Raw genomic sequence first — 57,671 nt, 5'->3', positions numbered from 1 at the left:
AACCGATCACATGGGTCAGCTGCTTTCATTGTTTTATTTACCTGCTGAAAAACTGTCGATTGACCTGTTCTATAAATGGAACTATACTTTGTAGCAAAGAAGGTGAGTAGATGAAACAAATAAGCAGTCGCTTTTCGATGGCAGTCCATATTCTCTCGATGATTACGTTGGATCCCCTATATAGTACAGGTGATCGGATTGCACGTAGCATCAACAGTAACCCTGTTGTAATTAGAAGGATTATGGCCCAGCTCAAAAAAGCAGGGTATATTGAAACAAAACCAGGAGTTGCAGGGGCCTCCCTTCTGGTATCGCCCGAAAGATTAACCCTGCTGGATATCTTTCAAGCGGTCGAATCTGTGGAAGGAAATCAGCTTTTCAATTTTCACAAGAATACTGACCCCAATTGCTCTGTAGGTATGAACATTGAATCGATACTATTACCAAAACTCTCTAATGCGCAGAAGGTCATGGAGCTTGAACTGGCTTCTGTTACCCTAGCTCAGATTGTGGAGCAAATACGAACAGAGGCAAATGTAAAATAAAGCTGCTCCTACGGTGTATGGAGTAGCTTTATTTTACATTTTTTAATTTTTCACCAATCAAACAGTAGCTTGCGCAGGCTCTACATATTCAATAAAACTGCCATCGGGATGCTGCACAAAAATGCTTGGACCAATAGGACCACACTGATCCCTTATGATAAGGGTATTTTGTTTTTTTAGTTCTTCCTTCAATTCGTTCATGGAATCCACATACACCACGGCACGGAGTGATTTAGCAGGCTCCATGGCATCGGGACTTCCAGATACAATAACGTAAGGATAGACTGTGGCTAAAGATAAGCCAGCTTCAGGAATGTCCCACGTCCGATCCATAGATCGGTTAGCAAGAGATTCATAATAAGCAACGGTTGATTCAAGTTGCTCGGTAAAAACGGGGATAAAATGATTTAAGATTTTCATGTTAACCTCCATTTTTTTGTTTTCTAACTATAACTACAATGGTTATAACTGTCTTAGTTATACAAAAACATTTTGATTTTGTCAATTTTTTTCGATGAGTATTCTCGTAATTTCGCTTATTGTTTCGTGTGCTGAAGTAAGATTCAACGTTTAGATATACGCCTAATCGGCAATAGGAACATATTTTTGTCCATTTCGGCTATCGGGTACAAGTTCCTGTCCTTGGCTCGGGACAAGAACTTGTACCGATAAAATAAAAAAAGCCGCTAAAATAGCGACTTCAATGTGACCATGTTCTTGTACCTCGACACGAGTTGCTAGCAGCATCCAGACCTTTCGCCCCTGTTTTGGTTTACCATCCGATAGCCGCACCATCGCAGCGGGGGTCTGTGCCCCCGAGCAGGAAGCCATTGTCATTGATCATAATGGCATGCGCATGTCCCATGACTCTAGCAAAATCTTCAACTGTGTGTACCTCGTGTCCGGCTAGCCGTAAACGCTGCTGCACTTCTGCCGCAATTCGGCCTTCCACTCTCAATTCTTGCGTTGCCTCTCCCCATGTTCTTCCCCACACCCAGCGGGGTTCACGCACAGCGATCTGGGGGGTCATGCGATAATCCACCATGCGGGTCAGCAGCGCGGTTTGTGTCTGCGGCTGACCTTCTCCTCCCTGGGTACCGTACAAAATATACGGCTTCCCATCGCGGCAAGCCATCGCTGGCATCAGGGTATGAAAAGTTCTTTTGCCTGGTTCAAGCCTGTTCACATGCGACGGTTCAAGAGAAAAGAACGAGCCCCGGTTCTGCAGCAAAATACCGGTGTCTCCCCCAACCACAGCCGAGCCGAACTCAAAATAGAGGCTTTGGATAAATGAAACGGCATTGCCCTCACTGTCTACTACTGCCGCATAAGCCGTATCATGGCCTACCGGCTGGGTATCCATCGGCAGAGCTCGCTCCATATCGATGCAGGCCGCCAGCTTCGCGGCATAGGATTTGGATAGCATCCGGTCCAGGGGAATGGAGGAAAATTGTGGGTCTGTCAAATAACGATCGCGGTCACGGAAGCTCAGCTTCAGCGCCTCCACAAGCAGGTGATAGTACTCATAGGAACCATGCTCTATACTCTCCAAATCAAACTGTTCGAGAATATGAAGCGCCATTATGCCAGTAAAGCCCTGTGAGTTCGGAGGGACTTGATAAAGATCAAGTCCTCGGTAACTCCCTTTGACCGGTTCCACCCATTCACCTGTGTGTCTCGCAAAGTCCTCCAGTGTCAGCAGACCGCCCTGCTCCTTAAGTGAGCGAACAATCTCCTGACCAACACTGCCTGAATAAAATACGTCTCGGCCCTGGTCCGCAACCTGCAGCAGGCTGCTTCCCAAAGCAGACTGCACAAAGCGGCTGCCTTGCTCCGGGATCTTGCCTCCGGGCAGATAGATGGCGGCTGTCTGTGGATAAGCTGCCAGCACATCGAAACGCTCGGCTGTATTGACATGCTGGTCCGGCGACAGCGGGAAGCCCTCCAGTGCATATTGGATCGCGGGCTCAAGCACCTCTGCCAGCGTCTTCAAGCCATATTCCTGCAATATGGCATCCCAGCCGTCCACCATACCCGGCACGGTAATGACACTTCGGGGTCCCCGCTGTGGGATGGCTGATTCGCCGGCAAAGCAGCTGGCGGTAATCCGGCTGCCCGAACGTCCACTCGCGTTATATGCCCTGACTTTTCTCTCTTCGGTGCTATACGTCAGCCAGAAGGAATCGCCTCCCAGTCCCGTCATATGTGGGTATACGACGGCAAGACAAGCGCTCACCGCCACGGCGGCATCAAAGGCGTTACCTCCTTGCTGCAAAATACGCGCTCCTGCGGCGCTGGCCAAAGAGTGAGGACTGACTACCATTGTCTGTGTGCCTGTGACTTGTGCAACCATCTTGCCACCCTCTTTCTCATCTGTGTTCAACTTACAGTAATCCCCTTTTGTTGCCAATCATGTTACCAAATCAGACGCAAACGTCTGCGCTGTATGCAAAGCAGACTGCCATCTGCCGGAGGCATACACCCAGCGACTCATTTTTGTACCTGATAGCAGCTGCGTGATATCCGAAGCATCCGTTACGACAAAGTTGCAGTCATGCCCTTCTTCTATTCCGTACCCGTCGCAGCCTGTGATCTCAGCAGGTGTCTCCGTGATCATCCGCAGCAGCTGTACTAAATCCTGTTCACTGCCCATATGGGCCGCATACGATGTGATTTGGGCGATCTGTATCAGATCCCCCCGGCCGAACGGATGGAACGGGTCTTGAATATTGTCGGAGGCCGCAGCAAGTGGAATGCCTTCTGCAAGCAGCTCGCGAATGCGTGTTGTGCCCCGTCTTACCAGGCCGCGATCTTCCCGTCCCTGAAGATACAGGTTCACCGCAGGCAGCGTTACCGCATTCAAACCAGCTTCCTTCATCTTCGCCATCACATGCTGTGCATCATTTTCCGTCATTGCGGACAACGAGCACAGATGATCTGCCGTCACTCTGCCCTGATAACCGTAGCGAATTGTATGCTCTGCGATGCTCAGCACGGTTTTTTTTCCGGGATTATCACTTTCATCTGCATGCAGATCAATGGGTACGCCGAAACGTTCCGCTAACCGAAAAATCCTGCCAATCTCCCGTTCAGGGTCGTCTGCCAGATGAGGGGCTCCACCCAGTACATCAATTCCCATCCGCAGTGCTTCCTCGATTGCCTCATCTGCTGCTTCATGATTGCCGCGGAACGGAACCATGAGCGCATATTGGATAGACATACTGCCCTTCAACTTCTCCCGTACTTCCAAGGCTGCCTCAATCGTCCGAAAGGCCACCTCTCTCCCCAAATGAACAGGGAAGTCAAGGTGGCTTCTTATAGTCGTGGTCCCGTAGCTCAGTGCCATTCTGGCGGCCGTCAGCATGCGTTCCGCCAGCTGCTCCTTGCTGAATGTCTGTACAGCCTGGCTGTAATTAAGAATGGCTTCATGAAGTGTGCCGGATCGGTTCGACACCTGCTCAAGCGAAAAAGCTTTATCCAGATGCATATGACAGTCAACCAGGCCAGGAAGCATTATGCCGCCCTGCAGATCGATGCAATCCGCGTCTGCCAACCGTTTTAGATCCGATCCGGCCTGATGCGGGACCAGCAGACGGGAAGCACCACTTTCCCGTGCAACAAGGAAACGGTCCTGCCGACGGACGCTAACCCATTTTCCATCCTTCGCCTTTACTTCATAAAGACACAGGTCTTCTCGGTGCGGAAGGCGAACATTAATGAAGCGCAGCTCTGCACTCATTGCGCGGTAGCCAGTGCCTGAAGCACGGCCAGATCCTCCTCATCCAGCTCGGTGGCAGGACCTGCTTTGATCATATCCGAGAACATTTCGTCCGGTACCATCGTCGTCAGACAATACAGACGTGTACTGCCCGTGTTGATAATATCGTGATGGTTGCCCGGTGGAATAATAATGAATGAGCCTTGGCGGATCGGAGTCTCATATTCGTTTCCAACTTTGGCAAGCCCCTCCCCTTTTAACACATAAAAATATTCATAAGCTTCCCGGTGTTCATTGGATGGAGTTCTGCCTCCAACCTCGAAGATCTCCACAAATGAAGTGAAAGGAACCTGCTCCCTGTCGCACAGTAAAATGAACTTGTTCGTATCCTGTGCGGAAATTTTGTGGACGGGACAATTCTCAAAGTTACCAGCAACCAGACCTGGAATGTTCACCATATACATTCAACCTCACTTTGATTGATTTAATTTATGCTTCGCTTTTCATCTTTTCAACGGCAGCTTCAAACAGGATATGTCCTGTTCAGTACTGCGAACAGCCGTGGTGGCAATCTTCAACCCACCTGTTCCCGTGCTGTTCGTCTCATCCCAGACACCGTTCGGATGCCGGGCGAATAACGGGAAGGCGCTGCCTGTCAACTCAAGCCGGACATACGAGCCAGCCGGCAGGGTAGCAGCCAAGGGACGCAGCCGAATCCGCGCCATTCTCCATTCATTGGAGGCATCTGCTCCTTCACTGCAGATTTCCGTGCGACCCACACTCAGTAGCCGGGCCGTCCCTTTCTCGGATACGGTCGTGAGGATGGCCACCAGATCCGTAGGTCCTCCCAATGTTTGGTACTGAACGGTCAATTCCGGGGACCCAAAAATCGGGATATCCTCTGCAAGCGGTCCTCCCGTATATACCAGAATCTCTTGCCGTTCCTGAATGGCAGCTCGGTCGGACGGCAGGTAAGAGTCCAGACGCATTGGCAGACGCGAGTCGAATACGAATACATCCGGCACAGCTTCCTCCACATCTTCCTTATGCTTTTCGAGTCTCCCCCCTCCTGCCGCACCGTTCGCCGGGGTCTGTGACCCCGACAGATAAAAAGATTCGGACGGAGAGGACCCATCCTCAAATACAGAAGGCAGCTGTTCCGCCGTATGCCATTCACGACTCAATTGGTCAAAATATCGGATCGGCAGTTCACCAGGCAATTCGATGTCTTCCTTGCCCTTCAGCCAATAATCAAACCAGCGCAGCTGCTCCAGATGATGACCACCATCCGCTTGCTCTCCATGGTCGATTCCGCCCGCTCTGCGTCCCCATGGAATGTGAGCCCACGGGCCGACAATGAGCCGATGGAAACAATCCGAAGTGGCCGTAGTTTGCAGAGCCTCGAACGACTGCAACGTGCCCATGAGGAAACCGTCATACCAGCCCCCAATATGCAACGCCGGCACCGGTTTCCGGGCGATCTCGTCGATCCAGTTCATCCGCTCCCAGTACTCATCGTACGTTTGATGACCAATCCAATCATAAAATGCGGGAAAGTATTGCTCTAGAATCGGATCTTTTTCATTCAATGGCATTTTCCAAAGCATCTCCTCGGGGCTGCGCATCAATCGGGAGCATTGCTCTGCCGTTTCGAAGTCACCCGCTCTTTGTGCCGTGTCACGAGCCAGCTGGAAAGCCCACGGCAGATGATTGCCAAGTGCGAAGGAGCCATGCGGGTAAAATAAGCCATGATACATGTCTGCCGGACACATGCTCGGTGCAATCGCCTTGAGCGCAGGGGGGTGAAGGGAAGCTGCTGCCCATTGTGTTAGGCCTTGATAAGAGAAACCGTACATGCCTACTTTCCCGGTCGAGCCGGACAGACCGGCTGCCCATTCGATGGTATCAAATCCGTCCTCTGCTTCTTGAACAAACGGATTAAATTCGCCTTCCGACTCTCCCCGCCCTCTAACGTCCTGGATTACTACGATGTACCCCTTACTGGCATACCAGACGGGATGGGCATGTGTAACGGTAGACGCAATGGACCGGCCGTAAGGCTGGCGCATCAGCAGCACAGGAAATTCTTCTGTCTCGTCCGGCAGGTATATATCTGAATACAACGTTATGCCGTCGCGCATCGTGCAAGGAACCTTTCGGCGGATGACCACATTTCCAAATTTCATGCAACTCGCTCCTTTGCTGTAGATACGGATTGACTATAAAAATCCGCATGGCACGTTAACTGCTGCAGGTTGCGCCATTCTTCCGTCACCCGTTGATCAGACACCGCTAACAGCCGAACGCTTTAATTTCTCCTGATTCAAAATTCCCTTCGGATCGTTACGATGTTTGATTTCCCACAAACGATCATGGGCGTATGATCGCCCGCCTTCCTTCAAATCCCAAGTATGTGGATTATTGACTATAACCCGATTTTCCTCGTAAAGTTCCATCAACTGATTCAGGTTTTCCTCCGTTGTGAAGGGAACCAGTGGCAGGCCAGAGATCAGCAAATTTCCGTTTTGCCGGGCAAATTCGATATGATTCATCACTTCCGGATATTCCTTTTTCATAGATGAGATTTGCTCAAGGGCACAGGATGGATCAAAATTCAGCTGCAGGTAGGTTAAGCCGGGGTCTGCCTTGCGCGCCCACAAAGTCGTATGATTCCATGTGAAATCGGAGACCCCTACACCTTTGTGATACTGCTCGGCAGAGACCTTCATAACCATATGACCTTCATATTCCGGTAGGATACGTTCAAGTTGGGATTCGTTAGCTGTATCCACTTCAAGCAATACAACAGCACGACCAGCGGGGAGATCAAGCGGAAGAAAATAGGACGGAACCGGCCATTCATGAATGGAGATTAGCCTTTTCACCAAGGAAGTGTCCTCAGCAACCGACTGCCCGAAGCGAAAAGCCTGTTCAAACCTGTCAAAGGTTACTGCCCACTGCATCCATTCCACCCGGGGAGCCAGATTGATTTCCACTTCGGATAAAATGCCGATTGTACCGTAAGTATGCAGGTAAGGCAGCACTTCGTCCCCCTGGAGCTCAATGGTACGGGGATGAACCTCAACGGTCTTGATTTTTAGAGAACGTACCAGCCCATCCCAGATCGTCCCCCAGCTGATCGAACCGATACCGCCAAAACCGCCGCATAAAAAACCGCCGATCGTCGCTGATTGAAAGGTGGAAGGCATCGTGCGCAGCTCATACCCTGCCTTGCGGGCAGTGGATTCCATTTTGCCGAGTCTAGCCCCGGCCTGGATCCGCATCGTGCCTTCTCCCATTTCGAGCACCTTGTTGTATTTGGCCAGATTCAGGACGATTCCGCCTGTGACCGGAACGCATTGACCGTAGTTGCCGGTGCCGTTCCCCCTGATGGTCAGCGGAACTCCCAGCTCTGCTGCAATGGAGAGCAGATCGTCAAGCTCTTCCTCGGTGCGCGGACTGGCGATGCACTCGGCGACCTTCCCCTGCAGCTGACTGGCCAGCACAGGAGAGAAGTGATGATAATCCATCGAATATTTGGCAAGCGCCGCCTCCTCCCACTGCAGCAATTCCGGATCCATGCGTTCTTTCAATACGGCTATCCAATGTTCATTCATTCGGTTCCCCTCCCGTATGTTGTAAAACTGATCTCCTAAAGGAATCTCTTAGGAATTCGGCAAGAACTCATCCGTAAATACTTTGCTGACATCAGGCTCCTCTTTCAATGCCCCAATCTCCTTTAGCTGCTTTCCGAGCTCCGCCCAGCGTTCCTCTGTCATGTAACCAACACCGTGTTCCGCCGCATCACCTTCGTACACGAACGGGATAAGCGTTTCAGCGGCATAGTTCAGCTTTTCTTTCGTAAAATCAGGGTTTTCCTTTAAAATGACGTCATTCACGGTATCATAATTGGTCTTGTAATAATCCCAGCCCTTCATCGAAGCCTCGACATAACCACGCACAATATCAGGATGATCCTGGATATACTGCTCCGTGGTGAACAGCACATTGGAATACGGGTTATAACCGGCATCCGCCAGTAGTAGGAAATCAATGTCTACATTCTGCTGCTTCATCTCGTACGGCTCACTGGTTACATATCCCTGAATGGCAACCGTTTCATTGGCTACAAAAGGAGCCAGAGAACCGGTATAAGCCAATTCCTTCACGTTACCCAATTGGTATTTACTCTTCACAAAATCCCAGAACACCGAGCCCGTTCCCACGTAAACAGAGCGGTTGTTCAAATCGGCCAGGGAGGACATGTTCTGGTTGGCATGAACCATAAGTCCCTGCGGGCTTTTCTGGAATATCGTCGCAATCGCTACAAGGGGGATTCCTTCTTCACGAGCGACCAGCAATTGATCCGCTGTAGCAAGTCCGAACTGCGCCTTGCCGGAAGCCACGATCTGTGTTGGAGACACCTGCGGACCACCTGCTTGGATGGTCATATCGAGACCAGCCTCATTGTAATATCCTTGTTCCTTTGCCGCATATAGACCCCCATGCTCCGCTTGTGCAAACCAGTTCGTCACCTGTGTAATTTCCGTGAGTTCCTCGGTTCCCCCCGTAGCAGAGGCATTCTGAGCAGTTGGCTGATTCCCGCAAGCCGCAAGCAATGTGGATAAGGAAAACAGTGCTGCGAGTAAAACTACAGTGCCCTTTTGTCTGTACTTGTTCATCTCATTACCACTCCCCAAGGAAAATTACTGATGATTTATTTTACTTCCCCTACCGGATTTCGAAGCGTCATAAAGCCACTGATTCTACACTCTGCGACATCTCCTTGCTGAATCCGGACGGAACCAGGTGTGCCCGTCATGATCACATCTCCCGGATGGAGAGTCATCATCTGTGAAAAATACGAGACAATGAACCATGGATGATAAATCATGCGAGACACCGTATTGCTATGAATAACCTCGTCATTCAACACAGTTTCAACGACGAGGCTCTGCAGATCGCCTATTTCGTCAGGTGTTATTAGCTGTGGTCCAAGACTGAAAAATGTATCGAATACCTTGGATCGCTGCAGGAATCTGGGGTTCCGTGCGTGAATGTCCTGGTTAGTCATATCCAGCGTTGCGGCAAAACCGGCAATAACCTCCTGCGCACGTTCTTCCGGCACATTTTTACAGCTTCGGCCGATGATAATGCCAAGCTCTGCTTCTGATGTCACATTTACATCCTGAGCTGTCAGCTGGATATACTCTTCCGGTCCGATCAGGCTTGAGTCCGGCTTCATGAAGCAGACCGGCTCACGCTCTGGAGGAGTGGATGCAAGATCGATCGCTTTCTGCACATAATTCATGCCAATTCCCCAGATCTTACGAGGGTGGCGGAAGAGAGGAGCAGGTGTGGCTTCCTCTGAAGGTATGAAAGGGATAGATGAAATTGTTCTGTCCCCGTGCTTCTGATACCACTGGACAAGCTCCTCTAGCTGGCCTTGCTGCAAGACTTCCATTATGGAGGTTCCCCATGTGCTTCCTTCCACCCTGTTGATCTCCTCCAGAAGAAAGAATCGTCCCCCGTGTTCAATCGCTGCCTGTTCACCATCGTCGTGTTTCAGACTGACGAGCTTCACGGGGTGCTTCCTGCTGGCTGCTGAACCGGTTCAGTCCCGCGGACATCGGTGATTTCAAAATCACACAGTTCCTCCAGCGCCTCCGACAAAATCGTTGAGATTCTATCCTGAATAATGCTGCCTTTTTCAGGTGTGGCCGTCGTAGCATCACCAGCAATGCCGGTAGCGGAGATGTCAGCCATCTTCCAGGCGAAGCGAATTTTCCCTTCTAATGTAAGAAAGCGGTAAGAGGACATATCAGGAAGCTCTTTGACGAGGAACTCCTTCTTCACCCAGTCCGGTTTGATGGACATTACGAGAGAAGTTTCATAATCGCCACCATGAATACCGTATTCCAGCTCCTCGGAAGACAGGAGATCCTCTGCTACATTCAGACTGCTGGGACTGAGATAGAAAACCATCATCCCCGTTCTGATCCGTATTTCTCGGGATACCGTATTCAGCAAATCCACGTTGCCGCCATGGGTATTAAACAACAGCAACTTGCGAAAACCACTGGCCTTCAGACTTTCTGCAATGTCCAGCATGATGGCATGCAGTGTGCTCGCCGATAAGGAAATGGTGCCCGGAAGACCGATATGTTCATTGCTTTTGCCATACGAGACCGGAGGCAGCAGCCAGATCTCCTTATCCGCTCGCACCCGCTCCAGCGTTTGTGTTAATGTCGCTTCCCCAATCAGAGTGTCCGTATATACAGGCAGATGGGGTCCATGCTGCTCCACAGCTCCGACCGGCAGAATAACCAGCGCCTTATCCTTCGGCAGTTCTTGGACCTGTTTGCTTGTCAGACGGGGCAAAAAGCGCTCCTCCCACGCTGTTCCTTCATATCGTTGAAACATAACTGACACCCTTTCTCCTGTGGCTTTGATGTTCTTTCCGCGTAGCTTAATGTCCTTATTTATCGAATGATGCTCTTATCCTTTTACTGCTGAATTTACCGCTGGAAAAAGGGATGTGGCCCATTCCAGCAGACGTTGATCCTGTCCCGGACCGGCGATGATCGAAATACCGACCGGGCAACCCAGTACCTCGGCAGCGGGGATCGTAAGCTGGGGCAGACCCGACAAGCCGGCAATGCAGGTCAACCGCATCGTTTTTACTCTTCGTTCTTCAATTAAAGGTCCTCCCATTCCCAGCTTCGGGGCCGCTCCAGTCGTCGTTGGAATCACAAGCACCGTATCTGTTCTGAGCAGGTCAGCCATGTGCTTGCATACCTCAATTCGGCGTTTGGTTGCCTTCTCCTGATCGGCACGTTCAACGGTGCTTGCCCAGGAGAATCGCCCGGCTGTATCTGGTCCGAAGATCGGCTGCTCACGTTCAATCCACGCCCTGTGCTCCTGCCATATTTCATAGCCCTGGATCGTCCTGAACATGGTCATCCATTCAGGCAGACCCTGCGGGGCGATGCGAATAGTTTCATGGCTCGCAGCCAGGCCGCTCAGCAACTTCAGGTAAGGGGTAAGTGCCTCTTTGCTCTCAGTGTCAGCCAGCTCCCACGCATCCTCACCGATGAGCACCCGGCTAAAGCCTGTACCCGAGTCTGTATGCGGCAAAAGCACTTCACCTACCCGGCACAGCGTCTCGAGATCGCGTGCCATCCAGCCAACGGTGTCGAAGCTGGGAGCGAGTGGGATAACGCCTTTCTCGGAGACAATGCCATGCGATGGACGCATTCCATAAATTCCACAGTACGAAGATGGCACACGTACCGATCCTCCCGTATCCGTTCCAAGGGAAAAGTCAGCAAGCCCAGCGGCGACAGCAACCGCCGATCCGCTAGATGAACCGCCAGGGATAAGATCGGGTGCCCTTGGATTCACTGGTGTTCCATAATGAACATTTTCACCATTCAAGCTGAACATCAGCTCATCCGTATGCGTCATCCCCGTTAGTCGTGCTCCTTGCTGCAATAGCAGGTTGAGTGTTTCCGCGTGTTCCGTCGCCGGCTCATGCGTCTGGAGCCAACATGGATTACCGGCGCCATTTGTAATGTCACGTACGGCAAACACATCCTTGACCATAAAGCTGAGTCCGTTCAGCCTACCCTGTCCTGTCGGTTCAACTACCATCTGGTTGACAATGGCGTTCCATTGGTCCTTCATTGCGTCATCCCATCCTTCCGCTCAGCCTTCTAGCGATGCCAGCTTTTCCGATGTGTTTCTCTCTATAGGGGTCGCTGCCCCGCTCAGCTCTTTTACCAACCAGGTGGAATCCGTAACGAAGCCATAACATTGCTTGATATTGTACAATGTCGCTTCTATGCAGAAATCTGGGGAGCTTGTTGCCGAGCAATCCTCCAGAAGTATGCCGTCATATCCGAGACAAGCTGCGTCCTGCAGGGTATGCATGACACACTGATCGAGATTTACCCCGGCAAACAACACCGTTTGAATATTGAGATTGCGTAGAATACTGTCCAGTGGTGTATCCCAAAACCCACTCATGCGGTATTTATCCACATAGATATCATCGGGGGATGAATCCAAGCCATCGACAATTGCCGTTCCCCAACTGCCTTTCTCCAGCACCTTGGAGCCGTTCCCCGGCAGCGGGTCCCCGATGCCGTTGCCCCGTCCATCCAAATTGTACACATGGAGTACGGATGGCGGCACGTTCATTCGGTCTTCCCGGTTGCCCCAGTTCACCCATATTATAGGCACTCCCGCTTTGCGCAGCTCGGGCACCAGTCGGTTCAGCCGGCTGACCGGGTTAAGGAGCGGCGAGGTATCGACCCCAATGGAATCCAGCCATCCACCCGGTGTACAGAAATCATTCTGCATATCGATGACAATAACTGCCGTATGCTCGAGATCAAATATGACTTCCTGCGGCTGTGCAGGGAGGGTTACTGACTTGCCATACTTTTGCGTTCGCCTTAGATCCACCAGCGTTTCGGACACTTGCCAATAGCTCTTTCGATTTCCAAGTTTGAACATATAAAGTCCCCTCATTTTTCTGAAATTTCTGATTTGAGGCATCAAATACTTTTGGTCCAGGTTTATGGCTTCATCAGATACTCGGTTGTAAACGCCTGGGTAACATCTAGTGCCTTCGTTAATCCTCCGCCCTTGATCATCTGATCCTGCAGGGTGCTCCAGCGTTCCTTTGTCATGTAACCAATACCATTTGCCTCGGAATCCTTGTTAAGAATAAAGGGTTTTTCCTGCACTGCCTCGTAATTCATTGCTTCTACCGTCATATCGGGATTGTAGGTTTGAATAAACGGGTTTACCTTTTCATAGTTGTCTAGATAATAGCTCCAACCTTTCTGACTTGCCTGCACCACAGCTTCAATGACATCAGGGTGCTCTTTGAGGTAATCTTCAGTCGTAAAAAGAACGTCTGCATAGTTCGCATAACCGGAATCGGCGATTTTCAGATAGTCCACCTCAACCCCCTGCTGAGAAAGTGCGTAAGGCTCATTCGTGATGTAACCCTGATTGAGCGAACGGGGATCATTGATAAAATTGACAAGCTGCCCGTTATACTTCATTTCTTTTACATCTGTCAGATTGTATTGGCTCTTGATATATTCCCAGTAAGGCACCGCTGTACCGATGTATACGGTTTTGCCGTTCAGGTCTGTGAAATCCTGAATGTTCTCCCCCTTGTGGTACATCAGAACCTGCGGTGTGCTTTGAAAACCGGCAAGGATACCGACAACAGGGATTCCCTGTTCCCGCGCCTTCAAAATTTCATCCGCATAAGAGATGCCGAATTCAGCTTTGCCAGCAGCGACAAGCTGCATGGTTGACACCTCGGGGCCTCCGGGCTGAATCGTCATGTCGATCCCTTTGTCCTTATAAAAGTTCTGCTGCAAAGCCGCAAAATAGCCTCCATCTTCTCCTTTGGCGTACCAGCCCTCGATCAGTTTCACCTGCTTCAAATCTGTTCCGGCTTCCCCTCTCGCCGGGGCGGCGGATTGTAGAGCGGAAGAGTTGGAGCATGCGCTCAGAAGCAGTATGATCAAAGAAGTAGCCGACAGCAGCCATTTCTTGTAACGAAAGTTCATATGATGTTTGGACATGTTGGATATCTCCCCCGGTTCTGGTATCATTTCATTGCTGATTCATGCCAGGACTTCAAAAGTTTGTTCGACACCATGTTGATGATCAAGAAAAATGCGATTCCTAGGGCGGATGCCGCTAAACCGCAGGCGAACAGATAAGGAGTTTGCAGGCGGGTTGCCGCAACGGTAATCCCGTAACCGAGTCCGCCTTGTCCGCCACCAATGCCTGCAATGTATTCACCCACGATCGCTCCGACAACCGAACTGGAGCATGAAATTTTCAGCCCTGCCATAATGTACGGGAGTGCCGCCGGAAATCTCAGCCTCCAAATGGTTTGCAGCTTGCTTGCATTATACAAATAGAATAAATTCTTCATGTTCTGATCCGTTGAGTTCAATCCGATCAGTGTATTCGATAAAATCGGGAAAAAGCTAATTAAGAATGAGATGATCACAATGGCATTTATTCCCGCTCCGAACCAGATCACAATGATTGGCGCTACCGCAACGACCGGTATAGTTTGCAAGATAATAGCATATGGATATACACTTTTTTCCACTGTTTTGGACAGGGCCAGCAAAATGGCTAATGAAATACCGAGCACTACACTGATCGTAAAACCGATCAACGCCTCAACAATGGTTGTGCTTACCGACGTAATCAGATTCGTGAAGTTCTCAGCAGCGGCTGTGGCAATATCGGATGGCTTGGGCAAGATATACGGGGGCATTCCCAGTAGCCGCACGATTAATTCCCATCCGCCGATAAACAGGACGAACACGACTATTGGCGGCAGAATTTTTTTCAGCAGTCCAATGACTTGGCTCTCTTCTGCCGGATGATGGCCGCGGGCATTGTCCTTCCCAGAAGCTCGGATACCTGGTGTCGTTTCAACGGCTGGATTAGCTACCATCTCTTCCATCTTGCTTCCCTCTCCTCTCATTTCTGGCTATCAATGTTTCAGTACATTGGACACGCTGCGCACATATTCACCGAATTCAGGCTGGGTCCGGAATTCGTCATCCCTCGGATAAGCAAACGGAATATCGATGAAATCCGAAATTTTACCGGGACGAGGCGTCATCACCACGACTTTCGTCGATAGGAACACACTTTCAAACACGTTATGCGTAATGAACAGAACCGACATCTTTTTGTCCTGTTCCCAAATATTTAGCAGTTCATTCTGCAGCGTCTGCCTTGTAATTTCATCAAGGGCGCCAAACGGTTCGTCCATTAACAGCAGCTTGGGACGGGATATCAACGCTCGTGCAATAGATACCCTCATCTTCATTCCGCCTGACAACTCACGGGGCAGCACCTTCATATAATCCTTCAGGCCTACCAGCTCAAGAACCCGCTCCCCTTCGGTAACACGCTCCTTCCTAGATACGCCACGCAAAGTAAGAGGCATGGTGACATTATCAATTAGCTTGGCCCATGGTAGCAGGGTATGCTCCTGAAATACAAAGGCAATCTCATTCTGTTTACGTGCTTCCTTTGGCGTGGTACCCAGCACGGTCAGGTGACCGGAGGTCGGTTCCGTCAAACCGGCAATCATATTAAAGATGGTAGATTTCCCGCAACCGGAAGGGCCGACAAAACACAGAAATTCCCCTTCCCCCACATGCAGATTCGCATGCTGCACAGCTACAGTGCCATTGGGGTAGATTTTGCCGACATCATCGATTACAAGCATGGAACGGCTGTCCTTTTGGGCCGCTGCCTGTTGATTTTGGGTGAGCTGCATCTGAATCCCCTCTTCTCTTTGAAGTTGGTCCTATCATAAAGCCAAAAAATAAGCGTGTAAATATTCCTCACACAATTTTGGTTTTTTATCTAACGGTATACGCTTTACATTGGTTCAAAAACAGTGAAAATCATATATCGAGTCAACTTATATAACATATACATTACAAAAATGATTGCAGGAATTCGACAAGAACCTATATAATTGCTTAAAAAGTTACGTCGTGTCCGGTACCTGATTCAGATATGTATCGTTTAGGAGGATGGATTGACATGCATTTAACTATAGAAGACGCGTTGGCGGTGTACCCGTTATCGGAAGGGAAGTTGGCAGCCGGTAAAAAAGGAATTTCTCGAACGATTAGCTCCATCAACTTGATGGATGCGCCGGATGTGATCAACTGGATGAAAGAAGGGGAACTATTGTTGACTACAGCTTATGCGATTAGGGATTCACCCGAGGAATTTGTTAATTTGCTGCAAAAGCTGAATGAACGTGGGGCCTCCGGGCTGGGCATCAAGCTTGGTCGATACTGGGCGGAAATACCAGAGATAGCCCTGCTGGAAGCCGATCGGCTGGGCTTGCCCCTAATTGAGCTGCCTTTTGAATTCACCTTCTCCGAGCAGATCACCGCTCTCTACCAATCCGAGTTCCAACGCGATACCCGCCGGCTGAATGAATTGCTTGAAACGCAGAAGAAGCTTGTTGATTTTGCGATGCAGGCGGATGAGTACACCAATTATTTTCAAAGTATCACAAGCATTTTAGGGGTTCCTTTAGCCATCGTTACCTCTGACGGACAGACCTTGTATAACATGACACGCTGTTCCGAAATGGAACTGTTAAGCGACTGGCCCTGGAATCTGGACAATCGGTTTTATAAGTCGGCCAACAATCTGTTGTATCGGGTCCCCCTGCTGAAAAACGGAAAGTCATACGGTTACTTGCTGATACAAACTGAAAATCTGCTGGAAGCACATGAAATGGAGGGCATTTTTCACCAAGCTGCCGTTATTCTTTCCTATCATCTGGAGGTCATCCAGAATCAGGAGGCTACTGCGGCGGGCAGTCGTCTTGGCATGGCCATGGAACGTTACTTAAAGGGGAACGCCTCTCTGAAAACGGTGCTCGAATTCGCGGAAGCATTGGGAAGCACATTTTGGAGCACTTCTTACGTATGCATGGTATCTTCCACAAGAGCGGATGCTTGGGACCATGAGAGTCAGAGACGCAAACTGAGGGAGATTCAGAATAGACTCCAGGATCATCCCAAAACGACCTCCTCGGAATCCCATCATTTTTATGTGATGAACCGCGTATATTCACTATTCCCCCTTCTAGAAGAAGAGGCCAAGGATCGAAGTAAGTATGAGAATTCGGTACGTTTGTATGCGGATTTGATGCATTCATGGGACCACGGAATAAGGACATGTTATATCAGTAAAGTGAGAACGGGCATGGAGGAGTTCATCGACGGCTTCCGGGAGTGCGGAGAGGCTGAGAGAATCAGTACGGAGCTTGGTTTAAGCGAACCGGTTGTCATGTTTGCTGACCTGGAGTTTATTTATCTCTTCAAGCATATTCCACAGGAGGTTATGGTCAGGTATTGCTCTTATTTATTCCGTCCACTGCTGGACAAAGAAGAGGATTACACCAGCGAGATGATGCACACACTTGAAGCCTATTTCGCCAACAACGGCCAAGTGAATGAAACTGCACGTGAGCTGTATATCCATCGCAACACAGTGCTGTACAGGCTGGAGAAAATTTCGGGGCTGCTGAATCTGGATTTGAAGAATACAGATCATCTGCTTCACTTAAAGCTGGGACTTATGTTTAGGCATTTGATGTCACCCGAGAGACCAATTTGAGTGAATTAATTAACTTAACTTCCTTTATCGCCTTTATGTGTTAATGTAGTCCAAAGGACTTTCTTAAAAAGGGAGCGAAAATATGACAAATACTTCGGGCTCAATATCAAAAAAGAAGGCGATAATTCTGGTTACAGGGATGTCGGGTACAGGTAAATCAACGGTTCTGGGCGAACTTGCTCTTAGGGGGCATAGAATTATCGACACCGATTATGATGGTTGGAGTGAGAATGTGGATGGTTCTGGGTGGTTATGGCACGAGAATCGAATCGATGAGCTGCTCACTGAACATAGCGAAGGTACTTTATTCATTTCGGGTTGTGTATCAAATCAGGGAAGGTTTTACCCGATGTTTGATGCAGTAGTGTTGTTAAGTGCCCCCCTCGAAGTAATCCTTGAACGTATGGCTTCCCGTAAGACGAACGATTATGGAAAAACTGTCGAACAACGTGAAGAAATTATGCAATACGTCGCTAGTGTTGAGCCTCTCTTACGTGCTGGAGCTACTTTTGAGATCGACACCAGGAAGCCGCTTGATGAAGTTGTAACCGAGCTTGAGCTCATTGCCAACTCCACTAGCTGATCACTTCTTCGCACTGTACAAAACCGCCCAGTTCGACCAATCTAAGTTCCTTGTTAAACTAAACTGCCCGTTAGTTTAGTGAATTGAAGGGCAAGATGACGATTAGATATACGCCTATCTTTTATTCTTAGGTGGCAGGATCAATATATAATTATCGAGCCCAACCATCAAGTTATTTGAAGCCAAGATTTTATGGAAACTATTACTGAAAGAACGCAAAAAAAGATGCAATCTTCAAAAATGATTAATCCCGCAAAATTAGTGGAATTGGTCACAAGGACACGATTAAACCCGTGGAAATGAGAAATCAGGCGCCACTTATTGTAAAATATGCTGCTCCTGTTGTGATTCAAGGAAATACGTATTCATATTTCATCTTAAGGGAGCAAAACGAAATCATCGTTGCACCCAGCAGGATTGTGGATATTAGCGAGATGTACGCTTAACCACATCAGGGAATGAAGAAGAACCGATCATTTCTTCATGGTCGGTTCTTCTTCATTAAAATTTTATAAGTATCACGAAATTATGTCTCTTGTGCAATATGTGCGTTATCCGGCGCTTTTTGGTTCATGATCGGAACCATGACCAGTGCGCCAAGAAGAAATAATAATCCTGCACCGCCATAGATCGTCCCCAGTGAAAAGGCATCCTTTAACGCGCCAGCGAAAGACATGGAAACGACCATCATGCCCACGAACATCGGATTCAGAACCCCATTCACCCGGCCGACAATCGAAGCCTCTGACCATTTTAGAATCATTGTGCTGATCCCAATATGAATGCATGGGAAAACAAGTCCATTCAGAAATTGAACGGTCAGGGTGAGCGGAACGCTTGTCGAATACCCTACAATGGCTGTGCAGACAGCGCCTGCGATCATACCTATCGCTAGAAGAATCTGCGGCGGAACCCGCTTGGCGAAGACGGCTACGATTCCGCCACCAATCAGCATAGCTGCACCATTTACCATCAGCAGATATTGCAGGAACTCCTCGCTCCTGCCCAGCCGCTCCGTTACGATAAACAGGTTGAGCGCTTGGGCTACGCCAACAGCGAGTCCCGCGAGAATAAACGCAAGTCCGAGCATCCGCAGTACTTGGCTTTGCCAAACATAGCGGAAGCCTTCAATGAATTCTTTACGGAACTGCCCTTTTACAGCGACGGTTGGAGCTTGCATATTATCCTCTGGCAGACGAATAAGAACGAGTGCGGAGAGCAGAAAAACCACGCCCATGACAGCGATCGATATTTCAAGGCCAAAAGTGCTGTAAACCATGGTTCCGAGCATAGGACCAAGCACCATGAAGATGGCCATCAGCGATTGGAATAGAGCCATCCCTTGCTGCAGCTGTTCTTCCGGCACATGATACTTAAACAATCGCATGCTTGAAGGTTGGGAGAACTGCGAAAGAATAGCTGAGATGAATGCGACAAGGTAGACGGAGTGCCAAGAACCGTAATGTATGGTCAGAAGTACTACGAATACCGATACCGCGGATAATAAATCGCACCAGATCATCGTTCGCTTCGGCCGCCAGCGGTCGGCAAATGTACCTCCGATGAACGAAAAAACAAAAATTGGCGCGAATTCTGCTACGCTGATTAGCGAAATGGCGTAAGGATCATTGTTTGTTCTATCCGCAACGTACAGGAGAATAGCGAAATTACGTACCCAGATGCCAACCTGCAGGAGCACGCTTGATAATAAAATCGTCTGCAGGAACCGATTGCGAAACAGGCTTGGCGCATTGGTGCTTTTTTCGTCCCTATTCAATCTTTTCAACCTCCAATTTGTCTATAAAGATGCCCAGTTTGAGTAAGATATGACTCTCCTTTCAATTCCTAATTATACGGACTTCATCATCGTTCACCTCCTACTAAAGACTGAAATTTCAGAGTCCGGATTGGATCATATTTTGAATTTTTCAATACGTTCCCGCAAGGCAATATGGAGAATCAACATTGTCTTAATAACTCTGGACTGGCTCCCCCTTATAACTACGTTACTCTCCTACGATATAGTAGATTGGAAGTGGATGATTAGAATATGGGATTAGCTTATTTTCTTAAATATAGCTTCGAGTATCATTGTTCCTTCCAAACTTATAGACGGCTATTAAAGATAAGGCAACGGAAAAAGCAATCAAAATGATCAGATTCAAGGATAGTTGCCCCATGGATATCCCTTGCTGTAGGTTGCTAAAGGTATCCAGAAGCCAATACTGGGGAAGAAAATGCGCGAGCTGCTGCATCGTTGCCGGCATTAATTCAAGCGGGAACATACATCCAGACAGCAAGCTGCTAGGTATAAGGATCATATTCTGCATGCCGCTGGCTGCTGAAGAGCTGCTTGAGAATGCCACGACTACAAGCGATAGACCGATTGCCACCAGAGCAAATAACACAAGAATTAGGAACATGCTCCAATAAGGTATACCCGGATCGACATGAAAAATATTTATCATGATCAACAGTGTCATTGCAATCTGCAGCATCATCATAGTCAAATTAACGATGATATTAGATAAGACATAGGTTCTAGGATTGATTGGTGAGGATAAAAGGCGATAATAGGTTCTATTCTCTCTTTCCTTAATAAGAATTCCAGATAAATTCGAAGCGGACACCAGCATGAGAACGAGCAAATAACCTACGGATTGATTGGTTTTGTTGTAATTTACGGATTGATCCTCTACTTTCTCTGCGGATAATCTGAAGTCTGTAGTTTGAAATCCTTCATAAAGGGCATCAAACTTAGCCTTATCTCCTTTAGCCACCTTGCCGATCAAAGCCATATTGTTAATATGTTGATCCAAGGATGCTTTCACATGTCCGGTAACCTGCGTCCCCTTAATGGATACGATCTTAATCTTTGCTGGTTTGCCGACAATCAAGCTCTGTGCGAAACCTGCGGGAAGGATAATCGCTGCATCAAGATCGCCAGCAGCAATCAGCTGGTTTATCTCATTCTCCTCAATCTCACTTACAATCATCGAATCCTGTCTGCCCACTGAATCTATAACACTCTTCGTAATCGTCTGACCTCCATCATGATTAACAATGCCTATTCTCAATTCGGTTTCTCCCGAGCCCCCTTGGACTAGGGTCGCGAGCAGGATTCCCATAACAGGAAAGACAAAGTATACAAATAGATTCATATAATTTTTAAAGGTAGAAATAAATGTTTTCCGGATTAGCCATAACGTGTCTCTCATTTTTACAAGCCCTCCTTTCTGCGCATCATCGTTAATGCGATACCAAGCAAGACGACCGCGAAGCCGATATTTAACAGCATGGCGCTAACCGCTGCTGACAGACTGTCTGCATAGATCATTTCAAGAAGTGCAGCATTGGACCATTGCAGCGGAGAAAGAGAAGAGAGGGTTGCCATGATCCCCGTAGCCTTCTCGACCGGGAAGTATGAACCGCCGAGAAATGCAGCCAATTGGATAATAATCATAACAACAGTGCCTGATGCATCACCCTTGATGATATAACTAAACCCGAGGCCCATGCTCACAGCGAAAATGATTTCAGTAAAGAGCGTTAGAAACACTAGGCCCAAATTTTCTCCCCAATAGGCATTAAACATGTATTTACTGATGAGTACTACGACAATTGTGAGTATTAAATTCAGCACGACAAGCCCTGCTAATTTACCTGCGAAAATTTCGATTTTCGTTACCGGTGAAGCAAGCAATCGGACAGCGGTGTTCCTTTTGCGTTCACCGTCTATTAATTGTGCGGCCGTCAAGGCACTATATAAAATAATCATTGTCGTAATCGCTATAGCGAAATAGTCCATAGAACCAGGCTTTCTTGTCGTATTCAGCGACTCCTCCACCACATAACTTTCAGTGCCGCCTCCGATCATGATAGCATCCGCTTGCTCCGAGTCTGCACCTGCTACTTCTGCCGCCAATCGGTAACGATCTGCAAAAGTTATAAGCACACTCTTAGCAATATCGCTTTCAATCAAGCTCTGACTACTGCTGTAAAACTTCAGCCCACTGTCCGAAATCTCGACGTAACCCGCATAGTGGTTGTTCTTCAATTCCATTTTTCCATCCGACTTTTCGTCTGCCTTCTCGAGTTTAATGCCAGCTTGACGCATCTGCCCCGTGAAGTCGTCCCAATACTTAGAGAACTCACTCGATGTGCTATTATTCCTATAAAGTACGTTGATCTCTTCAACCGTTAAACTGCCGTCAAAAGCATTCGTAAGCGCTGTTCCCAAAATAAGCATGGTTAATAGCGGCGAAACCACTAAGAACAAAAGCATCTTGGGATCGCGGATAACCTTTAACTCTTTAAGCATTATTCTAAAAACGTTCATTTCCCCTTAGCCTCCTTTCACTTCTTTCTTAATTAGTCCCGCAGACTTCTGCCTGTCAATGTCAGAAACACCGTCTCCAAACTAGGCTCATTCTCTTCCAATGAACGTATTTCAATATCATCCGCCATCAACTGCTGGATGATTCGGTTCAAATTATTGACCTCGGAATCAGAGGTGATCTTAACAATTCGATCCTCCACTTCAACCCGGTTTACGCCAGCAATTCCCTCCAACTTGTTTTTATCCAGATTTTCGGTTGAACGGACCTCGATACCTATATTTTTCTGATTCGTAATGATAGCCTTTAATTGACCTTTCGTTCCTTCCGCGATAATCTTGCCGTGGTCGATAATGGCGATTCTTGTACAGATCTCCTCGACCTCTTCCATGTAATGGCTGGTGTAGATGATCGTGCTGCCTAATTCGTTCAGTTTCTTCACGGAACCAAGAATATAGTTGCGAGATTGCGGATCAATCCCCACCGTTGGCTCATCCATGATGAGCAGCTTTGGCCGATGGGCGATTGCACAGGCTATGTTCAATCTTCGCTTCATACCGCCTGAGAAATTTTTGGGATAGCTTTTGTGCTTGTCGCCTAGTCCCACGAATGCTAGTGCTTCAATCACCCGCTCCTTTAACTCGGCTCCTCTGAGTCCGTATAATCCGGCGAAAAAATGAACGTTCTCGTATGCAGTCATATCCTCATAAATAGCCATTTCCTGCGGCACAATCCCGATGTTCATCTTTGCGAATTTGCCATGCTTAGCGATACTCTTGCCAAGAACTTCGATTTCACCTTTGGTTACCCGGAGCAGAGAGGCAATCATGTTAATGGCCGTACTCTTACCTGCTCCATTCGCACCCAGAAATCCGAAGATCTCGCCTTCCTTCACGGACATCGTGATATTGTCCACGGCAATAAAATCCCCAAATTTCTTCGTAAGCTGCTTAATTTCAAGGACGTTCATTCGTAACACTCCCGTTTCGTCTTTAGGATAATGTAATTGTAATAAAAAAGGATGCTCCTGTGACAGTGCACAAGTTCATCCTTCACCCCTGAGAATATTCCTATCTAATCATCGTAAATCTCATCTTATCCGTGAGGAATTAATGTAGTGACACTGAAGCCTCTTGAGCCATCGACGATAATCGTACCAGATACGCTTGCTGCCCGTTCTTCCATGCCGATTAATCCCAAGCCTTTTATCACCTTCTGCTCTCCTTTGCCGTTGTCCGATACATCGACCTTGATCAAGGATCTCAGTACCTCGATATGGATGGAGACGAAAGTAGCGTTTGAATATTTCATGGCATTGGTCAACGCTTCCTTGGTGTTCTCCTGAATGACCTTCCACTGGATCGGAGTAATGATGTCGACATTACCTTCATGGGTGAGAGAGGTCCTGAACGTATGCTTCGCTGAAAATTCATCAACGAATAATTTCATCCGATTCATTCCGAGCTGCTCTTTCGGAGGCTTCATATTCTTAAGCACAAGGCGAATACTCTCGATTCCGTCCTTGGAGATATTGATTGCATTTTGCAGCAGTTCCGCCGACTTGTTCGGATCGGAGGTGAACAAACGCTTCGAGGCTTCCATCTGGATCAATGCACCCGTCATAGAATGTCCGATCTTATCATGAATTTCCTGGGACAGTCGGTTACGCTCCTCCAGTTTAATCGTATAATCGGACTGTCTGATATATTCTTTATTCTCATTTAGGCTTTTAGTCAACTGCTGGATATGTTCGTTTCTTTTTTCAATGTCCTCTTTGAGGTCTGCATTTTTGTTTATGTAGGTGTTAAGCAAGAGGTAATAGAGGAAACTTAGCATCGCAACGAGACCATAAGTAACCAAGATGGCTTGAAATTCTTGAGACAGTAACAAGAGCGGAACCATCATGAGAAATAGAATAATTCCGCGTTTGCGCAGATATATAGTAAATAGTTCGTATATGTTCAGAGGTAACAGGAGTAACAATAAGGGTTGGATGTATGACGAGGACATTGCAGTAACCAGCATAGACAGCAGAAGCACGATCGTCGTGACACTACCTTTTTTAGTGATATGAATGGAAATATTCAAACACAGGTAGAGGAGGATGTACAGCATATACCATGGTGAAATCGAACCTACAGATACATAGGATTGAATAACCACATAGCTCAAGAGGATCGCTTTTATGCTCATTGTCCAGAGTTCTTTAGGGGCTCCCCTCTCCGTCATTTAATCCACTTCCCCGGTCAGAAAATAAATCGCGATTTGTGTACGATGTGTAAAGCTCTTCTTGCCTAGAATAGAAGTAATGTGGTTGGCTATGGTGCCTTCTGAGATGAACAGCTTCTTCGAAATTTCACGATTGGAAAGCCCCTTCGCAATGAGGAGCATAATGTCGTGCTCTCTATCAGTGAATAAGCTTCTGTCGATCTTACTCCCTCTATCTTCTTTCTTATCTTTATCCCTGTCCGGTAGCAAACTAGATTTCAACTTATCCAGCACAGCATCCTGCAGTACATTATGTCCGTTGTGTACAGATATGATGGCGTCCCTAATCCGCTTCGGATCGTTATTCTTGAGCAGATATCCCTTCGCCCCGTTGCGGATCGCATCGATAATAAACGCCTCGTCATCGAAAGTGGTTAGGATTAGCGCTTTGGTTCCTGTCTGCTCGGAGATCAGCTTGGTCGCTTCCACACCATTCATATTGGGCATCTGCACATCGAGCAGTGCTACGTCTACTTCATTTTTCCGGCAGAAATCAACCGCTTCTTGACCATCCTGAACCGTCGCCAATACTTCGAACTCATCGAAAGTGGTCAGAATGATTCTCATGCCTTCCCGGATAAAGGGATTGTCATCCGCAATAATGACCTTTATTTTCAACACTGCTCACTCTCCGTTCACCGCTATTTAGCAATATCCATCACATTGTCATATTCATTTGTTAGTATAGCATTCTTCTCTTCGCTCATTAATACATAAATTATGATATGCTTTTACCCGTGCGTTCTTTAGAAAATTGGTCAATCATCCATATGTATCAGACAAGTTATTAGTGCGCATTTTACTACGTTCCCAGGTAACTAAATGAATTAGCAGTGAGATATACTGGGGCTATTTAACTAAGGTTCCCATTTTATTTAATGAGTTCCTTAGGCGGCTGAAGTCCTTCGACTTGCTCGCGGGTCTACCGGCTCGTCTACCGCTCCCTACTCCATATCCACATTATACGTTGACAATTTGCTTCAATGATTTTATGATGAATTAAAATTCATTCAATAAAGGAGCTTCCAAAGTGCCCCGTACACCTGAGCAATACGAGGCTATGCGCCTTGCAACCCGCACCAAAATTCAGACAGCGGCGATGCGGCTGTTTGTTCGTCAAGGATACGGCTCCACCAATGTGCAGCATATTGCCGATCAGGCTGGCATTAGCACCGGTCTGCTGTACCGCCATTACAAAACAAAGGATCAGCTATTCGAGGAACTGGTGCAGTTTGCCATGGCCGGACTTGAGACGCTGATCGCGAGATTTCAGACCAGTGATGAGCCTGCTGAGGAACTGGCACGGTTCGCGAACGAGGTGTATCTCGATCTGTCTTCTGGCGATGACTTGGGGCACCTCTTATTGCTGATGTTGCAATCCTTCTTCTCCACGGAGACGGACGGTCGGAAAGCGGCTCTCAAGCAGATTAATACCGATCTACTGCAAGCGACTGCCACGCTCATCGTTCAAGGACAGCGGCAGGGCCAGCTCCGTGAAGGGAACGCTTTTGAGATGGCACAATATTTCTTTTCCTCCATTCAGGGGCTGGCGATGATGAAGGTGATGCTGGAGGAAAAATTCACGATGCCGTCGAGATCGCTCTTGACCTTAGTATTCGAAAAGGAAGGTGAAACGTTATGAAGTACTCGGGCGCATTTGAGGTTGTCCGCGCAGACCACGCGGGTGTACAGGTAAGAAACCAGATGGCGGAGATTTTCGCCGACGGCTTCTCGCAGTGGCTCACGTATTTTTCTAAAGACCGAGATGTCACCGCAAAGGCGTTCGCCCATATGTTCGTGCTAGATCAATTTTATGTGGCTCTCGCTGGCGATCGGGTGGCGGCCTTCGGCGCATGCACGGACTGTCAGAGCTTCTCCCTAGAACTTCAGAGCGCACAGCTCCGTAGGCATCTGGGTTGGTTCAAGGGTTCGATGGCGGCACTCATTCTGAAGAGGGAGTTCCAAAAGCCGTTTGTCGACCCGCCGGCCGAAACGGGATCGGTCGAGTTTATCGGTACTGCCTTATCCTTCCGCGGCCAAGGAGCGGCTTCGGCAGTTATTAAACATATGCTGGTTCATTTGCCGTACCGAAACTATCTCATAGAAGAGGTTGCCGATACCAATGTCCCGGCCATTCGATTGTATGAGAAGCTGGGGTTCACGGAGTACAAACGCAAGTCCCTATCTCCCAGGCAGGCCCGCATATCTGGAATCAATCACATGGTCTCGCTGCGTTTGGAGAAGGCCTAAGTCACAACAAGCCTGAACAACTTGCGCCGATAATATTTATAAGATTTGCGTATCTTTCAGATTAACGTTATATTCACTAAGTTCATAATAATAATCCAAACTATAAAATACCCGTGAATTCGTTCCCATTTGAATAATCGGAAAACAGTTTTTCACGTAATCTTTTAATTGTGTGTATCGACTGTACATTGATCATAAATTTGCTGGCGGGACGACTTCCACACTTCTCTGAGTAATTCTTCTCTAGAAAACGCCTTTTCCTGATGCTTAACCAAAAATAAAGCAAATCATATGCAGCAACCCTTCACGGACAGCGTGCTCGTTTACATGGATCACTCCCATTCCTGCAATCTCCAGTGCTTCTACCTCTTGTCTTAAGCCATAGGCCAGTTGATATGCAACTTGTTCCCGTGAGATATCATTACGTACGAATGACCAGTTCATAATAGTGATTAGGCCTGTTAACATTCCTTTAACCGGACGTTCAGTCAAGGATTGAGCATATAAGGTCTGGCATTCGAAGAGCTCAGTCGTAGCCATTAGCTTAATTTGTGGTGCTTTCCATCAAGAGGCTGTCCCATAAGTAACCCCGACTTTATGCGACAAGGATCACGGTCGACGGCTCTTGGACGGCTCGCTAAGGGTCTCGAAAGAAATAAAACAGCCAAGGAAGGCGCATGCCTCCTTGGCTGTTCTTCGTACTAGACTTCTATCGATTGAACAAGGCCTTTCAGCTTCTCGGCCGACTTGTGCAACAGCGCCTTCTCGGAATCCGAAATCTCCACCTTCAGCAACAAGTACGCATCCCAGTCTCTTCTTCGAGCTATAATTTCAAGTGGTCAAAGTGAGTTGCGAAAAGAAGAAATAAGTCATTTTTAATACTACTTATTTCAAATCATAAGCTCACTTTATATGATGGTATAATTCGGTTTGAACTTAAAAAGTTGGAGGCGTCGACACGGCAATCACCAAGGTCTCACCTTTATATACATTCTTATAGCTATGCGGTGTCTTGGCATCGAAATATATACTATCCCCCTCTTCTAACGTATATCTATCATTCCCAAGCATGAACTCCAGGCAACCAGAATGGACATACAGAAACTCCTCTCCTTCGCTGTGTCCTACGCCAACATCACCAGAAGTCGCACCTTCTTCAAGCACCCCCCAGATTGGTCCCATCTTATTTTTACTTCCTTCGCTAAGGGAATACCATGTAATACGTGAGCCTTCAGAATGTACCAACGGTTTACGTTCGTCTTTTCTCACAACGATGCTTTGTTCTTTCTCTCCAAATAGATCAGTAAAATTCACGTTTAACGCATTGGCAATCCTTTTTAGGACACTTATCGACGGATTCGCTTTGTTCCGTTCAATTTCGCTGAGAAAAGAGACTGAGATAGATCCTGCTTTTGCCACTTCTTTAAGAGTTAATTTCTGCTTTTTGCGGGTATTTCTAATGACCTCGCCTATAGAATTCATCTTTCATGTCTCCTTTACATTTGATTTTTTCGCTCTCAGCGAAATTTATAATTTGATAATAATTAAAATATCTAGCAATAGCAAGCTTTCTTACGGTGGTTCAATTTCGGTGTAAAAACGTTGATTTAAGAACATTATTGGATTAAGATTTTAACAAGACTGATGTGTAAATACGTTCCCGGGACATGTACACATAATTCTTTTTAAATATAGAATTTCATTTCCAGCGAAATTTTGAAGGAGGGCGATGAGCTATATGACTAAGCTACCTAAGATTTACACCGTAGGCGATACTACTGTTACCCGAGTCACCGAAATGGTAATCAGTGGTGTTCCACCAGAAATTTATTTCCCAGGTGCGTGGGATCCCTCTGTATTAGAAGAGAATCAACAATTCTTCCCTGAGGGCTTGCTTGACGAAAATTTGCAACTCATCGTGAGTATTGGCACCTGGGTCGTGAAGACACCCCATCATACGATTCTTATTGATACGGCTACAGGTAACGATAAAAACCTGCCACTAAATCCGGATCTTGCCAATCTGCAGCTACCTTATCTCGAGCGTCTTCAAGAGGCAGGCGTTACTCCTGAAGAAGTCGATTACGTGTTACTAACTCATTTGCATGTGGATCACGTCGGTTGGAATACGAGGCTAGTTGACGGCAAATGGGTACCTACATTCCCCAATGCCAAGTACGTATTCCCTATTAAAGAACAAGAGTATTACTCCAGCGAAGCGAGCCATAACAAAGAAAATGAAGCAAATTTCAATGTTTATGAAGAGAGTGTACTTCCGATCGTTGAGGCAGGCTTGACGGAAACTATCGGTCCAGAAGGCGGAAAGTTACTAGATATATTTACATTCATTCCGACTCCAGGTCACAGTATCGGACAAATGTCTATTCGTCTTTCATCGGGTGGTGAAGAAGCTTTGTTCGGCGCCGATATCATGCATCACCCATTCCAAGTTATGCGACCGGACTGGAATTCTATGTACTGTGAATTTGGCGATCAGGCCCGAATTTCACGCCGCTGGGCTTTGGAATATGTTGCCGACCGTCCAATTATCTATTTCAGTACGCACTTCCCAGAGAGTTCAGCGGGATACGTCACCCGAAGCGAAGACGGCTTCAACTGGCGCTTTATCTAATACATTGAAGAGAGGCGAAAAATATAATGTCTAACAACACATTCAACAAATCTATCTCCATCGTATCTGAGAACTTTAACATAGCTAGCGATACGCCTGGTATTGAGCTATCGGTCCTTAATAAACGTCCTGCATCTATGACTGTCTTCTCTAATGAGAAAACGATCGTCATGGTCCACGGTGCTACTTATCCAATTGGCAGCCTATATGATGTGGAGCTAGACGGTTTCACCTTCCTTGATTACCTCGCAAGTCACGGTTATGACGTCTATGCAGTAGATGTTCGTGGCTATGGTGGATCCACAAGACCGCCAGAAATGGAGCAACCTGCTGATCAGAATCCTCCGCTTGTCCGTACAGAAACCGGAGTTCGTGACTTTGGCTCGGCCGTAGACTTCGTCCTAAAGCATCGAAATCTATCGAAGGTCAATGTACTTGGGATGTCTTGGGGCGGTACGGTGGCTGGGGCATATACAAGCCGTAATAATAACAAAGTGAACAAGTTAACCCTTATTGCTCCTCAGTGGCTGAGCAACAAACCAATCCCTATTGATACAGGCGGCCCGCTTGGCTCTTATCGCCTTGTGCCCGCAGCTACTACTAAAGAACGCTGGTTAAGTGCTGCTCCTGAAGGAAAACGTGACAGCTTGCTCCCTGAGGGTTGGTTTGAAAAATGGGTTGAAGCAACGCTGGCCTCCGATCTTAATAACAAGACCGTACACCCTGAGCATATTCGCGCTACCAACGGACCGATTCTAGACATACGTGAATATTGGACGGTTGGCAAAGCCTTCTATGAACCTAAAGATATCACCGTACCCGTACTCCTCATTCATGCGGAGTGGGATATCGATGTACCATTAGATTTGGCACAAAACTTCTTTACTTCCTTAACTGGAGCTGCTTATCGCCGTTGGGTGGAAATCGGAGAAGGTACTCATATGGTACTGCTCGAAAAAAATAGAGTTCAAGCGTTCCAAGCTGTTCAATCATTTCTAGACGAGAATTACACACCAGCGGGTCAATAACGACGCGATTAGCGGATTTTAATACTATCTCGCACCCGCAGCTTATTACTGCGGGTTCTTTATTAAGCGAACAAAAACGACAATCATTCTATATTCAATAAAGGAGGAAAATTCACCATGATTCATACTATGATTACATCCGCACAAGCGCCGGCGGCAATAGGCCCTTATTCGCAAGCCATTGCTACCGGAAATGTTATTTATACATCCGGAATGCTCCCGATAGATGCTGAAGGCCAATTAAAGGAAGGCATCATTGCACAAACCCAACAGATCCTGATGAACCTTCAGAACGTGTTATCTGAAGCTGGTTTCACCCTAGAAGACGTTGTGAAAACCTCCGTTTTTATGACGAATCTAGATCACTTCGGGCAAATGAATGACGTTTATAGTCACTATTTTGGTAACCATCATCCCGCAAGAACTACCGTACAGGTAGCTAAGCTACCACGTAGCGCTGAAATCGAGATCGAACTGGTTGCCATCAAACGACAGCTTAACCAATAAAGCTATTGGATTAGTCAAATTTTGAAAGAAGGCGCATCGGCTTGCGAACTTACCTGCTTCTCTTACTTTGTGCAACTCTTTATGGAAGCAATTTCATATTCGGCTCACTCTTGCTGCAGGAGTTTCCTGCAATACATCTTTCCGCATACCGCCTTGCCGTCTCCTCCGTGTTCCTAATTGGCTATCTCATCTTGTCCAGACGTATGATTCGATTGACTTCAGGGGATATCATCTACTTAATTCCACTCGCTCTTATTGGGATGTTACTGCATCAGGTATCTTTCTTTACTGGATTGCAGACGATAGATGCAACGACAGCTTCGCTTATTTTATCGCTCTCTCCTATAGTTACCGCTTTGCTAGCGCGACTCTTCTTAAAAGAACCATTCACTCTGCGTATGGTGGTAGGATCTCTGGTTGCTCTTATCGGTGTCTTTTTTGTAGTCAGCCAAGGTAGAGGATTACATGTATCACTGACAACTGGTATGGGAATCATGTTTATTTGCATGCTCGCATTCTCTGGTTCTACCATCTTAATGAGAAAGCTCACAGAAAAAATGGATGCACTCGGAGCGACTGCATATTCAACATTGCTGGGCTGCATGCTCGTATTTCCGGTGGCAGCATGGCGCGAACCTCATGAACAGAGCTCCCATTCCTTGGGATGGTGGGTACTTTTAATCGGTTCTGCTCTGCTCATTCAAGGCTTATGTGCAATCATCTGGAACAATCAAATTCGTAAAGTTGGCGCTGCCAAAGCATCCGTATTTCTGAATCTCCAACCATTTGTAGCCATGTTGCTTGGTTACTTCATGCTCGGTACCCCAGTCACCTTCACACAAGTTGGCGGTTCCACCCTCATTGTATGCGGAGTAGTTCTTTCTACTTTGCAGAGATTACCAAAAAATAGTTCTTATAACAAACAGTTAAGAATAAACGAGGGTTAGTTCTGTTCAGGGCTTTAGTGTTTTCTCTTACGGTGATGACAGCTGTATAAGCGGCAGAGGTACTGCGAATTAATTCATTAGGCACTATAGGACACTTGGCCATTTTTGGAGTAGATATGTCAAGGAGAGTTAAAAAATAAAATACGAGCATAGACGGCCATAGTTCGGTATTTTCACCGAATTATGGCCAGCCGTTTCAATAAGTGCTTAAATGCTTATTTTAAGCACCCAATTCCAAACGTAGCATTATAGCGTCAACCTTCAACTCGATTCTTCGCCTTACCACTGCTTGTGATACGGTTCACCGTGATGTATCTAAGCACAAAGTACAGTTTGACCACAAGATATACATATCGGTATAAACACAAACCCACTCCTTTGGTGGAGAGGGTTTGTGTTTATAACTTTTCTTTTATGGAACTATCGTTCCGCTAAATCAAGGGAGTTTTATATTTGGGCTCGTTACTATTCAACTCATTTTTGTATATCCGACACGTTGACCTCCTCAATTTATTAAACTAACCTGCCCGTTAGTTTAATGAATTAACGACAAGATAACGATTAGATATACGCCTAATCGGCAATAGGAACATGTTCTTGTCCTTGGCTCGGGAAACGAACTTGTACCGATAACATAAAAAAGCCGCTAAAATAGCGACTTCAATGGGAATATGTTCTTGTCCCTCGACATTTATTAGATTAGTTTCACATATCAGTGCTGCCGCATATCTTGTGTCTTTCAGTAAAGCAGAACTAATGTCTAAAGTGCCTTGTTTCCCTTTGTTGTTTAGAATACTAAGGAGATGTAATCATCTCTTCAGCTATTTTGATCAGATCCTCTTTACTTAGATTGCTGTCCCCATTATTGGATATTTCATACAACAAATGATTGTGATCGTCCCTCCATCCAATCCGATGGGGAGTAACGGAATTAGTTTCCCTATCCTTAATATCGGATTGAATATAATAGACCTCATTATCTTGAATGTTCAGCTTCTCGGATTTAGCCTGATCGTCCTGGAATATGGTCACTTTGGAGTCGGGGAATATTCTTGTTGCCATTACAGTTACAACGTTCTTCCCCTTGACATAGCGTGCTAAAGAGAAGTCAGCCTTGTTCCAATTCAGTTTTTGAATATAGACCCGTTGCCCATCCGAAGAAGATTCAGCTTGTCTTCTAAGGTCGTCTGTTAACTTCAGGTAAGCAGCATCTGCGAGATGGTTTGTATACAGATCGGCAGGATAAACGTATCCGTAATCAAACTGGTACCCTTGAGGAAGTTGCGTTATTGATTTTAAAACTGGAGCTTGCGTCCGCGTAATTTCAGCTTGCAAACTGCTGAAATTAGAATATTCGATCCACTTATATTCAAATTTTACGGGGTTTAATTTATCCGCGTTGTTAATTAACTCATCTTTGACATAATAGGCTACATAATCCCCAGGTTGCAATTGTTCTTTAATCTGATTTGTGTAAAAGCCCAGTCTTTTTGTGTAATTTGTAACAAAGTCAGTCGGCTCTTTGGCGGCGGCAGTGTTTAGTACCACCTCGCCTTTATTGTTAAGGAATTCAATATATTGTGAGGCAGCATACCCAGTCACTGATACTCCAAGAACGAACATTGCGGCTAGCCCGGGAACCACGATTCTTTGACGAATTCGTGCTCTCGCATCTAACTCTCGCTTGTGAACTGCCAGCTTCCGGACCCGAGTCATGACTTTGTCAGTGACATCAAAATTCTGAAACTCTTCTTCGATCAAAAGATCCATTTCCTTCAGATTTTCGTTTTGAGAAGTACGTTGTAATTTTGGCACAGTTCTTCCTCCTTTGGACTCATCCATTTTTTGAGTTTGATTTTGGTTCTGGCGAACTTTTTCTTGACGGCATCGGGACTTTTATTAAGAATTTCAGCTATTTCTACAAACGATTTTTCTTCAAAAACGCGCAGAATCAGTAGGTTCCGTTCAACCACATTCAGTTTTCCAAGCGCCCGGCTTAGTGGTTCGTTAAACAGTTGGCGATCCAGCATCTCCGCAGGACTAATGGTAGATTGATCTTGAGTCATTAGTCTGAATTTCCATTTCTGTTGCACTTTTCTTCGACGAATGATGTTTATGCAGTGATGATAGGCCATTTTGTAGAGCCAGGAGGAAAAATTCACCTCAGGCTTATAGAGGTTTATTTTCTCATAGGCCTTAACCAGAACGTCCTGAACAGCATCCTCAGCTTCCTGTTTGTTTGAAATAAGTCTCAAGCAATACATAAATATCTGTGTTTGGTATTTTTGAACGATATAAACGTAATCCTGAATTTCGCCCGCTTGAACTCTTTTAATTCTGTATTCGGTTTCCTCATCCATGTTTCTTTAAGGCACCTCCCAGGTATTCATGATGAAGTTTATATATGTATAACAAACGAGGTAGTTCTAAAGGGACATTTTTTAGAAATGTCTCTAAATTGTTGTTCAACCATACTCCTCCTTATTTGTTTGTGATACAGAACCGGTCTGGTTAATAGGTCTCAGATTACTTACAACAGTACCAATCAAAACCCAAACACTGTAAGAGCAAATTCAACATTTAATGTTTCAATAATACATTCTTTGATCCCTATGGTGAAACTCTTCTCGGCCAATCACCCGATGTGGTTATAGACCTTATTCTGCTTGAACTCCATGTTCATGTGGGCAATTCAGTAATATCAACGTTCATATGTTCAGTAAGCATTAAGGTTACATCCACTTTCACTTTGCTCCACAATAGTGTCATTTTATGAAGGTAACCTCTTACCGAATAATCTACCGTTAAACTCAGCTCAGATCTCTTTTCATCTATGATTTTAATATGATGTTCCTTTAGCCTTTGTTTCGATTTGTACATTTCTAAAGCAATTTTCTTTTGGGTCCCGTCCAGGTAGTCAATATACACAGATTTCATTTTGAAGTTTGAAGCGTATATTTTATGCTTATCTACCTCCAGAGCACCTAAAAGATAGGGGAGTTCTACCACCCTCTTCACGAGTGAAAGTTCCTCAGAAGTCTGTCGCACTTTACACGCCTCCTTCTTCAAGTTTTACTGCGACCAATTGATCAAAATCGACCCATTCAAATCCATTCTCCATTTCAATTTTGATTTTCTTTCCAAAGGTACTGACTGAAGTGACGATCCCATGTATATACCGATTGCCCCACTCATGAAACACTTCAATGGTGGCTTGCAATGTATAGTTAAGCGACATATCTATATTTTGTGCAATAATCTCCCACTCATCTTCATGGATCAGAGGTTTCGCTTGATAGTGAACTTGAGTACGATGCTGTATAATCCGTTCTTTATGTTGTGGAAGCATCATTCGGCTCGATTCCCATAATCCATTGGCCTCCAGTTTTTTGCTCATTTATAATGCCCCCCAATTTTAGATGCTCGATCTATCGCTTGACCCGCAGCCGTAATGGAGCTCGCTCGTAGAATGGCAATGTCGCCAAATCGATCCTTAATGTCGTCCATCACCTGATCAATGGCCCGTTTCTGCTCTTGATCATCAAAAAAAGATAGTTGATATGTATCCGCGTTGGATAATTGAGAAAGGGATACACCTACACGGCGCACAGGTTGCCCATCCCAGTGTTGATGGAATATGCACTTGGCTATCTTGCACACATCAACAGTTATGTTTGTAGGGTCAGACAGTTTTACCTGCCTGTGAAAACCCGTTGGATGGTCAAAATCCGCTCCAGACACACTCACGGAAATAACACAACCCATCAGCCCCTTTTTGCGGGCTCTTCTACACACTTCTGTGCAGATATCGAGGATAACCACTTCGATCTCCCATGCCTCTGTGAAATCTCTAGACAGGGTCATTCCGTTTCCGATATCCTTTTGTGTACTGTGCGTGTTGACGGTTACCGGCGAATTGTCGAGTCCATTTGCGACTCTCCAGATGACTTCTCCATTAACACCCCACTTACTTCTTAATTTGGAAAGAGGCGTATTTGCCAGGTCTTTAATGGTTCGGATGCCCATCTTCCACAGATGTTTTTCCATTCTTGAGCCAATCCCCCACATATCGCGGATGGGCTTATCTCCAATGTGAAGGTGTAGTTCCTCTTTCTTTAAGTGGAAAATACCCCCCTCTGCTTTTTTAGCAATCATATCGCAGCACAGTTTACTGATGATTTTGTTTTCGCCAATACCAGCTCTCGCGTAAACACCTGTTTCATTATAGATTTTGTCTTGAATTTGCTTGGCCAAATCGACTGGATCATTACCGAATAGATGCATAGACCCTGTAAAATCAGCGAATAATTCGTCTATGCTGTACGGTTCGACCAGATCGGTGAACTCCTCAATAATGGACATGATTTGAGTGGATACTTCGATGTATTCTTGCATGTGTGGTCTCACAATGATCAGTTCAGGGCACTTCTGAAGAGACTGCCAGAGTGGTTCCGCGGTAGATACCCCTTTAGCTTTGGCTAATGGACAAGCGGCAAGGATAATTCCAGAACGCCTTGCTGGATCTCCCGCGACGGCGAGTGGTCTATTTTTGTATTGAGGCATTTTCGCCTTTTCGACCGAAGCATAAAACGACTGCATATCAATGAGCATAATGGTTCGTTGCTTAGCCAACACTGAAATCACTCCTGTACATTTAAGAACGTATGTTTGTATATTATAAACCGAACGCATGTTCTTTATGCAAGAGGTAAATATTTATATTCATCCGAGATTAACGGACAATGAAAAATCCCATTGCTTCTGAAAGTATATAATCCATGTAGAAACAACAACCCCAATCGACTTTTTACGATTGGGGTTGTTTTCAATTACACATGCCATGCTCCATACTGGACTGATCCTATTTAGTATTTCATACTCTGTACAATTGGAAAATTGTACAGATAGATCTATTCTCTTTTTTTTGTTTTAACATCGCTAATGTTGTGTACATAGCAAAAAACATTAAGGGGTTTACTTAATTGCAGAAAAAGAAAGTTTTAATTTCATTGGGAGGACTATTAGTTCTCGTCACCAGCCTAAGTTTATTTGCAGGTGTGGGGACTGCCAGTGAGGTAGGGTCTAATGGTGAAATTGAGCAAAAGTGGCCAAACAGGTCAAATTATTCCTGAATGACTTGCCGATAGAGTACCAGAGTTCCAAGGAATTTTCAGATCAGTTTAGTGTTGCTGCTGATCATATAAAACCTTTATTACATCTTAATTTTTAATTTATTTGAGCCGCGCTTGCGGCTCTTTTTCTATATTCAAAGAAAATCTAATCCTAGCAACATGATCCATCATGATACTATTTAGATATTTACTAACCGAAATTACACAATGTTCTTGTCCCTCGACACTATTTTCACTGGTAAACTGTTCCTGACCTGAAATTATGAGATCCTCTGCTTTGATCTAAACCTTAAATTTTTCTCGCATAATACATCCACGATGCAAAAAATACGATTAAAACAAATAATAAGCAAGCTAGTAAGGTGTAGAATATCAAGGAATTAAAGAAACCGGCGATCACGGAGGCAATGCCCAGACCAATGAGAATGATTGCTGTGCTGAGTGTGCCGGCACTCTGGAGTATCATTACACTCCGCTCGTCATTCTCCTCAATATACTGCTTCTTCAGCTCGGTTTCATTATTGCTGGCTTTTATATACCTGACGAGGAAAAAAGCGACGGCCACTTCAACCCCGATAAAAGCGCCTGTGTGAAATCCCTTTATAAAACTAGGCAAATCGGGTAGTCCACCTCGGTAAAATATGAGTCCTACATAGATCAATAGTGTAGCAGCAGCTACCAGTGACAGTACGTTTTTGCGAGTTTTTACTTTAATCTTGTAATTGTCCATTTACATTTCCTCCACTTCGCTGAAATCAAAAACATCTTCAATGGCGAGTCCGAAAAAATTGGCAATTTTGTAAGCAAGTATAAGGGAAGCCGTATACTTTCCCCTTTCAAGGGAGGTGATGGTTTGCCGGGTAACACCAACAATTCGTCCCAGCTCTTCCTGTGACAGCTTATGCTGCTTACGCAGTTCTGCAATTCTTGTCTTCAAGTGATCACGTCCTTGCAATGTTTACTTTGCATTTTTAGCATAGTTCACTTTGCAATATGTGTCAAGTGAACTTTGCATTTTATATGGTTTACAAATTTCACCGAAGGAGTTTGCAAAATGGGGCTTCCTCTAAGCTTCTGGCCGTTATGGATCAATCCGAAAGACGTGCCTATGAAAATGAGCCCCTCCCCTGAATTCGTCAAAATAATTTTGATCGCCATAGAATTTCATAGGTTAAACCTAGGGTTTTTCCAATGTCCACCCTAAAGGGGTGCATTTCTCCCCAAAATGTTTGCACTCTCAGTTGTTTTTTTCTTGTTACTTACCTCTGAATGCAAAACAATCCAAGCCCCTCTTTGTAAAAGAAGGGCTTGGCTCGGTTGATTTTGTTTATATAAGATGCCAGAAGCGGTTCAAACCGCTACACCTGATTTCTCTAAACTGAAAGAGTTACCAGACGATTTTGTTGTCTCCATTACAGCGAAAAGCGACAAATTCGATTTTGCATCTAGAAGCTTTTTTCCAAAGTCAAACGTAAATGAAGATCCAGTATGCGGTTCCGCGCACTGTAACTTCATTCCCTACTGGGCAAAACGGTTGGGTAAAAAGGAGATAACAGCAAGACAGCTTTCTAAACGTGGTGGAACTTTATACTGCAAACTCGAAAATGATCGTGTGAAAATGGCTGGCGGAGCTGTCTTATATTCCATTGCTGATTTGCAAATCGAAGATTTGGAAGGCGTACGTTTAAAATGAAAATACAAAATAATTAAAGAATTATAGATTACGCTCCCTGAAATCCCTAGCTGACCGTGTTTCTCTTATCGAGTCTTTGTTTCCAATAAGAATGTGAAAACTGCCCTGTAGTACGCTACTTATACAGCGTTTTTTATTTAGATAATCATCTAATCGGTAATCGGACTATGTTCTTGTACCGATAACATAAAAAAGCCGCTAAAATAGCGACTTCAATGGGACGATGTTCTCACCCCTCGACATATATATATGCCAGTCTTTTTATCGTTAAGCAAAACCGAAATCAGTTTTGATGGCTGATTTTCGTTTTAAACAGTGCGTTTTCCATAAGCGCAAAGAAAGACGCGTACGCCTTCTGAGATGATGCGTTTGGTTTGTTCCTCCTCCAAATTGCCTGCTTTTATCGGTTGATCAAATACCAACAAAAACGTTAAGGCAGCGAAGTGCTTTGTAGCCATTACAGGATCTGGCACATCGAGCAGTCCGGTTTGTCCAAACTCGGTAAACCTCCTGATAATCCCCTCTTCCGTTGCGTTATCCAGCTTTTCTAAAAACGAGCCTGGTAGGTTGGCCGCTTCCATTGTAACCAGACGGATCAAAGCGCTGTAATCGGACGAACCGTTCGCAGAAGCTACGAATTGTTCGCAGAATAAGATGAGCGCTTGCTCCAGATCCTCGAATTCCCAAAGGTAGTCTGATATCCCTTTCTTGATCATGTCCAGAACCGCCTCACTGGTTTCTTCCACAACAGCAAGCAGCAAGTTCTGTTTGTCGCCATAATAATCATAAACGGTCCGTTTGGAAACTCCCGCTTTAGCTGCGACTGCATCGACGCTGGAACGATCAAACCCATCTGAAAGAAACAGGTCTCGTGCTGCCGCAATAATTTTGGCTCGTTTGTCTGAAGAGCCTTTGCGGATTTTTTTGTTTTCCGTATTATCCATCCTTATGTTTCCCCCCTATAGGTATACTATCAAAAATGAGTTCCACTTTACAAACTACACTGCACGGTGTAGTATAATCAATGCGACATACCACAATCAATGATTAAGGAGGATTTTATCCATGAAAACCGTGCAGTCTTTTGTTGATGTTCTCATTGTCGGGGCCGGACCAACAGGGCTTACACTTGCCTGTGACCTTGCCCGCCGAAACGTCAACCATCGTATTATTGAACGAAGCGTCTTATATAACGTAGCGTCTCGCGCCAAAGCAATCCAGCCCCGCTCGCTTGAGGTTGTTGATGATTTGGAGGCCGTTCGTTACATTATGGACACAGGTGTTATGGATTTGCCTGTTCGTTACTATACCGCAGATGGTAGGAATGTGGACAAGCCGACTATTACCGTTGCAGCCAGTGCCGAACTGGAGACACCCTATCGTGATCCGGTCTGGATTGCTCAGTATGATGTGGAAAAAGCATTGCGCGACCGCTATGCGGCGCTTGGCAGTCAAGTCGAGTTGGGCGTGGAGGCTGTAGGGCTTGAACAGGATTTGGATGGTGTGACGGTAACCGTGAATACACCGCAAGGAGAAGAGCAAATTCGGGCTCGCTATGTCGTCGGCGCTGACGGGGGCAAAAGCAATATCCGCAAGTTTATTCAGTTGCAGCTGGTTGGAGAAACACATGATGATGAGCGGTGGTATCTTGGCGATGTACGATTGGAAGGGTTAGATCGTGACCATATCCATATCTGGACATCTTCGGAGGGGATGGTCGGGGTGACACCGCTACCGAAATCCGATATTTGGCAGCTGCAGGCTACAATTCCGGCAGACATTGAAGAACCAGAGCAGCCATCGCTAGTGGCGTATCAAGCCATGTTTGACCGCCGGGCCGGGGCAGGACTTGTTCGGCTCACGGATGCTTCCTGGCTTTCCATCTACCGGGTCAACGTCCGTATGGTTGAATGCTACCGCAATGGCCGGGTCTTCCTTGCCGGCGATGCTGCTCATGTTCATTCGCCGGCTGGCGGTCAAGGCATGAATACGGGGATGCAGGACGCGTACAATCTCGGCTGGAAGCTGGCAACTGTCATACGCGGAGCAGACACCGCCTTGCTCGACACGTACGATGAGGAGCGCCGCCCTGTGGCTCAAGCCGTGCTTGAGGACAGCTCGAAGAAGATGGATGGTGTCATAGGAACGGCGACTGAAGGCGGGGGGTTGTCCCAGTCTTTGAGCACTATATCCGACGATCTGACGAGTGGGCTTCTCATTTCCTATCGGTCAAGTTCTCTTACCCGCCCGTCTGCCCGAACGAATGTTACCCGTTTATTGCCCGGGGATCGTGCTCCTAATGCCGAGGGTCTGCAAGGTACAGATTTTGCAGGAAGTGTATTTGACCTGTTACGTGGTCCCCACTGGACTCTTTTGGCTTTTGTAAACCGCACAGATCATCTTTCTTTGGATAACTTCACCTACGACGAACTTCATGTGCATTGCATCCTTCCATCCCGTGTGGAAAGTGTGGAAGGCATAATAGACGCAACAGGGAATGCCTATCGAATTTACGATGTAACAAGTGATGAATTCGTATTGATTCGTCCCGACGGTTACATTGCACTGCGGGCCTCCATTAATGATACCGCAACGATTTCAAATTACTTGAATTCCATTTATCGCGCAAACTGATTTGGACAAGGCCGGCGGAATTCTTTTCAACATCTCATATGGCTGCCGGCTCTTATATTCGTTTAATTTAGGTTATGGAAGGACTGTTACTATGGAAGATATTATTCGAACCGTTAACTTGACAAAGCAATACGGGAATAAAGTCACTGTAGATCGCGTTTCGATTTCCGTTAAGAAAGGAGAAATCTATGGATTCCTGGGGTTGAACGGTGCAGGGAAAACGACAACCATCCGAGCTCTTCTCGGAATGAGCAAGCCTTCTTCCGGAGAAGTGTATTTGTTTGGTCAGCGCTGGGCGAATGGGAATCCCGATTTATCTAGGCGAGTAGGTTATATGGTGGAAGTTCCCTATGCCTACCCTACCTTTACGGTTAGGGAAAACTTGAGTTTGATGGCCAGATTGCGGGGATTACCGGTTCCGAGGGCAGTTGACGAAATTATGGAGCAATTGAATTTGACCCAATATGCGGATAGTAAGGCAAGAGATTTGTCACTTGGTAACGCGCAGAAACTTGGATTGGCCAAAGCGTTAATTCATAAGCCAGACGTTCTGATTCTTGATGAGCCAACCAATGCGCTTGATCCAGCCGGAATTGTCGAGATAAGGGAGATGCTGAAAACTCTAGCTTCTCAACAAGGGGTTACCGTATTTATATCGAGCCATATCCTTGAGGAAATGTCCAAAATGGCTTCTCGAATCGGCATTATTCACAAAGGCGTTTTGCTTGAAGAACTGACAACAAAAGACTTTGAAACCATCCGACGAAAGCAGTTGATGATCGGAACGAAGGATGATCGGAAGGCTCAAGCTATTCTTTCAGACTACGGGTATGAGGTACATTCGACTTCGAATAACGGCTTTGCGCTACCGGATGATCATGCTGTTAAGCATCCCGAACATATTGCGAGATTGCTTGCTCAACATGAAGTACCGCTCACCATGCTTAACATTGAAGAAGAGAACTTGGAACATTATTTTCTCAATGTAATCGGAGTTAAGGAGGAAAAACCAGATTGAGACCATTGTTGACAGCCTGTAGTGTTGAAGTTTACAAATTGCGTCGGTCCTTTGTTTTATGGGGTACGCTTCTGTTTATATTGTTTGTCATCACGTTGTTCTTAGGACAGCCCAATTGGTCTTCTTTTTTTGAACGGATTGCGTTTTTGTATGCATCTGTATTTGGGCTGCTGGGGTTTGGATTGGTAACAAGTTGGACATTTGGCCGAGAGTATTCTGATCGAACGCTCAAGGATTTGCTCGTTTTGCCTGTATCACGTGGTAAAATCGCGATTGCCAAATATGTCGCAATTATATACTGGTGTTTTGTAATGATGTTGATCAGCTTTGCTTATGCCTTAATACTTGGTTTTTCAATCGGACTTCCTGGCTTTTCGTTTGCAATTGTTCAACATTATTTGTTCTTAATACTTATGATTGGTGCTCTCCACCTATTATTAAGTGCTCCTCTTGCCCTATTGGCCTGTATATCGCGTGGCTATCTGGTACCGATCAGCTTTGCATTTACAACTTTAATGTTGGCATTGGTGTTCGGTCCTACCGCCATTGGAGCTTATCTGCCTTGGTCTGTACCTGCTTTGCATTTGCAGGAAAGCGGAGTATCTTTACTTCCCTTGTTGGGTACTAGTTATTTACTGGTTTTCTTAATCGGACTTCTAGGTCTCATTGGAACGGTTAAATGGTTACAAAACAGGGAGCAGTGATTGCCAGCCTCTTCATTTTTGCAAAGATCAAGCTTTTGATGCAGGAGCTTTTGTCTTACCTACTTTTCTTTTAATCAGCTTGCTAACTAATTGTTCAGTTGCCCAGCTAATATTACCTGCACCCTTTTGCATTCGCATCCTTCAACATATATCTGAGCTCTGTAGCATAGGAAGGCTCAACCATATAGTCGATAGGTACTCCCTCCATTCATCTTCAGCGTCAGCTAAAAGGATATAGAAACAGCGGCATTGTAGGACACAGAATCCTGGAATGCCCACTGTTATTATAAAACCTGACTTTTTATATGAATTAATTTGATGTATATCTAATTAAAGTACAAAATTCATCCATATCCCAAGTAACTCTACGCAACGTAACCGAGCGGTAATTTATTGTCATTGCTAGCTGCCTTTTGGCTAAAATTCCAACATCATTAGCAAAAAGGTGTAGAGTGGTTTTTTCCAATCCAACACCTTTTTTGAAGAGACTAATCACTGAGTTCCTACACTTTTTAGTTATCTAGCTCCAGCCAAAAATCAGCTGGCGAGCTGAACACTTTAGCAAGATTTTCGGCAAAATATAAAACGGTTCTTTAGTGATATTTTCGATATCATGTATTGAACTAACCTGCCCGTTGGCTTAATGAGGCATCATCACTTTAATATAATTTCTTCGTTCTCTACCGTCCCTAAATGTATATAAAAAGGATCGTCAGCATTTCTGCAACGATCCCTATTATCATCCACTAGTTTTTTATTAAGCTAACGTTTCCCGTTAGCTTAATCTTGAGCTTCTTCGAATAACTCTCTGAGCATCCGATCCTTGTTATTCACAAACTCTTTCATAATCATATAATGGTCGGTTTCTTCCAATACTTGGACCTCGATACCATCCGGCTTTAGATTGTAAATAATCGAATCTGGATATGCCATCAGGATTGGGGAATGGGTCGCAATAATAAATTGAGAGTTTTGCAAAACAAGTTCATGGATTCGTGTTAACATCGCCATTTGGCGAAGAGGAGACAATGCAGCCTCAGGCTCATCCAGTATATATAATCCATTCTCCCCGAACCGATGAATGAAAGTGGAAAAGAACGACTCTCCGTGCGATTGCTCATGCAAGGACTTGCCACCGTACGAATCTTTAATAGGGCGAATCGGGCGACCGAATGAAGGTTGGCTGTCCAACTCATCGATCGTCGTGGCTAAATTATAATAACTTTCTGCCCGAAAGAAGAAGCCATCCCTCGGGCGTCGCGGACCTCTGATCAATTGTATATATTCATATAAGCTCGAGTGGGTAGCCTGGGTTGAGAAGGAAAAGTTGATCGTCCCACCCTCCGGGTTAAATCCCCATGCGACAGCAATGGACTCCATCAGTGTTGATTTGCCCATCCCATTTTCACCTACGATGTAGGTTACCTTGGGGTGGAAATCAAGAGTATTTAGGTTTCGAATGACCGCCAAATCAAAGGGGTAACGATTATAGGTGGGTACATGTTGCCTCTTAAGCTGAATTTGTCGTAAATAGGGATGCTGTATATTAATATAGTTCACTCCCTTGTAAGCTTTTGATCGTTATACTTACCTTTTTTGGAAAACACTGACTCATGTTCGTCTCACCCTTTAGTTTACTCCATCAAACAAATAATAACACATACCGAAACTAACCTGCCCGTTACTTGAAGAAAAGCAGCCGATCAATTTGATCGGCTGCTTTCTTGATTGTATTTAGCAAACGTTTCCCGTTAGCTTAAAGCTTATTTGTACCCTCCTGATCTTTTAGTTTAAGTCTTGTTATCTATGGAATATTATTTGATGACCATATGGATTGTTCATTTCTTGCTGTTTTAAATGCTCCTCAACTGGGACAAACGTATTTTAATTTGTAAATGTCTCCATAGCCTCATGGGGATCCTCTTCTTTATATGCGCTCATTGATTTTGATCAACAATTTCTTTAAGACTTGCTTCTCCTCGTTAGTAAGGGCTTGAACGATTTCATCCTCCACCTTTTGGAATGAGTCATTAAAGCCTTCAATCAACTCAATCGCTTTTGGCAATACATATATATTTTTTTGCCGTTCATTATTGGCCGGAATTTTGCGCTCAATGAACCCTTTTTGCTCTAGACCCTGAAGCATGCTTGTAATACTGGCCCCACGCACATGAAACCGATCTGCAAGGTCCTTTTGAATAATATGATTATCTTGGTTCTCGTAAATATAGTCGATTACTTTTCCTTGTTGAGCGTTTAACCCGAGTTCCTTTATACTCTCGTCTGCTCTTTTCTTTAATTTAAGACCGATAATCTGAAACAAATCCAAATAAGGCGTATCCTTTCGGGATTGCATGATCGTCCCTCCTGAAATTGTTAGAAAGCTAATTGTAAGCAACTAAACTATACAGTGATCCTATACGAATGTCAAAAAGATTAGTTTATTGACAGTTAGAATTCTAATAGTTATAATTCGAATTGTTATAGACAAACACATTGGAGGAATTTCAAATGGAGAAGATAAATCAAAATGCTGCGTTAGAACAAGTTACTGTGATTACAAATGTACGTATTTTTGATGGAGAACAAGTTATTGCTTCAAGACATGTTGTCATCAAAGGGGAGTCCATTATTGCAGTAGGTGGAGACCTTCCGGCCGATGCAACGATTATCGATGGGGAAAATGCGACTTTAATGCCTGGGCTGATTGATGCACATGTCCACACCTCAATCGGCGGATTACGAGATGCCTTAAAATTCGGCGTTACGACAGAACTCGAAATGAACGGCGATTTTACGAAAAGAGGACGCGAGATCCAGCTAAAAAATGTAGATGACGTTGCAGACGTCCGTTCTGCCGGCACAGCCATCACCGCTCCGGGCGGACACCCAGATGAATTGCTGCCGGATGGAGATGAAATACCGGAATTCGTATTAAGGGAGTTAGAAAAGTTATCGGAGGAAGACCGGGAAGCGATGTTGGCCGCATACGCTCACGATGAAATACCGCAAGTGACAACGGTGGAAGAAGCGATTAAACATGTGCATACTCAAGTGGAGAATGGTGCCGACTATATTAAGATCATGATTGAAGAAGGGACGGTCATGGGTGCACCCGGCCTGCCTGTTCTAAGCGACGAGATTCTAAAAACAGCCGTGACAGAAGCCCACAAGTTCGATAAGCTGGTCATCGCCCACGTCTTGACGGCTTTTTCATCGCAAGCAGCCATCGATTTTGGAGTCAACGGTTTGGGCCACTTGTTTATCGACAGACCCGAGTACACGTCCGAGTTGGTGAAATCCATAGCGGATTCAGGCGCTTTTGTTACACCGTGCTTAGTGTTGAACTCATCGATTGTTGGGAAACCGGCATCGGAATTGGCGAATGATCCGCGTGTTCATTCCAAATTAAGTTCGGATTGGATCGGTATTTTGAACTCAAGCTTCAATACGTTCCCGCAAGGCAATATGGAGAACAGCTTTAAGAATGTGATGGATCTTCACCGTGCCGGAGTTGATATTCTGGTAGGGACGGATGTTGCGCCAGTTCCCGTTCCGAACCTTGGCGGCCTTGCTCACGGAGCAAGCGTCCACCACGAAATGCAGCTGCTGGTGAAGGCAGGGTTCACTCCAATTGAAGCTCTTCAGTCGGCTACTTCTAAACCGGCCCGTTGCTTTGGTCTTCACGATCGCGGCCGTATTACCGAAGGTGCGCGCGCTGACCTTATTCTCGTAAACGGTAATCCGACAACCAATATCTCGGATACCTTGTCGATCACATCCGTGTGGTTCAATGGTTCGCAGCAACTAGGTTAACCGGGTTAGATCTCCCTGTACAATGTCGTCAATGCGAATGATGAGCGAACCGGAGATGATGATACCGTTGCTGATCGTAGAATTGTCAAAAAGAGGGACTGCAAACTAGTCCCTCTTCGACTTTAATCTATTAATCCAAATCCTCCTGTCAGTATCGACAGCCAGATCAACGTTCCTCCAGATACAATCAAACCCGTTTTATTCCCATTGAATTATCAATGTAGTCATTGTTTTAGATTTTACTACATTTTGGAACTATCCTGCCCGTTAGCTTAATGAGGACATCAGTCTAATAAAATTTTCCATTTCGCTACTCTCCTAAAAGGTATACAAAAGAGGATGGTCAGCATTTCTGCAATGATCCTATTGTTAGCCCACTAGTTGAAAACGCAATTGATCACGTTGATCGGCCGCCTTCTTGTTTTTGAGCTATCGTTTCCCGTTAGTTCAATGATTCAATTTATAATTAATGCGGATACCAATTGCCCCTTTTTAACCAGTCATGCAGCTATACTTATAACTCATTGTTTATTAGTACTCTTACTACTCCTTCACCGAGCCGAGTGTAATCCCGTGGATGAAAAAGCGCTGCAGGAATGGATATACAATCAAGACGGGAAGCATGGCGATGAAAATTTTTGCGGCATTCAGTGTTTGATTGGACAACTCATTCATCCGCTTATATTGGTCTTCCGTCATGTTGGACGCGTCGATGACCACGACAAATTGCTGGATTAACGTTTGCAGCGGATAATGATCCTGCCCTGAAGTCAGCACCAGACCATGAAAGAACTCGTTCCAGTGGTACACGATGGTGAACAATGTAACGGTGGCCAGTACGGGCACGGCCAGCGGCACATAAATGGTGATTAACATTCGCCACGGCCCGGCCCCGTCCACGAGAGCAGCCTCGTCGAGCTCCTTGGGCAAATTGCGGAAATAGTTCACGATCAGAATGACGTTAAATACCGGCACTCCCCCGCCAAGCACAAGCGCCCAAATGGTATCATAAAGTCCGATGGCCTTTACCGTCATATACCAGGGAATCAAACCTCCATTGAACAGCAGTGTGAACACGAGAATCCACATAAACACATTGCGCATGCGAAATTCGCGCGGGCTTCTGGAAAGCGGATAAGCCATCATTGTGGTCACGATAAACGTGATTGTCGCACCAAGCACAACCCGTTGAATGGAAATCCAGAAGGAATTGAAAAAGGAACGGTCTCCGATAATTTGCTGGTATGAATTGAAGTTGAAGCCAACGGGCCATAACCATACTTTCCCCGCAGCAGCAGCCGATTTTTCACTTAAAGACACGGCCAGCGTATACCAGAGAGGCAAAATGCACAGGAACGCGATCAGGAGCAGCACGACCAGCAGCGTGACATCGAATACTCTGGATCGCAGCGTCGTTTCTCTTATCATCTCGCTCGACTCCTTCTCATTCTCAGAATATGCGGTAATTGGCGAACTTCGAAGCAAGCAGGTACGAGACGATGATGAGTACGAAACTGACCACCGATTTCAGCAACCCAACCGCGGTTGCGAGTCCGTACTGCATGTTCAGCAGACCTTCGCGGTATACCCAGGTATCGATAATGTCACCCGTCGAGTACAGCAGCGGATTGTACAGATTGAAAATTTGATCAAAACCTGCGTTGAGCACGTTTCCCAAACTTAGCACGGCCAAGAGCACAATCGTAGTTCGCAAGCCAGGTAAAGTCACGTGCCAGATTCTGCGCATCCGGGTTGCTCCGTCAATCGAAGCAGCTTCGTACAGAGATGGGCTGATGCCCGTCAGCGCTGCCAGATAGATAATCGTGTTGAAACCGAATTCCTTCCATACATCACTGCCTACGACAATAAACGGGAACAGGTCTGCACGGGCAAAGAACAGCACCGGTTCAATCCCCAGCAAGTTGAGTAGTCCATTGACAGGACCCGTATATGAAAACACATCGAGCAATATGCCGGATAGAATAACCCAAGACAAAAAGTGCGGAAGGTATACGATCGTTTGAACCCAACGCTTGACCACCATGAGACGCAATTCATTGAGCATAATTGCAAAGATCAACGGCACGATCAGATTGCCCGCGATTTTCATGACAGCAATGTACACCGTATTAAAGAAAATGGTTTTGGTATCGTTCAGGCTGAACATATACTCGAAGTTTTCGAGCCCGATCCAGGTTGATTTCCAGATGCCTTGGCCCGGGTTAAAGTCCTGAAAGGCGATGGCAATCCCGAACATGGGAATGATGCTGATTAACAGCAGCCACACCATTCCGGGTAACAACATGATGTAATAATGTTTGATGAAACTTCGGTTTCGCATCCGGTGTTCCTCCCTTGCAATCTCCCATCCTGATTCTTTCAAGAATAAGCGCCGGATGAATCCGGCGCTCTGGAAGGCTGTCTACTTGACATACTCCTTGACTTCCTCGGTAATTCTGTCTCCGCCTTGCTTTTTCCAGTCGCTGACAAACGTATCAAACGTATCCAAAGGGGCGGCTCCCATAATGATCTTCAGGAAGGTTTCATCCTCCAGCTTCTTCAGGTTCGACCAGCGGCTTTCCATTGTGCGAGTCTGGGAATATAAAAGGCTATATACCTTGTTGTAGTCCTGCTGCAAGGAAGATGATCCGACCAACAGCGAATAGATGCGGCTCCATACGCCAAGGTCCGCCTGAGGATCCCAGTACTGGATGTCCATATTGTCATACGGCTCTTTCTTTACCTTTTTGACATTTTGGATATCTGCCGCAAGCAGTTTGTAGCCCGGATCGGTAAAGTCTTCAGGTTTTTTTGAGCCAGCGAGCACTTCCTGCAGCGCTTTTGCCGAATATTCGCTCTCATCCATATAGGACATCGGAACACGCAGCGGATAATGTCCTACAGGCACGGAGATATCGAATTTCGACTCGTCCCGAATGAGCAGGTTCAGCATTTTGATGACGGCTTCGGGATGCTCATATCCTTTGCGAACGACAACAAATACGGTAGAAGGAGCTCCCATGTGAGCGTTAAATTGCCTATCGGCATCCAGCGGCAGCAGGTATGCTTGCCAGTTAGCTTCAGGATTGTTTTTGATCGCATCCGGCAGTGGTCCGTATCCCATCCACCACGGAGCGAAGAAGATACCTGCGTTTCCATTGACTACAGGCTCGGACGCACTTTTACGTATGCCAAGTTCCTTGTCGATTAGCCCATTAGCATACATGTCGCGCAGTTTGGCGAGCGCCTCCTTCGTTTCGGGCAGAATGGAGCCGTAGACCGGGCTGCCTGAATCGTCTTTTAACCAGTAACCAGGATAAGCTTGGTACGCACCAAAGATCGGGTCAAGCCCATACGTGTTGTTCGTCGATTCCAAAAAATTGGCGTATAACCGGCCGCCATTCTGTTGCCCGGCAATACCGATCGTATCGTTCTGGCCGTTGCCATCCGGGTCCTGTTCCACGAATGCTTTCGCAACGTTCTCCAAATCTTCCATCGTTTTTGGTGGCTCAAGTCCCAGCTTGTCGAGCCAGTCCTTGCGTATCCACATTTGGTGAACACCGTCGGAGTGTACTTGTATACTAGGGATAGCATACATTTTCCCGTCGAATGTTACCGCCTCAGCCGATACACCGTTCGTTTTTTCCATATAACTCTTCATAGCCGGAGAAGCGTATCGATTAAATGCATCGGTAAGGTCCTCCAGTTGGCCAGCCTTCACCATCGCCCGCAATTGGGTATCCTTGACCACGAGCGCATCGGGCAAATCGTTACTTGAAATCGCCAGGTTTACTTTCTGCTCATAGTTCGTTCCGGTGGCCGCTTGCCAGGTTACCTTGGTATCGATGTTCAGATTGTCCTTCACATAACGAGAATACTGGTTATTCTCCGGCGTATCTCCGGCAGGCAAACTTTTGTCCGTTGGATCGACCTCTTTGCCATACGTTAGGGTAATCCCCTGTTCATACTTGCCGAACGGATCGGCCGGCCCTTCTTCAGCAACACCAGGCGTGGTATTGTTTTCCGCCGTTCCGTTCTCCTTGTTGCCTGCACTGCTGCAGGCGCTCGTGAATGTGAGTAACAGCATCATCGCCACCATGACCATTTTTTTGCTCAAATGGATGCTCCCCCTTAAATGGAATGTCATTAGCGTCCAGCACCAACAATATAACACGGCGGGAAAACGTTTATGGATAGAGGGGCGAACGAGAAACAGGCGGTGAAATGTCCGTTTTTGATAACGCTTACAATCCATTCATCCCCCCTGAGCTCCATCTGTCTACCCTCCTCTTGGTGCATTACGGTACTCGCTTGGCAGCATGCCCACCTGTTCCCGGAACATCCGGCTGAAGTACTTTTCGTCTGCATAACCTGTATGCTCCGCAATCCAGACAATCGGTTTGGCCGTTTGGGTCAAATAGTCCCGCGCCTTGTCGATCCGGATCTTGCGAAGATATTCATTAAAAGAATACCCGACCATTTCCTTGAAGCATTGATTGAAGTAACTGCGGCTGAGATTGACCCGCTTCGAGACATCGCTGGCGAATAACGGTTTCTGCAGCTCGTCATGAACAATTTTGACGGCAGTCAAAATGCTGCTGCTCACCTCCTTGCGAAGGTACTGGCCGCCCGATAATACAAGCGCTTCTGCACGAAAGTCAGCCATCCATTCCACCACGTCTTGCCATGACGCAAAATGAACGGGCGTGGTCATTTCCGTTTGGACGATGTTTTTGAATGTTCGGTTCCAGTCTACCGTAACGCCGTATAGCAACTGCATCAATCGGGGCACGGGCAATCTCAAGGTCCTCATTTCTTGCAGCAGTTCATTCAAGTACCGCTCATCATGAACCCAGCGAAAGGAGTGCAACTTGTCCTTTAGGCTCCCCTCTCCCGTTTCAACGAATGCCGATCCGGTTTGCTCACATTCGTAGATCGATTCGTTCAGTAATGATGTACCTGTATCAGCCCCCCCATAAAACAGCGTGTCCTTTTCGGATTCTGATGCGGTATCATCATTTAAACGTTTTCGCTTGTCCGTCAGAATACGGTCATGGATCCGCCCAAGCACTTCCTCGAACCGTTCCTTCTCCAGTTGTACTTTGGCAATATAATCGATGGCGCCCAAACGCAGCGCTTCCTGAATGTATTCGAAATCCTGATGCAGCGTAAGGACAGCAATCGGCAATTCCGGGTATTGCTTGCGTGCGATACGGATTAACTCAATTCCTGACATGACAGGCATCGCCAGATCTGTAATCAATAAATCCACGCGGTTCTCTGATAAAAATTCAAGCGCTCTCTCGCCATTCCCCGCTTCGCCAATGACCTTCATTTCAAATGCATCCCACGGCATCGCAAGCATGAGCCCTTTGCGTACAAGTTGATCGTCATCGACGATCAGCACGTTGATCATGGTGATTCCTCCCCTTTGCATCGAATAGGCAGCTGTATGACAATCCAGGTTCCTTTTCCCGGTTCGCTGGATACGTTCAGGCTGGCATGGCCTTCATAATAAGACTCCAGCATACGCTTGACATAATTCATGCCGATCCCCATTCCAACCCGATGACGTTCGGCCTGTTCTTGTTCCAGCAGCTCCTTGATCTTCTCTTCCGAGATGCCCCTGCCATTGTCCCTGATCGAGATTTCAAGCCGGCTGTTGTGCCTGCTTACTTCCACTTCAATCCTTCCCTTGTCGTCCAGCCCATGGTACAGGGAGTTTTCAACCAGCGGCTGCAGAATGAACCTCGGCACCGATACGTTAAGCAGTTCGTCATCGATGTGGATGCGAACATCGAATTGAAAATTATAGCGAATCTGCTGCAGAATGAGATACTGCCTGAGCGAATCCATCTCCTCACGGATGGTAGAGCTCTGACCGCCTTTGCGCAAATTGTAATACAGCAACTTGTTCAACGAAGTTACGAGCCGGTCAATCTCCTCCTGTCCATTCATGACAGCCAGCCAATGAGCGGTATCCAGCGTATTCATCAGAAAATGCGGGTTTATTTGGTACAGCAGCTTTTCGATTTCCAGATCTGCCCTTCGCTTCTCTTTTAGCTCAACCTCGGAATATAACCTTGCAATGTGAGACTTCATCCGCCCGAACTGCGTCAGCAGCATTTCAAACTCTGGTATGCGGGAGTTTGCATCCACCACATCGAAGTTGCTGTCAAGCATCTGCTTCATCTCCCGATGAAATTGGGATAATGGCCGATATACCATTTTCCACAGCAACCAGCCGATCGCCAAGCTGACTGCGGCAAACAACACGGTTAACAGAAGCATCTGCATCATCCACCGGTTTTTCTCCTGGTCGTAATCCGCTTTGGAAACAAGTGATACCACACTCCATCCCTGATTGCTGTACTGCCTGTACCAGTAATAATCTGAGGTGATGCCTGAAGTTGCTGCGGCAGCTGCAGAATCCCGAGAACCAGGAAAAGTCGTGTTTTCGGGAAACATATCTCCTAACTCGCTGTAAGAGACTCGCCCATGGTTATCCAAAATGAGATGAGCTGTGTTTTTGCTAACATCGTCCAGGTCAAGGATGCTTTGCGTTAGCTTAAACCCGGATTCAATGTACACATAGGCGTCCTCACGTTCAGGCAAATCCACCTTTCGCAGCGCGGAAAGAACGTATTGATCGTTAAATCTGTCGTTGCTGATATGGGGTCCGAAATACGTAATCCCGTAATAGCTGGCCATGATGGGCAGTTTCTCCGGATCGAATGAATCCTTAACCCCCATCGTTTCAAAAAGATAAGTATCGTCTTCACGAAAATAGTACATGGACAGCCCGATATTGGGATTGGTAAACGCAATCAGGTTTAGCTGATATTTGATCTGGTCGGTCAAATAACTGCGGTCATAGGGTTGATCCGCAATCATGAGCTGTTCCAGCTGTTTGCCGATGCTTCCTTCGAAGGCAAGTTGCTGGGAGGCATGGTTCAGGTTGCTGAGCGTGTTTTCCAGGGACAATGTCACCTGTTTCAGATTGCTTTGGATGCCGGATTGCAGTTTGGTCGTCAGGATGGAATTGATCGTACGGTAGGATAGGTAGCAGGATAAAAGGAAAGGAATGAGGGCTACGACCGCAAAAAGCAGAAGAATTCGATTTTTCAGCGTGATTCGCTCCATACGGGACTTTCGTACATGGTCTGTGTTCATGCATTCATCTCCGCTTCCGGGTTTCAACCTGCAGGGCATGACGGAAGGTCCCCGGTATACACTAGGGACCTCCTGACCTGCCAGTCTCGAAACCACGCGTTATGTTCAGTTGTCATGCAATGCCTTGAAACGTTGGGTTCGATTCGATGACTCCCGCCTTAGTTACGCAGCCATACGCTCATTTCACCCGGTTCGCGGTTGCCCCATAAATAATAAGGGATGGCCGTGAAGCGTACCGGATTACGTGACTTGCGGATCGGTTGGTACGGCTGATCCTCCGGCCATGCGGATCCGTCAGCGACCAATCCGTCACCCTCCACCAGAATGCAACCGCCGAGCAGATCCGCGGCTTCCCGCTCCGTCAAATTGGCTGTCTCGGCAATGGATAACGAGGCAAGCGGTGCTCTGTTATCCGCCTCTTCCACGCAATAAACAAGTGGTCCGCGCTGAATGGCTGCCTTGCCAGCATCGGCCCGAATTTTCGGATGAGCTTCAATCAGCTTCGTTTCCAGTGGCAGCAGCCACTCCAGTGTATCTCCTTCTGACCAGAGGCGGTTGATATGTGCATAACCGTTATTCACCGTAACCTTCTGCACTGCACCATTCACTCGCAGAACAGGCTGCCCGCTCTGGAACCAGTTGGGGACCCGCAGCGCGAGCGTAAAGGCAGCACCATTGGCGCTTCCTGGAGCAAGCGAGACGTTGAAGTCAACTTTGCCGTTCCATGGGAGTTCGGAACGCTGACTCAGCGTGACTTCTCGGCCTTCGGCCGACGTAAACTGCACCGTGCTGCCAATGTACAAATGAACGTGAACCACGTGCCCTTCCGCAGACACATCATAGATGTAATCATTCATCGAGCTGAGCAAACGGGCCACGTTCGGCGGGCAGCAGGAACAGCCAAACCACTTCTGGCGGATCGGTTTCGCATGGTGCTTGTCCGGATTGCGTTTGCTGGCCTCCGGCCATACTTCAAGCGGATTGACGTAGAAAAAATGTTTGCCGTCCTTGGACATGCTGCCAAGCACGTTGTTGTACAGCGCGCGTTCCATCACATCCGCATATTCGCTTTTCGCTTCCAGGCGAAGCATCCGGCGTGCCCAGAAGATGAGTCCGATGGATGCACATGTCTCCGCGTACACCGCATCATTGGGCAGATCATAGTCAAAGGTGAACGCCTCGCCCAGATGGGTTGCTCCGACGCCGCCCGTAATGTACATCTGTTTGCGGGTCGTATTGGCCCACAGCCGTTCACACGAAACCCTCAAGCTGTCATCATTGGTCAAGCGGGCGAGATCGGCCATTGCCGTATACATGTATACGGCACGTACGGAGTGTCCGACCGCAGCTGTTTGCTCACGCACCGGAAGATGTGATTGATACATCTCCAGATTGGGTGAACCTTGCGACCAGATGCCCGTTCTGCCGCGCCGTTCCCATTCCTGGGTGAAATAACTCGGGCTGCTGCCCCGCTCATCGATGAAATATCGGCTCAGATTCAGGTATCGTTCCTCCCAGGTTGCATGATACAGCTTGACGAGTGCCAGTTCAATCTCCTGGTGCCCGCAATATGCCCGCTTCTGATTCTCCCCCGTGCCGAAAAGAGTATCGATCAAGTCGGCAAATCGGCATGCAATGTCCAGTATCTTATGTTTGCCCGTCGCTTCGGCATAAGCCACCGCGGCTTCAATCAGATGCCCGGCACAGTACAGTTCGTGGGCCTCATACAGGTTAGTCCACTCTTTGCCCGGCTCCTTGATCGTGAAATAAGTGTTTATGTACCCATTGTCATGCTGAGCCTGACCAATCAGATCGATCGCTCCGTCTGCAATGTTCTCCAATTCGGGATCAGGGTGGTTTCTTAGTGAATAAGCAACCGCTTCCAACCATTTATATAAATCGCTGTCCTGAAACACCCAGCCCCCGAATTCGCCCTGTTCCAGTCCCGCAGCGATCCGGAAATTGCGTATGGCATAGCTCGGTTCTGCCCCTGCGATGCGATCGTTCAGCGCTTCCCATTGATAGGGAATGACCGTTTGGCGAACCAATTCGGAATAGTCCTCCCAAAACTTGTCCCGGATGTGAACCTGTGTTGTCTGCATTTACCGTACCTCCTATATAAATTGACTCTTTTCGAACTCAATTATATGCTTGGTAGTACGGACTTAATAGCGATGGAATGAACCAATTTCTATAAAATTTAACACAGCCGAAGGGGCGTGAATGTTCTGGTGGAAGACACCATGATTATGCTTCGGATCCCCCCGCTACCCTATTATCTGGGATCGGGCCGGACGGAATACAAAATCGGGGATCAACATCCCCATCGCAGCAATATCGGGGCATATGATTTGCTGATCCTGGTTCGTGGCGAGATGCATATTGGCGAGAATGGATCGGGTTGGACGCTAACAGAAGGGGACATGTTGCTTTTGCTGCCTGATGCGGAACATTATCCTCTCCAGCCCTGCGGGCAGGATACCGTTTTTTACTGGGTGCATTTCGAGCATGCACCCAGACGGGATGCTTTTCCGGAAGAGCAAACGGAGAACAATCCATCACTTTATTCAACCAGGCCATTCATCAACCCTTACACGCTGCGATTGCCAAAGTACATGCACTTGCCTGACTCACGGACGGTATTTGGCATGGTGGAACAGCTGTTGGCTCAGCCCTCAGCCCTTTCCTTTTGGCAGGAGCAGCATTTGCTTGGCGAATTGCTTGGCTTACTCGAAGAAGGAAGCTTCGGGAGAACGGATTCCGTCGCTTCCCGACTAGCCGAACGGACTGCGGCATACCTTCAGGCCAACTATCGGGAGAAACTCACCAATGATGCGATTGCATCTGCCCTGCATTTTCATCCGAATTATATCGTTCGCTGCATGAAAGCGAGATACGGCTGCACACCATCGGATTATCTGCTGCAGTACCGGCTGGAGCGGGCCAAACGTTTCCTGGTCACCACCGATTGGTCCATTGATCGGGTCGCCGAAGAAGTGGGGTTTCGTCACTCTCCCTATTTCTCGTCCTGCTTCAAGCGAGAATTCGGCCTTTCTCCCTTGCAATTTCGCAGGCAATATTTGAAATGAAAAGAAGGGACTCATTCGATATGGTCCTCATAGCCCCGTCAAGTAGACAATCAAAAAAGAAAATTATCAAGCGGCGACTTCTTCCCAGAATTCAATCGGGGAGAGGTCGCCGAGTTAGTTTTGGAAACGTCCCTTATTGTAAAACGGAGAATCACCCATAATTTGGGTTCTTGCTTGTTCCAGATTTTGAGGCTTCTCCAAATACAACTTCTCCGTCTTCAAATGGGAGAAAAACGACTTAATACAGGCATTGTCATAGCAGTTTCCACGCCGAGAATGGCTTCCTGTTAGCTTCTTTTCTTCAAGCAACTTGGCATAGCTCTGTGTTGTATACTGGAACCCCTGGTCGGAATGGAGCAAGGTAGGTCCACATTTCAGTTTC

Annotated in this window: 52 protein-coding genes and 3 pseudogenes (1 of these 55 cut by a window edge); 15 read left to right on the top strand and 40 right to left on the bottom strand. The window is 46.6% G+C overall.

From position 1 onward, the window contains the following. Positions 1–110: 110 nt before the first annotated feature. Positions 111–545, top strand: coding sequence for an Rrf2 family transcriptional regulator (locus tag WFI24_RS01940; RefSeq protein ID WP_336758330.1), 435 nt, complete (start codon positions 111–113; stop codon positions 543–545). Positions 546–602: 57 nt separating this feature from the next. Here WFI24_RS01940 and WFI24_RS01935 read toward each other — a convergent pair whose 3' ends face one another. The 15 genes from WFI24_RS01935 to WFI24_RS01865 all read right to left on the bottom strand — a co-directional run bounded on the left by WFI24_RS01935 (position 603) and on the right by WFI24_RS01865 (position 15,607). Continuing rightward, positions 603–965 carry a VOC family protein gene (locus WFI24_RS01935; RefSeq protein WP_145321572.1) on the bottom strand — a complete coding sequence of 121 codons (363 nt, stop codon included), beginning with the start codon at positions 963–965 and terminating at the stop codon, positions 603–605. A 162-nt stretch (positions 966–1,127) separates the two neighbouring features. Further along, a complete protein-coding gene (locus WFI24_RS01930; RefSeq protein ID WP_336758329.1) occupies positions 1,128–1,292 on the bottom strand; it encodes a hypothetical protein in 165 nt (54 codons plus the stop codon). Positions 1,293–1,317: 25 nt separating this feature from the next. Continuing rightward, positions 1,318–2,898, bottom strand: coding sequence for a gamma-glutamyltransferase (gene ggt, locus WFI24_RS01925; protein WP_336758761.1), 1,581 nt, complete (start codon positions 2,896–2,898; stop codon positions 1,318–1,320). Between the two features lie 57 nt (positions 2,899–2,955). Continuing rightward, entirely contained in the window at positions 2,956–4,284 is a 1,329-nt protein-coding gene (locus WFI24_RS01920) for an amidohydrolase family protein (RefSeq protein WP_336758328.1), read from the bottom strand. Then, positions 4,281–4,721, bottom strand: a complete 441-nt coding sequence (locus tag WFI24_RS01915) for a cupin domain-containing protein (RefSeq protein WP_090898515.1) — start codon at positions 4,719–4,721, stop codon at positions 4,281–4,283. Before WFI24_RS01915 ends, WFI24_RS01920 begins: the two co-directional genes overlap by 4 nt. A gap of 45 nt (positions 4,722–4,766) precedes the next feature. Beyond that, a complete protein-coding gene (locus WFI24_RS01910) occupies positions 4,767–6,449 on the bottom strand; it encodes a CocE/NonD family hydrolase (RefSeq protein WP_336758324.1) in 1,683 nt (560 codons plus the stop codon). Between the two features lie 96 nt (positions 6,450–6,545). Then, positions 6,546–7,880, bottom strand: coding sequence for an FAD-binding oxidoreductase (locus tag WFI24_RS01905; protein WP_336758322.1), 1,335 nt, complete (start codon positions 7,878–7,880; stop codon positions 6,546–6,548). 48 nt (positions 7,881–7,928) lie between these two features. Continuing rightward, positions 7,929–8,945, bottom strand: coding sequence for an ABC transporter substrate-binding protein (locus WFI24_RS01900; RefSeq protein ID WP_336758320.1), 1,017 nt, complete (start codon positions 8,943–8,945; stop codon positions 7,929–7,931). A 35-nt stretch (positions 8,946–8,980) separates the two neighbouring features. Further along, on the bottom strand, positions 8,981–9,847 hold the full coding sequence (locus WFI24_RS01895; RefSeq protein WP_336758318.1) for a fumarylacetoacetate hydrolase family protein: 867 nt from the start codon (positions 9,845–9,847) through the stop codon (positions 8,981–8,983). Further along, complete coding sequence (locus WFI24_RS01890; RefSeq protein ID WP_336758316.1) at positions 9,844–10,686, bottom strand: creatininase family protein; 843 nt, start codon at positions 10,684–10,686, stop codon at positions 9,844–9,846. The genes WFI24_RS01895 and WFI24_RS01890 overlap by 4 nt, the downstream gene beginning before the upstream one ends. A 75-nt stretch (positions 10,687–10,761) precedes the next feature. Then, positions 10,762–11,949: an amidase gene (locus tag WFI24_RS01885; RefSeq protein ID WP_336758315.1), complete on the bottom strand. Its 1,188-nt coding sequence runs from the start codon at positions 11,947–11,949 to the stop codon at positions 10,762–10,764. Between the two features lie 21 nt (positions 11,950–11,970). Continuing rightward, entirely contained in the window at positions 11,971–12,783 is an 813-nt protein-coding gene (locus WFI24_RS01880; protein WP_336758313.1) for a cysteine hydrolase family protein, read from the bottom strand. A gap of 62 nt (positions 12,784–12,845) precedes the next feature. Further along, the gene (locus tag WFI24_RS01875; RefSeq protein WP_336758311.1) at positions 12,846–13,874 is read right to left on the bottom strand and encodes an ABC transporter substrate-binding protein; all 1,029 of its coding nucleotides are present in this window, start codon (positions 13,872–13,874) and stop codon (positions 12,846–12,848) included. 26 nt (positions 13,875–13,900) lie between these two features. Further along, entirely contained in the window at positions 13,901–14,779 is an 879-nt protein-coding gene (locus WFI24_RS01870) for an ABC transporter permease (protein WP_336758309.1), read from the bottom strand. 30 nt (positions 14,780–14,809) lie between these two features. Then, complete coding sequence (locus WFI24_RS01865; protein ID WP_336758307.1) at positions 14,810–15,607, bottom strand: ABC transporter ATP-binding protein; 798 nt, start codon at positions 15,605–15,607, stop codon at positions 14,810–14,812. A 272-nt stretch (positions 15,608–15,879) separates the two neighbouring features. On the opposite strand from WFI24_RS01865, the gene WFI24_RS01860 reads away from it, so the two are divergent. Further along, on the top strand, positions 15,880–17,478 hold the full coding sequence (locus WFI24_RS01860; RefSeq protein ID WP_336758305.1) for a PucR family transcriptional regulator: 1,599 nt from the start codon (positions 15,880–15,882) through the stop codon (positions 17,476–17,478). 82 nt (positions 17,479–17,560) lie between these two features. Continuing rightward, positions 17,561–18,061, top strand: a complete 501-nt coding sequence (locus WFI24_RS01855; protein ID WP_336758303.1) for an AAA family ATPase — start codon at positions 17,561–17,563, stop codon at positions 18,059–18,061. A gap of 526 nt (positions 18,062–18,587) precedes the next feature. On the opposite strand, the gene WFI24_RS01850 is transcribed toward WFI24_RS01855, so the two are convergent. From WFI24_RS01850 to WFI24_RS01825, 6 genes are all read right to left on the bottom strand, one after another. Then, positions 18,588–19,838 carry an MFS transporter gene (locus WFI24_RS01850; protein ID WP_336758302.1) on the bottom strand — a complete coding sequence of 417 codons (1,251 nt, stop codon included), beginning with the start codon at positions 19,836–19,838 and terminating at the stop codon, positions 18,588–18,590. A gap of 292 nt (positions 19,839–20,130) precedes the next feature. Continuing rightward, positions 20,131–21,279 (bottom strand): ABC transporter permease, encoded by a 1,149-nt coding sequence (locus WFI24_RS01845; protein ID WP_336758301.1) that lies wholly within the window; start codon positions 21,277–21,279, stop codon positions 20,131–20,133. 2 nt (positions 21,280–21,281) lie between these two features. Next, entirely contained in the window at positions 21,282–22,382 is a 1,101-nt protein-coding gene (locus WFI24_RS01840) for an ABC transporter permease (RefSeq protein WP_336758760.1), read from the bottom strand. A 50-nt stretch (positions 22,383–22,432) separates the two neighbouring features. Next, a complete protein-coding gene (locus WFI24_RS01835) occupies positions 22,433–23,368 on the bottom strand; it encodes an ABC transporter ATP-binding protein (RefSeq protein WP_145321565.1) in 936 nt (311 codons plus the stop codon). A gap of 125 nt (positions 23,369–23,493) precedes the next feature. Continuing rightward, on the bottom strand, positions 23,494–24,627 hold the full coding sequence (locus WFI24_RS01830) for a sensor histidine kinase (protein ID WP_336758298.1): 1,134 nt from the start codon (positions 24,625–24,627) through the stop codon (positions 23,494–23,496). Further along, positions 24,628–25,284, bottom strand: a complete 657-nt coding sequence (locus tag WFI24_RS01825) for a response regulator transcription factor (protein ID WP_336758759.1) — start codon at positions 25,282–25,284, stop codon at positions 24,628–24,630. It lies immediately after the preceding gene. Positions 25,285–25,696: 412 nt separating this feature from the next. Here WFI24_RS01825 and WFI24_RS01820 point away from each other — a divergent pair, with 412 nt between their 5' ends. Together WFI24_RS01820 and WFI24_RS01815 are read left to right on the top strand one after the other, a co-directional pair. Continuing rightward, positions 25,697–26,308, top strand: a complete 612-nt coding sequence (locus tag WFI24_RS01820) for a TetR/AcrR family transcriptional regulator (RefSeq protein ID WP_336758296.1) — start codon at positions 25,697–25,699, stop codon at positions 26,306–26,308. Then, entirely contained in the window at positions 26,305–26,916 is a 612-nt protein-coding gene (locus tag WFI24_RS01815) for a GNAT family N-acetyltransferase (protein ID WP_336758295.1), read from the top strand. The genes WFI24_RS01820 and WFI24_RS01815 overlap by 4 nt, the downstream gene beginning before the upstream one ends. A gap of 297 nt (positions 26,917–27,213) precedes the next feature. Here the strand turns inward: WFI24_RS01815 and WFI24_RS01810 are convergent. Both WFI24_RS01810 and WFI24_RS01805 read right to left on the bottom strand, forming a co-directional pair. Then, positions 27,214–27,429 (bottom strand): annotated as a pseudogene (locus tag WFI24_RS01810) (hypothetical protein); the annotation flags it as partial. A gap of 423 nt (positions 27,430–27,852) precedes the next feature. After that, positions 27,853–28,398 carry a helix-turn-helix domain-containing protein gene (locus tag WFI24_RS01805; RefSeq protein WP_221821473.1) on the bottom strand — a complete coding sequence of 182 codons (546 nt, stop codon included), beginning with the start codon at positions 28,396–28,398 and terminating at the stop codon, positions 27,853–27,855. A 256-nt stretch (positions 28,399–28,654) separates the two neighbouring features. Here WFI24_RS01805 and WFI24_RS01800 point away from each other — a divergent pair, with 256 nt between their 5' ends. From WFI24_RS01800 to WFI24_RS01785, 4 genes are all read left to right on the top strand, one after another. After that, positions 28,655–29,548 (top strand): MBL fold metallo-hydrolase, encoded by an 894-nt coding sequence (locus WFI24_RS01800; RefSeq protein WP_336758293.1) that lies wholly within the window; start codon positions 28,655–28,657, stop codon positions 29,546–29,548. A gap of 26 nt (positions 29,549–29,574) precedes the next feature. Continuing rightward, entirely contained in the window at positions 29,575–30,576 is a 1,002-nt protein-coding gene (locus tag WFI24_RS01795) for an alpha/beta hydrolase (protein ID WP_336758292.1), read from the top strand. A gap of 117 nt (positions 30,577–30,693) precedes the next feature. Further along, entirely contained in the window at positions 30,694–31,083 is a 390-nt protein-coding gene (locus WFI24_RS01790) for a Rid family detoxifying hydrolase (RefSeq protein WP_336758291.1), read from the top strand. A gap of 41 nt (positions 31,084–31,124) precedes the next feature. Continuing rightward, complete coding sequence (locus tag WFI24_RS01785) at positions 31,125–32,030, top strand: DMT family transporter (RefSeq protein WP_336758290.1); 906 nt, start codon at positions 31,125–31,127, stop codon at positions 32,028–32,030. Positions 32,031–32,825: 795 nt separating this feature from the next. On the opposite strand, the gene WFI24_RS01780 is transcribed toward WFI24_RS01785, so the two are convergent. The 7 genes from WFI24_RS01780 to WFI24_RS01750 form a co-directional block, all read right to left on the bottom strand. Then, positions 32,826–33,845: a DUF4367 domain-containing protein gene (locus WFI24_RS01780; protein ID WP_336758289.1), complete on the bottom strand. Its 1,020-nt coding sequence runs from the start codon at positions 33,843–33,845 to the stop codon at positions 32,826–32,828. Next, a complete protein-coding gene (locus WFI24_RS01775) occupies positions 33,806–34,390 on the bottom strand; it encodes an RNA polymerase sigma factor (RefSeq protein ID WP_336758288.1) in 585 nt (194 codons plus the stop codon). Before WFI24_RS01775 ends, WFI24_RS01780 begins: the two co-directional genes overlap by 40 nt. Positions 34,391–34,709: 319 nt before the next feature. Beyond that, entirely contained in the window at positions 34,710–35,078 is a 369-nt protein-coding gene (locus tag WFI24_RS01770; RefSeq protein WP_336758286.1) for a hypothetical protein, read from the bottom strand. Position 35,079: 1 nt separating this feature from the next. Beyond that, on the bottom strand, positions 35,080–35,427 hold the full coding sequence (locus tag WFI24_RS01765; protein ID WP_336758284.1) for a YolD-like family protein: 348 nt from the start codon (positions 35,425–35,427) through the stop codon (positions 35,080–35,082). Then, positions 35,424–36,662 carry a DNA polymerase IV gene (locus WFI24_RS01760; protein ID WP_336758282.1) on the bottom strand — a complete coding sequence of 413 codons (1,239 nt, stop codon included), beginning with the start codon at positions 36,660–36,662 and terminating at the stop codon, positions 35,424–35,426. The genes WFI24_RS01765 and WFI24_RS01760 overlap by 4 nt, the downstream gene beginning before the upstream one ends. A 789-nt stretch (positions 36,663–37,451) precedes the next feature. After that, positions 37,452–37,892: a hypothetical protein gene (locus WFI24_RS01755; RefSeq protein WP_336758281.1), complete on the bottom strand. Its 441-nt coding sequence runs from the start codon at positions 37,890–37,892 to the stop codon at positions 37,452–37,454. Further along, entirely contained in the window at positions 37,893–38,099 is a 207-nt protein-coding gene (locus WFI24_RS01750; protein ID WP_036613900.1) for a helix-turn-helix transcriptional regulator, read from the bottom strand. It lies immediately after the preceding gene. 405 nt (positions 38,100–38,504) lie between these two features. Between WFI24_RS01750 and WFI24_RS01745 the strand changes: the two are divergent. Then, a pseudogene (locus WFI24_RS01745) lies at positions 38,505–38,855 on the top strand (PhzF family phenazine biosynthesis protein); the annotation flags it as partial. Between the two features lie 308 nt (positions 38,856–39,163). Here WFI24_RS01745 and WFI24_RS01740 read toward each other — a convergent pair. Beyond that, on the bottom strand, positions 39,164–39,799 hold the full coding sequence (locus WFI24_RS01740) for a TetR/AcrR family transcriptional regulator (RefSeq protein WP_336758275.1): 636 nt from the start codon (positions 39,797–39,799) through the stop codon (positions 39,164–39,166). Positions 39,800–39,920: 121 nt separating this feature from the next. Here WFI24_RS01740 and WFI24_RS01735 point away from each other — a divergent pair, with 121 nt between their 5' ends. From WFI24_RS01735 to WFI24_RS01725, 3 genes are all read left to right on the top strand, one after another. Then, positions 39,921–41,489 (top strand): FAD-dependent monooxygenase, encoded by a 1,569-nt coding sequence (locus tag WFI24_RS01735; protein ID WP_336758273.1) that lies wholly within the window; start codon positions 39,921–39,923, stop codon positions 41,487–41,489. A gap of 91 nt (positions 41,490–41,580) precedes the next feature. Continuing rightward, a complete protein-coding gene (locus WFI24_RS01730) occupies positions 41,581–42,507 on the top strand; it encodes an ABC transporter ATP-binding protein (protein WP_336758271.1) in 927 nt (308 codons plus the stop codon). Continuing rightward, entirely contained in the window at positions 42,504–43,211 is a 708-nt protein-coding gene (locus WFI24_RS01725; protein WP_336758269.1) for an ABC transporter permease, read from the top strand. Before WFI24_RS01730 ends, WFI24_RS01725 begins: the two co-directional genes overlap by 4 nt. Positions 43,212–43,991: 780 nt before the next feature. Here WFI24_RS01725 and WFI24_RS01720 read toward each other — a convergent pair. Continuing rightward, the gene (locus tag WFI24_RS01720; protein WP_442956179.1) at positions 43,992–44,771 is read right to left on the bottom strand and encodes an AAA family ATPase; all 780 of its coding nucleotides are present in this window, start codon (positions 44,769–44,771) and stop codon (positions 43,992–43,994) included. A gap of 367 nt (positions 44,772–45,138) precedes the next feature. Next, positions 45,139–45,567 (bottom strand): MarR family winged helix-turn-helix transcriptional regulator, encoded by a 429-nt coding sequence (locus WFI24_RS01715; RefSeq protein WP_336758267.1) that lies wholly within the window; start codon positions 45,565–45,567, stop codon positions 45,139–45,141. A 155-nt stretch (positions 45,568–45,722) separates the two neighbouring features. Between WFI24_RS01715 and WFI24_RS01710 the strand changes: the two genes are divergently transcribed. Then, positions 45,723–47,027, top strand: coding sequence for an amidohydrolase family protein (locus tag WFI24_RS01710; protein ID WP_336758265.1), 1,305 nt, complete (start codon positions 45,723–45,725; stop codon positions 47,025–47,027). A gap of 543 nt (positions 47,028–47,570) precedes the next feature. On the opposite strand, the gene WFI24_RS01705 is transcribed toward WFI24_RS01710, so the two are convergent. The 6 genes from WFI24_RS01705 to WFI24_RS01680 form a co-directional block, all read right to left on the bottom strand. Beyond that, positions 47,571–48,455: a carbohydrate ABC transporter permease gene (locus tag WFI24_RS01705; protein ID WP_175398814.1), complete on the bottom strand. Its 885-nt coding sequence runs from the start codon at positions 48,453–48,455 to the stop codon at positions 47,571–47,573. Between the two features lie 22 nt (positions 48,456–48,477). After that, on the bottom strand, positions 48,478–49,368 hold the full coding sequence (locus WFI24_RS01700) for an ABC transporter permease (RefSeq protein ID WP_336758261.1): 891 nt from the start codon (positions 49,366–49,368) through the stop codon (positions 48,478–48,480). Positions 49,369–49,449: 81 nt separating this feature from the next. Beyond that, positions 49,450–51,132, bottom strand: a complete 1,683-nt coding sequence (locus WFI24_RS01695) for an extracellular solute-binding protein (protein WP_442956189.1) — start codon at positions 51,130–51,132, stop codon at positions 49,450–49,452. 174 nt (positions 51,133–51,306) lie between these two features. Further along, a complete protein-coding gene (locus WFI24_RS01690) occupies positions 51,307–52,443 on the bottom strand; it encodes a response regulator (protein ID WP_336758257.1) in 1,137 nt (378 codons plus the stop codon). Beyond that, positions 52,440–54,200, bottom strand: a complete 1,761-nt coding sequence (locus WFI24_RS01685) for a sensor histidine kinase (protein WP_336758255.1) — start codon at positions 54,198–54,200, stop codon at positions 52,440–52,442. The genes WFI24_RS01690 and WFI24_RS01685 overlap by 4 nt, the downstream gene beginning before the upstream one ends. A gap of 158 nt (positions 54,201–54,358) precedes the next feature. Further along, positions 54,359–56,302 (bottom strand): glycoside hydrolase family 127 protein, encoded by a 1,944-nt coding sequence (locus WFI24_RS01680; protein WP_336758253.1) that lies wholly within the window; start codon positions 56,300–56,302, stop codon positions 54,359–54,361. A 141-nt stretch (positions 56,303–56,443) separates the two neighbouring features. Between WFI24_RS01680 and WFI24_RS01675 the strand changes: the two genes are divergently transcribed. Beyond that, positions 56,444–57,289, top strand: a complete 846-nt coding sequence (locus WFI24_RS01675; RefSeq protein ID WP_336758251.1) for a helix-turn-helix transcriptional regulator — start codon at positions 56,444–56,446, stop codon at positions 57,287–57,289. Positions 57,290–57,403: 114 nt separating this feature from the next. On the opposite strand, the pseudogene WFI24_RS01665 reads toward WFI24_RS01675, so the two are convergent. Then, a pseudogene (locus tag WFI24_RS01665) lies at positions 57,404–57,671 on the bottom strand (IS3 family transposase); it runs 814 nt beyond the window's last position.

The sequence above is a fragment of the Paenibacillus sp. USHLN196 genome (assembly GCF_037144955.1).
GTDB classification, from domain to species: Bacteria; Bacillota; Bacilli; order Paenibacillales; family Paenibacillaceae; genus Paenibacillus; species Paenibacillus xylanexedens_C.
The sequence above is the reverse complement of the archived record's forward strand: the minus strand, read 5'-3'. Positions and strand labels throughout refer to the sequence as shown.

Excerpts from the sequence above, each read along its gene's own strand:
- WFI24_RS01940 (WP_336758330.1), top strand. The coding sequence starts at position 111 with ATGAAACAAATAAGCAGTCGCTTTTCGATGGCAGTCCATATTCTCTCG.
- WFI24_RS01935 (WP_145321572.1), bottom strand. The coding sequence starts at position 965 with ATGAAAATCTTAAATCATTTTATCCCCGTTTTTACCGAGCAACTTGAA.
- WFI24_RS01930 (WP_336758329.1), bottom strand. The coding sequence starts at position 1,292 with ATGCTGCTAGCAACTCGTGTCGAGGTACAAGAACATGGTCACATTGAA.
- ggt (WP_336758761.1), bottom strand. The coding sequence starts at position 2,898 with ATGGTTGCACAAGTCACAGGCACACAGACAATGGTAGTCAGTCCTCAC.
- WFI24_RS01920 (WP_336758328.1), bottom strand. The coding sequence starts at position 4,284 with ATGAGTGCAGAGCTGCGCTTCATTAATGTTCGCCTTCCGCACCGAGAA.
- WFI24_RS01915 (WP_090898515.1), bottom strand. The coding sequence starts at position 4,721 with ATGGTGAACATTCCAGGTCTGGTTGCTGGTAACTTTGAGAATTGTCCC.
- WFI24_RS01910 (WP_336758324.1), bottom strand. The coding sequence starts at position 6,449 with ATGAAATTTGGAAATGTGGTCATCCGCCGAAAGGTTCCTTGCACGATG.
- WFI24_RS01905 (WP_336758322.1), bottom strand. The coding sequence starts at position 7,880 with ATGAATGAACATTGGATAGCCGTATTGAAAGAACGCATGGATCCGGAA.
- WFI24_RS01900 (WP_336758320.1), bottom strand. The coding sequence starts at position 8,945 with ATGAACAAGTACAGACAAAAGGGCACTGTAGTTTTACTCGCAGCACTG.
- WFI24_RS01890 (WP_336758316.1), bottom strand. The coding sequence starts at position 10,686 with ATGTTTCAACGATATGAAGGAACAGCGTGGGAGGAGCGCTTTTTGCCC.
- WFI24_RS01885 (WP_336758315.1), bottom strand. The coding sequence starts at position 11,949 with ATGAAGGACCAATGGAACGCCATTGTCAACCAGATGGTAGTTGAACCG.
- WFI24_RS01880 (WP_336758313.1), bottom strand. The coding sequence starts at position 12,783 with ATGTTCAAACTTGGAAATCGAAAGAGCTATTGGCAAGTGTCCGAAACG.
- WFI24_RS01875 (WP_336758311.1), bottom strand. The coding sequence starts at position 13,874 with ATGTCCAAACATCATATGAACTTTCGTTACAAGAAATGGCTGCTGTCG.
- WFI24_RS01870 (WP_336758309.1), bottom strand. The coding sequence starts at position 14,779 with ATGGAAGAGATGGTAGCTAATCCAGCCGTTGAAACGACACCAGGTATC.
- WFI24_RS01865 (WP_336758307.1), bottom strand. The coding sequence starts at position 15,607 with ATGCAGCTCACCCAAAATCAACAGGCAGCGGCCCAAAAGGACAGCCGT.
- WFI24_RS01860 (WP_336758305.1), top strand. The coding sequence starts at position 15,880 with ATGCATTTAACTATAGAAGACGCGTTGGCGGTGTACCCGTTATCGGAA.
- WFI24_RS01855 (WP_336758303.1), top strand. The coding sequence starts at position 17,561 with ATGACAAATACTTCGGGCTCAATATCAAAAAAGAAGGCGATAATTCTG.
- WFI24_RS01845 (WP_336758301.1), bottom strand. The coding sequence starts at position 21,279 with ATGAGAGACACGTTATGGCTAATCCGGAAAACATTTATTTCTACCTTT.
- WFI24_RS01840 (WP_336758760.1), bottom strand. The coding sequence starts at position 22,382 with ATGCTTAAAGAGTTAAAGGTTATCCGCGATCCCAAGATGCTTTTGTTC.
- WFI24_RS01835 (WP_145321565.1), bottom strand. The coding sequence starts at position 23,368 with ATGAACGTCCTTGAAATTAAGCAGCTTACGAAGAAATTTGGGGATTTT.
- WFI24_RS01830 (WP_336758298.1), bottom strand. The coding sequence starts at position 24,627 with ATGACGGAGAGGGGAGCCCCTAAAGAACTCTGGACAATGAGCATAAAA.
- WFI24_RS01815 (WP_336758295.1), top strand. The coding sequence starts at position 26,305 with ATGAAGTACTCGGGCGCATTTGAGGTTGTCCGCGCAGACCACGCGGGT.
- WFI24_RS01805 (WP_221821473.1), bottom strand. The coding sequence starts at position 28,398 with ATGAATTCTATAGGCGAGGTCATTAGAAATACCCGCAAAAAGCAGAAA.
- WFI24_RS01800 (WP_336758293.1), top strand. The coding sequence starts at position 28,655 with ATGACTAAGCTACCTAAGATTTACACCGTAGGCGATACTACTGTTACC.
- WFI24_RS01795 (WP_336758292.1), top strand. The coding sequence starts at position 29,575 with ATGTCTAACAACACATTCAACAAATCTATCTCCATCGTATCTGAGAAC.
- WFI24_RS01790 (WP_336758291.1), top strand. The coding sequence starts at position 30,694 with ATGATTCATACTATGATTACATCCGCACAAGCGCCGGCGGCAATAGGC.
- WFI24_RS01775 (WP_336758288.1), bottom strand. The coding sequence starts at position 34,390 with ATGGATGAGGAAACCGAATACAGAATTAAAAGAGTTCAAGCGGGCGAA.
- WFI24_RS01765 (WP_336758284.1), bottom strand. The coding sequence starts at position 35,427 with ATGAGCAAAAAACTGGAGGCCAATGGATTATGGGAATCGAGCCGAATG.
- WFI24_RS01755 (WP_336758281.1), bottom strand. The coding sequence starts at position 37,892 with ATGGACAATTACAAGATTAAAGTAAAAACTCGCAAAAACGTACTGTCA.
- WFI24_RS01740 (WP_336758275.1), bottom strand. The coding sequence starts at position 39,799 with ATGGATAATACGGAAAACAAAAAAATCCGCAAAGGCTCTTCAGACAAA.
- WFI24_RS01735 (WP_336758273.1), top strand. The coding sequence starts at position 39,921 with ATGAAAACCGTGCAGTCTTTTGTTGATGTTCTCATTGTCGGGGCCGGA.
- WFI24_RS01730 (WP_336758271.1), top strand. The coding sequence starts at position 41,581 with ATGGAAGATATTATTCGAACCGTTAACTTGACAAAGCAATACGGGAAT.
- WFI24_RS01715 (WP_336758267.1), bottom strand. The coding sequence starts at position 45,567 with ATGCAATCCCGAAAGGATACGCCTTATTTGGATTTGTTTCAGATTATC.
- WFI24_RS01710 (WP_336758265.1), top strand. The coding sequence starts at position 45,723 with ATGGAGAAGATAAATCAAAATGCTGCGTTAGAACAAGTTACTGTGATT.
- WFI24_RS01705 (WP_175398814.1), bottom strand. The coding sequence starts at position 48,455 with ATGATAAGAGAAACGACGCTGCGATCCAGAGTATTCGATGTCACGCTG.
- WFI24_RS01700 (WP_336758261.1), bottom strand. The coding sequence starts at position 49,368 with ATGCGAAACCGAAGTTTCATCAAACATTATTACATCATGTTGTTACCC.
- WFI24_RS01695 (WP_442956189.1), bottom strand. The coding sequence starts at position 51,132 with ATGGTCATGGTGGCGATGATGCTGTTACTCACATTCACGAGCGCCTGC.
- WFI24_RS01690 (WP_336758257.1), bottom strand. The coding sequence starts at position 52,443 with ATGATCAACGTGCTGATCGTCGATGACGATCAACTTGTACGCAAAGGG.
- WFI24_RS01685 (WP_336758255.1), bottom strand. The coding sequence starts at position 54,200 with ATGAACACAGACCATGTACGAAAGTCCCGTATGGAGCGAATCACGCTG.
- WFI24_RS01680 (WP_336758253.1), bottom strand. The coding sequence starts at position 56,302 with ATGCAGACAACACAGGTTCACATCCGGGACAAGTTTTGGGAGGACTAT.
- WFI24_RS01675 (WP_336758251.1), top strand. The coding sequence starts at position 56,444 with ATGATTATGCTTCGGATCCCCCCGCTACCCTATTATCTGGGATCGGGC.